46 protein-coding genes and 4 pseudogenes (2 of these 50 cut by a window edge) are annotated in these 57,671 nt (G+C 41.1%); 9 read left to right on the top strand and 41 right to left on the bottom strand.

All coding sequences use genetic code 11. From position 1 onward, the window contains the following. From J663_RS16290 to abaR, 6 genes are all read right to left on the bottom strand, one after another. Positions 1-1,287, bottom strand: the start of a protein-coding gene (locus J663_RS16290; RefSeq protein ID WP_033850992.1) for an outer membrane lipoprotein-sorting protein. It extends 2,460 nt beyond the left edge of the window; only the first 1,287 of its 3,747 coding nucleotides appear in the window; its start codon is at positions 1,285-1,287; its stop codon lies off the left edge, out of view. A 24-nt stretch (positions 1,288-1,311) separates the two neighbouring features. Then, positions 1,312-5,271, bottom strand: a complete 3,960-nt coding sequence (locus tag J663_RS16285; RefSeq protein WP_033850991.1) for a non-ribosomal peptide synthetase — start codon at positions 5,269-5,271, stop codon at positions 1,312-1,314. Beyond that, the gene (locus J663_RS16280) at positions 5,268-5,528 is read right to left on the bottom strand and encodes an acyl carrier protein (protein WP_002118032.1); all 261 of its coding nucleotides are present in this window, start codon (positions 5,526-5,528) and stop codon (positions 5,268-5,270) included. Before J663_RS16280 ends, J663_RS16285 begins: the two co-directional genes overlap by 4 nt. Further along, the gene (locus J663_RS16275; RefSeq protein WP_081404795.1) at positions 5,525-7,300 is read right to left on the bottom strand and encodes an acyl-CoA dehydrogenase; all 1,776 of its coding nucleotides are present in this window, start codon (positions 7,298-7,300) and stop codon (positions 5,525-5,527) included. Before J663_RS16275 ends, J663_RS16280 begins: the two co-directional genes overlap by 4 nt. Positions 7,301-7,350: 50 nt before the next feature. Further along, positions 7,351-9,240, bottom strand: a complete 1,890-nt coding sequence (locus J663_RS16270; protein WP_033850979.1) for a fatty acyl-AMP ligase — start codon at positions 9,238-9,240, stop codon at positions 7,351-7,353. A gap of 700 nt (positions 9,241-9,940) precedes the next feature. Continuing rightward, positions 9,941-10,657, bottom strand: a complete 717-nt coding sequence (gene abaR, locus J663_RS16265; protein ID WP_002118060.1) for a LuxR family transcriptional regulator AbaR — start codon at positions 10,655-10,657, stop codon at positions 9,941-9,943. A gap of 784 nt (positions 10,658-11,441) precedes the next feature. Here abaR and J663_RS16260 point away from each other — a divergent pair. Then, positions 11,442-11,858, top strand: a complete 417-nt coding sequence (locus J663_RS16260; RefSeq protein ID WP_050598831.1) for a DUF4902 domain-containing protein — start codon at positions 11,442-11,444, stop codon at positions 11,856-11,858. Between the two features lie 63 nt (positions 11,859-11,921). Beyond that, complete coding sequence (gene abaI, locus J663_RS16255; protein WP_080759772.1) at positions 11,922-12,488, top strand: acyl-homoserine-lactone synthase AbaI; 567 nt, start codon at positions 11,922-11,924, stop codon at positions 12,486-12,488. 89 nt (positions 12,489-12,577) lie between these two features. Here abaI and J663_RS16250 read toward each other — a convergent pair whose 3' ends face one another. The 7 genes from J663_RS16250 to J663_RS16220 all read right to left on the bottom strand — a co-directional run bounded on the left by J663_RS16250 (position 12,578) and on the right by J663_RS16220 (position 21,169). Beyond that, complete coding sequence (locus J663_RS16250) at positions 12,578-13,930, bottom strand: MFS transporter (RefSeq protein ID WP_032005649.1); 1,353 nt, start codon at positions 13,928-13,930, stop codon at positions 12,578-12,580. Between the two features lie 120 nt (positions 13,931-14,050). Next, positions 14,051-15,076: an enoyl-CoA hydratase/isomerase family protein gene (locus J663_RS16245; protein WP_033850974.1), complete on the bottom strand. Its 1,026-nt coding sequence runs from the start codon at positions 15,074-15,076 to the stop codon at positions 14,051-14,053. Positions 15,077-15,088: 12 nt separating this feature from the next. Further along, positions 15,089-15,862, bottom strand: coding sequence for an enoyl-CoA hydratase (locus J663_RS16240; protein WP_005804782.1), 774 nt, complete (start codon positions 15,860-15,862; stop codon positions 15,089-15,091). A gap of 21 nt (positions 15,863-15,883) precedes the next feature. Then, the gene (locus tag J663_RS16235; RefSeq protein WP_005804783.1) at positions 15,884-17,011 is read right to left on the bottom strand and encodes an acyl-CoA dehydrogenase family protein; all 1,128 of its coding nucleotides are present in this window, start codon (positions 17,009-17,011) and stop codon (positions 15,884-15,886) included. An 11-nt stretch (positions 17,012-17,022) separates the two neighbouring features. Further along, positions 17,023-18,672, bottom strand: coding sequence for an AMP-binding protein (locus tag J663_RS16230; RefSeq protein WP_033850970.1), 1,650 nt, complete (start codon positions 18,670-18,672; stop codon positions 17,023-17,025). Between the two features lie 77 nt (positions 18,673-18,749). Beyond that, positions 18,750-19,640 carry a 3-hydroxyisobutyrate dehydrogenase gene (gene mmsB, locus J663_RS16225; RefSeq protein WP_033850966.1) on the bottom strand — a complete coding sequence of 297 codons (891 nt, stop codon included), beginning with the start codon at positions 19,638-19,640 and terminating at the stop codon, positions 18,750-18,752. 11 nt (positions 19,641-19,651) lie between these two features. Then, positions 19,652-21,169, bottom strand: coding sequence for a CoA-acylating methylmalonate-semialdehyde dehydrogenase (locus tag J663_RS16220; protein WP_033850960.1), 1,518 nt, complete (start codon positions 21,167-21,169; stop codon positions 19,652-19,654). A gap of 166 nt (positions 21,170-21,335) precedes the next feature. On the opposite strand from J663_RS16220, the gene J663_RS16215 reads away from it, so the two are divergent. Continuing rightward, positions 21,336-22,217 (top strand): LysR family transcriptional regulator, encoded by an 882-nt coding sequence (locus tag J663_RS16215; RefSeq protein ID WP_032063988.1) that lies wholly within the window; start codon positions 21,336-21,338, stop codon positions 22,215-22,217. A 57-nt stretch (positions 22,218-22,274) separates the two neighbouring features. Here J663_RS16215 and J663_RS16210 read toward each other — a convergent pair whose 3' ends face one another. The 5 genes from J663_RS16210 to J663_RS16190 all read right to left on the bottom strand — a co-directional run bounded on the left by J663_RS16210 (position 22,275) and on the right by J663_RS16190 (position 28,439). After that, entirely contained in the window at positions 22,275-23,708 is a 1,434-nt protein-coding gene (locus tag J663_RS16210; RefSeq protein WP_033850958.1) for an amino acid permease, read from the bottom strand. A gap of 370 nt (positions 23,709-24,078) precedes the next feature. Next, entirely contained in the window at positions 24,079-25,518 is a 1,440-nt protein-coding gene (locus J663_RS16205) for an amino acid permease (protein WP_033850957.1), read from the bottom strand. A gap of 161 nt (positions 25,519-25,679) precedes the next feature. Next, on the bottom strand, positions 25,680-26,039 hold the full coding sequence (locus J663_RS16200) for a RidA family protein (RefSeq protein WP_033850956.1): 360 nt from the start codon (positions 26,037-26,039) through the stop codon (positions 25,680-25,682). A gap of 10 nt (positions 26,040-26,049) precedes the next feature. Then, complete coding sequence (alr, locus tag J663_RS16195) at positions 26,050-27,153, bottom strand: alanine racemase (RefSeq protein ID WP_033850955.1); 1,104 nt, start codon at positions 27,151-27,153, stop codon at positions 26,050-26,052. A gap of 20 nt (positions 27,154-27,173) precedes the next feature. Next, a complete protein-coding gene (locus tag J663_RS16190) occupies positions 27,174-28,439 on the bottom strand; it encodes a D-amino acid dehydrogenase (protein WP_002118025.1) in 1,266 nt (421 codons plus the stop codon). A gap of 136 nt (positions 28,440-28,575) precedes the next feature. Here J663_RS16190 and J663_RS16185 point away from each other — a divergent pair, with 136 nt between their 5' ends. Then, a complete protein-coding gene (locus J663_RS16185) occupies positions 28,576-29,043 on the top strand; it encodes an Lrp/AsnC ligand binding domain-containing protein (protein ID WP_005804788.1) in 468 nt (155 codons plus the stop codon). 41 nt (positions 29,044-29,084) lie between these two features. Here the strand turns inward: J663_RS16185 and J663_RS16180 are convergent, their stop codons facing one another. Beyond that, a complete protein-coding gene (locus J663_RS16180) occupies positions 29,085-30,230 on the bottom strand; it encodes a DUF1624 domain-containing protein (protein WP_033850944.1) in 1,146 nt (381 codons plus the stop codon). A gap of 75 nt (positions 30,231-30,305) precedes the next feature. Between J663_RS16180 and J663_RS16175 the strand changes: the two genes are divergently transcribed. After that, positions 30,306-32,396: a TonB-dependent receptor gene (locus J663_RS16175; protein WP_033850942.1), complete on the top strand. Its 2,091-nt coding sequence runs from the start codon at positions 30,306-30,308 to the stop codon at positions 32,394-32,396. A gap of 44 nt (positions 32,397-32,440) precedes the next feature. Here J663_RS16175 and J663_RS16170 read toward each other — a convergent pair whose 3' ends face one another. The 7 genes from J663_RS16170 to J663_RS16140 all read right to left on the bottom strand — a co-directional run bounded on the left by J663_RS16170 (position 32,441) and on the right by J663_RS16140 (position 37,884). Beyond that, entirely contained in the window at positions 32,441-32,818 is a 378-nt protein-coding gene (locus tag J663_RS16170; RefSeq protein WP_017387409.1) for a nuclear transport factor 2 family protein, read from the bottom strand. 28 nt (positions 32,819-32,846) lie between these two features. Next, on the bottom strand, positions 32,847-33,224 hold the full coding sequence (locus J663_RS16165; protein ID WP_005079563.1) for a ribonuclease E inhibitor RraB: 378 nt from the start codon (positions 33,222-33,224) through the stop codon (positions 32,847-32,849). A gap of 128 nt (positions 33,225-33,352) precedes the next feature. Continuing rightward, complete coding sequence (locus J663_RS16160) at positions 33,353-34,018, bottom strand: RluA family pseudouridine synthase (RefSeq protein WP_033850941.1); 666 nt, start codon at positions 34,016-34,018, stop codon at positions 33,353-33,355. 111 nt (positions 34,019-34,129) lie between these two features. Then, positions 34,130-34,831: a DUF1003 domain-containing protein gene (locus J663_RS16155; RefSeq protein ID WP_033850940.1), complete on the bottom strand. Its 702-nt coding sequence runs from the start codon at positions 34,829-34,831 to the stop codon at positions 34,130-34,132. Between the two features lie 80 nt (positions 34,832-34,911). After that, positions 34,912-35,415, bottom strand: coding sequence for a DUF2867 domain-containing protein (locus tag J663_RS16150; RefSeq protein WP_033850938.1), 504 nt, complete (start codon positions 35,413-35,415; stop codon positions 34,912-34,914). A 487-nt stretch (positions 35,416-35,902) separates the two neighbouring features. Beyond that, positions 35,903-37,102: an MFS transporter gene (locus tag J663_RS16145; RefSeq protein ID WP_033850937.1), complete on the bottom strand. Its 1,200-nt coding sequence runs from the start codon at positions 37,100-37,102 to the stop codon at positions 35,903-35,905. A gap of 197 nt (positions 37,103-37,299) precedes the next feature. Beyond that, positions 37,300-37,884: a TetR/AcrR family transcriptional regulator gene (locus J663_RS16140; protein ID WP_033850936.1), complete on the bottom strand. Its 585-nt coding sequence runs from the start codon at positions 37,882-37,884 to the stop codon at positions 37,300-37,302. 249 nt (positions 37,885-38,133) lie between these two features. On the opposite strand from J663_RS16140, the gene J663_RS16135 reads away from it, so the two are divergent. Further along, a complete protein-coding gene (locus J663_RS16135) occupies positions 38,134-38,835 on the top strand; it encodes an SDR family NAD(P)-dependent oxidoreductase (RefSeq protein ID WP_033850933.1) in 702 nt (233 codons plus the stop codon). A gap of 98 nt (positions 38,836-38,933) precedes the next feature. Here J663_RS16135 and J663_RS16130 read toward each other — a convergent pair. Further along, positions 38,934-40,164, bottom strand: a pseudogene (locus J663_RS16130) (beta-ketoacyl synthase N-terminal-like domain-containing protein). Positions 40,165-40,899: 735 nt separating this feature from the next. Between J663_RS16130 and J663_RS19730 the strand changes: the two are divergent. Further along, positions 40,900-40,992, top strand: a pseudogene (locus J663_RS19730) (hypothetical protein); the annotation flags it as partial. 104 nt (positions 40,993-41,096) lie between these two features. On the opposite strand, the gene J663_RS16125 reads toward J663_RS19730, so the two are convergent. The 10 genes and pseudogenes from J663_RS16125 to J663_RS16085 all read right to left on the bottom strand — a co-directional run bounded on the left by J663_RS16125 (position 41,097) and on the right by J663_RS16085 (position 51,541). After that, positions 41,097-41,516 (bottom strand): NUDIX hydrolase, encoded by a 420-nt coding sequence (locus J663_RS16125; RefSeq protein WP_032037129.1) that lies wholly within the window; start codon positions 41,514-41,516, stop codon positions 41,097-41,099. Between the two features lie 332 nt (positions 41,517-41,848). Beyond that, positions 41,849-42,350, bottom strand: a pseudogene (locus J663_RS16120) (NUDIX hydrolase). Positions 42,351-42,615: 265 nt separating this feature from the next. Beyond that, the gene (locus J663_RS16115) at positions 42,616-43,191 is read right to left on the bottom strand and encodes a DUF4126 domain-containing protein (RefSeq protein ID WP_033850929.1); all 576 of its coding nucleotides are present in this window, start codon (positions 43,189-43,191) and stop codon (positions 42,616-42,618) included. Between the two features lie 122 nt (positions 43,192-43,313). After that, positions 43,314-43,448: a zinc ribbon-containing protein gene (locus tag J663_RS19495; RefSeq protein WP_001983336.1), complete on the bottom strand. Its 135-nt coding sequence runs from the start codon at positions 43,446-43,448 to the stop codon at positions 43,314-43,316. Positions 43,449-43,796: 348 nt separating this feature from the next. Next, positions 43,797-44,738 (bottom strand): hypothetical protein, encoded by a 942-nt coding sequence (locus tag J663_RS16110; RefSeq protein WP_033850928.1) that lies wholly within the window; start codon positions 44,736-44,738, stop codon positions 43,797-43,799. 336 nt (positions 44,739-45,074) lie between these two features. Then, positions 45,075-45,794: a hypothetical protein gene (locus tag J663_RS16105; RefSeq protein WP_033850926.1), complete on the bottom strand. Its 720-nt coding sequence runs from the start codon at positions 45,792-45,794 to the stop codon at positions 45,075-45,077. 126 nt (positions 45,795-45,920) lie between these two features. Beyond that, positions 45,921-48,527, bottom strand: coding sequence for a Fe/S-dependent 2-methylisocitrate dehydratase AcnD (gene acnD, locus J663_RS16100; RefSeq protein WP_033850925.1), 2,607 nt, complete (start codon positions 48,525-48,527; stop codon positions 45,921-45,923). Then, positions 48,527-49,684, bottom strand: a complete 1,158-nt coding sequence (gene prpC, locus J663_RS16095; RefSeq protein ID WP_033850923.1) for a 2-methylcitrate synthase — start codon at positions 49,682-49,684, stop codon at positions 48,527-48,529. Before prpC ends, acnD begins: the two co-directional genes overlap by 1 nt. Before the next feature lie 269 nt (positions 49,685-49,953). Next, complete coding sequence (gene prpB / locus J663_RS16090) at positions 49,954-50,838, bottom strand: methylisocitrate lyase (RefSeq protein WP_005071840.1); 885 nt, start codon at positions 50,836-50,838, stop codon at positions 49,954-49,956. Then, positions 50,831-51,541, bottom strand: coding sequence for a GntR family transcriptional regulator (locus tag J663_RS16085; RefSeq protein WP_001153627.1), 711 nt, complete (start codon positions 51,539-51,541; stop codon positions 50,831-50,833). Before J663_RS16085 ends, prpB begins: the two co-directional genes overlap by 8 nt. Before the next feature lie 45 nt (positions 51,542-51,586). On the opposite strand from J663_RS16085, the pseudogene J663_RS19195 reads away from it, so the two are divergent. Together J663_RS19195 and J663_RS16080 are read left to right on the top strand one after the other, a co-directional pair. Next, a pseudogene (locus J663_RS19195) lies at positions 51,587-51,721 on the top strand (hypothetical protein). A gap of 335 nt (positions 51,722-52,056) precedes the next feature. Further along, positions 52,057-53,271: an aromatic amino acid transaminase gene (locus J663_RS16080; RefSeq protein WP_013199242.1), complete on the top strand. Its 1,215-nt coding sequence runs from the start codon at positions 52,057-52,059 to the stop codon at positions 53,269-53,271. A gap of 47 nt (positions 53,272-53,318) precedes the next feature. On the opposite strand, the gene dld is transcribed toward J663_RS16080, so the two are convergent. From dld to lldP, 4 genes are all read right to left on the bottom strand, one after another. Beyond that, on the bottom strand, positions 53,319-55,025 hold the full coding sequence (gene dld, locus J663_RS16075; RefSeq protein ID WP_033850921.1) for a D-lactate dehydrogenase: 1,707 nt from the start codon (positions 55,023-55,025) through the stop codon (positions 53,319-53,321). Positions 55,026-55,318: 293 nt separating this feature from the next. Further along, positions 55,319-56,464, bottom strand: a complete 1,146-nt coding sequence (gene lldD / locus J663_RS16070) for an FMN-dependent L-lactate dehydrogenase LldD (RefSeq protein ID WP_002050500.1) — start codon at positions 56,462-56,464, stop codon at positions 55,319-55,321. Next, positions 56,461-57,213 carry a transcriptional regulator LldR gene (lldR, locus tag J663_RS16065; RefSeq protein ID WP_004711163.1) on the bottom strand — a complete coding sequence of 251 codons (753 nt, stop codon included), beginning with the start codon at positions 57,211-57,213 and terminating at the stop codon, positions 56,461-56,463. Before lldR ends, lldD begins: the two co-directional genes overlap by 4 nt. A gap of 19 nt (positions 57,214-57,232) precedes the next feature. Then, positions 57,233-57,671: the 3' end of an L-lactate permease gene (gene lldP / locus J663_RS16060; protein ID WP_171073670.1), read on the bottom strand. Its footprint extends 1,229 nt past the window's final position; only the last 439 of its 1,668 coding nucleotides appear in the window; the start codon falls outside the window, past its right edge — the gene reads right to left on this strand; the stop codon is at positions 57,233-57,235.

Below are 57,671 nucleotides of genomic sequence, written 5' to 3'. Positions count from 1 at the left end.
AATCACCAGTACGGCAATCGGGAACAAGATATTGATACGCTTAGAGTAATCTTCAGCTTTATCTAGATAGACAGGATTACCGCCGACACTGAGCGTCATATCTTTAGATTGTTCGCTTTCTACAATTTTGTTGATCGGAGCCATCATCTTCTGGAAGCCCTCTGGACTTTCCTCAAGCTCAAGCAAAATCGCAGCAGTTCTTTGATCTTTAGACACCACTGAATTCATATAAGTTGGATTCATTGCCAACACTTTTTTCAGTTGATCGATATCATCCTGAGTGACTGAACTGGTCGGCAATAATTTCTTGGCATCAAACCCTTCCGAATTAGCCATGATCCCTTTCGCTTGACGTGCAGCCAAACTCATCATAGTTGATCGAACAACGCCGGGGGCGTTGTCCACTTCTTCGGTAATACGTTTGACTTTTTCCAACACTTGCGGCTGATAAATATCACCTTGCTTCGGTGTAATACCGATCACGACCATATACTTGGAGCCGAATTTTTTTTCGATCAGCTTGGTCGAGGTGATATAAGGATGCCCATTCGGTGCAAGTGCACCTGGATCAATAATAATTTTTACGCCAGATGCAAGATATGCCAAAGCAATCGTCAAGAGCATGACCACTGTCAGTACAATACGGCGATGTCTGAGAATCCATCGCGCATATTGCTCCATCACTAGATGAGTCTTTTGAAGTGGTTTTTCGATCTCTTGCGATGATTCTTTGATCTCCTGCAATGGTTTTTTGATCTCTGGCGATGGTTCTTCAATCTTCTCCGATGTTTTTTCGACCTTTACCGATGGCTCTTCAATCTCTTGCGTTTGCGTACTCACTGCCTCATAGGTTCCGCCCTTCTGAGCCAGCGCCTGAAGATTAGCAAGATCTTTCTTGAACTGGGCAAGAACCATTTTTTTTAGCAGTGCATTAGGAAATACACCAAAAAAGCTGCCCGGCTCTGCCTCAAACAACCACTCAATCCATGTACCTTCTGGATGCGGTTTGAAGCGATAAGTACCTTTGTAATAAAATGGTCCTTCTAACACTTGGAAGGCGTACAATTCGTTCGGTACCAGATGTGTAATTTCACCTTTAAAGGCCAACTCACGACTAGCAAAGCTCAAATTAAGTTCATACTTGCTGCCCACACGCGGAGTAGTGTCTAGTAGCTCTGAATGCTTACATGACAATTGCCAGCTTGCATCATTGCCCGGGTTTGCAAGATATTTAAAAACCTTATCAATCTCGGCCGGTATAAGGAAAGCATGTTCTATGGTCACCATAGTGGTTCTACCTTCTTGTATTTCTTATGCAGGAATTGGATACATCTGATCAATTGTCTTGGCCACAGCCGCAACGTTCTCAGCGAACATAATCGATGAATGGTCACCAGGTAGATCCACTTGTGTAAGTGTATCTTTGATCAAATGATCCCAGCCGAGACTCTCCCCAAAATCTTCTGACTCATCTTTGGCTTTAACCAAGAGGATCGGAAAATCTTCAGGCTCTGGGAAATAGGTTTGAAGTGCGACGCCATTAGCCAAATAGGTATCAAAGTAAAGTCGGAAATCTGATGGGTTAGCATCCAGAGGTATGACATTGATGGCCTTAGCTTCTCTAAGCACATGATCAAACATGTGATCTGGACTCAATTCACGCAAGTATTGCGCTGATATCGTCAGCTTTTTGCCATAAGGCACAGCCAAATCACGAGCAAACCAAGACAAAAGCATGGCATCATCAGCATCTTCAGGCACATTCTCTGGAATTGGAGCACGTGTATCGATCATGACAATTCCTGTGACCTGCTGCCCCATTTGACGCAACTGACGACTGATCTCGTATGCAATCGCACCACCGAAACACCAGCCACCGAGGAAATAAGGTCCTTGAGGCTGCATTTTTTGCATTTCAGCAATATAGAGTGTCGCCATTTCTTCAATCGCTACTTCAGCAGCGTCTGCTTCAATCAGACCCGGAGACTGAATAGCACGTAAAGTACGATTCGGGTTGAGATGACGCGAAAGTTCCATATAACAGAAGGTACTGCCACCAATCGGATGGAAGAGCCATAGCGGCTGTTCATAAGTTCCGCGGCGCAGTTCGATTACGATTGAAGGTTTGATTTCTTTATTTTCACGGATGATCTCCCCCAAACTCTCAACAGTTGAGTACTGTGCAAGTAAAGCAACTGATAATTCGGTACCAAATACCTTCTTGAGATGATTGACAAGTTTCACAGCCAGTAATGAATGCCCACCTAATTCAAAGAAATCATCATGTATACCAACTCGCTTGACTGACAAAATCTGTTCAAAGGTAGTACATAACTCGATTTCGATCGAATCGCGTGGAGCAACATAATCGTTGCTCTGCTCAAACACTGGCTCAGGGAATGCCTTACGATCTAACTTATTGTTAGCCGTCATTGGAAACTCATCCAATCGGATAAACGTACTTGGCACCATATAAGCCGGAAGATGGATTTGCAGAGTCTTTTTTAAACCAGCCATTTCAATATCATGTCCAGTCACATAAGCCACCAGTTTCTGATCATTGTCGGCTGTGGTCTTAACCAAGACTACTGCATCTGTAATACCATCGATCTGTTTGAGGACATTCTCGATTTCGCCTAGCTCAATACGGAATCCACGGATTTTGACCTGAAAATCCAGACGTCCATGATGAGTCAAACGCCCATCCATTCGCAGACAGACTTTATCTCCGGTGCGATAGAGTCGACCAGCATTTGGTAGGGATGGTAAAGTTCTAAATTGTGCATCTGTCAACTCAGGTCGATGCCAGTAATCGACTGCAAGACCATCGCCTCCAATCCAGAGCTCTCCCATAACGCCTCGTGGAACCAATCGCTGCTGTTCGTCAAGAACATAAAGCTGGGTGTTCGCCATTGGTTCGCCTAAATCAATATATTTGGCATCGGTGATGTGGGCTGCACTGGACCACACAGTTGTCTCGGTCGGACCATAGACATTCCAAAGACAGCTGACTTTACCCAGTAGTTTTTCTGCGAGTACAGGATCTAGCGCTTCGCCTCCGCTAAGTGCAGTTAGATGTGGGATACCTTTCCACTCACTGTCCAATAGCATTTTCCAAGAGGACGGCGTTGCCTGCATAACATTGATTGACTTCGCCTGCATATACTCAACCAGCAGGTTCCCATCTAGAGATATCTCACGTGGGCACACATGCACCACACCGCCGTACATCAGTGGAATCAATAGTTCAACAACAGAAATATCAAACGCATAAGTAGTGATTGCTAATAACTGCATATCAGCAGTTGCTTGCAGCCTATCATTCACAGACAGTAAGAAATTAGCTATTGAAGGATGCCCAATACGCACGCCTTTAGGTTTACCTGTCGAGCCGGAGGTGTACATCACATAAGCGGTATCACCAAAGGCAAGCGTCTCACGTACTTGCTCAAGGGGAACAACACCAGCTTGATTGATATCTAGACGTGGTACAGAGACTGTAAGAGCATCCATCAAGTCAGTTTGGGTCAAGATGACTTTAGGTTCAGCATCTTCTACGATGTTATGCAAACGTTCTCTTGGGAAACTAGGATCCAACGGTACATATGCTGCTCCTGCCGCCCAGATTCCGAGGACTGCCGCGGGCAATAGCACAGTGCGGTCTACCATTAGACCTACGCGATCCCCATTGGTAATGCCATGTGCACGTAAATATTCAGCAATCCCAGCAATATGCTGACCTAACTTATGATAGCTGACAGCATGATCTCTAGAGGTCATAGCATGATTGTCACCACGCTCATCGATCTGCTTCAGAATCATTCCCAGTAGATCATGTCGAGGATAATCAGTCACCTGACCACGTAGGTAGCCTAGCTGAATGCCATTCGCATAATCAGGTGCGATATCTAACTCAACAATCTTACGTTCAGGATGAGCCACCATTTCCGATAGTACAACTTGCAGTAGTTGCACTATATTCTCGGCAGACTCCGCAGAAAATATTTCAGAGTTGTATTTCAGTACACCAACCAGTTCACCCTGATATTCACCGCCCATTTCTAGCATAATATCTAGTTGGCCTTCTTGTTGGCGAACTGGAAAGCTTCCTAGCGTAAGGTCTTGACCGGCTAAAGTAGCTGGATTCTGGATTGGCAAGAGTAGTTCTTTAAACTCATCCAAACCACCTAGACGTTCCCAGAACATTCCAACTTGAGCCAATGGATTGATACTGCCATCACGCTTTGGTGAAACAGCTTCAACCACTCTGGAAAAAGCAACTTTTTGATGTTTAAGACTCTGTTTTAATTGTTCCTGCACCTGCTGTGTAAATTGACGTAAAGTCTGATCAGCATCGATGTCTATGTTAAGAGCAATTGTATTAACAAACTGTCCTAGTGCATTGCGCAAAGAACGTTCAAGTCGGCCTGCTACTGCTGTGGCAACGACTAGATTATTTTCATTCGATAGTTTGTTCAGCAGGATATAGAAGCCCGATAATACAAGACCGAATAAGGTAATTTCATAATCTTTCGCCAAGTTTACAAGACCAGACGATACTGACTCAGGTACACGGAAAATTACCGAGCTACCTTTATGTTGTTGCACAGCTGGACGTGGATAATCAAGTGGAATGCTATGCACATGTGGAGCATGCTTTAACGCATTTTTCCAAAACAGTAAGCTTTCATCAGCATCACCGATCACGTTGCTCTTCTGCTTATCTGCATATTGAGCGAACTCGATTCCGTTCACTACATTTGACTCTGTTACCAGTCCAAAACGCTTGCAGACATCTCGCAGCAATAGACCAATCGACCAGAAATCCATTAAGGCATGATGAATCACAACTGCAATCACATAGTGATTCTGACCACGCTCATAACAATGGATACGCCACAACGGTGGCTGAGTTAGGTCAAATGGTTGCTTGGTATCCTGTTCGACTAATTTCGTCAAATCAGAAGCTTCAACATGACGAGCATCAGAGAGAATGATATTAGGATATACACGATCCCAGATGATTTGCTCGATACCCTGATCATTGGCAGGCATGCTTACACGTAGTAACGGATAATCATGTAACACTGCTTCCAAAATCTCCATCGGCTTGCTGCCTAATGGCTGGTTGACCTTCACATCAAAAGCCACCACCATATTGTAGGCACTGCAAGTTGGCTCAAGACGCTGGATATACCAAATACCAAGCTGTTCTGCAGAAATCGCATGACGCGACAGAATTTTTGGTTCTAGGCTCGCAATGTTATTCATGAAGCAACTCCCTGTTGCAACTCAGAAACCAGATATTCAGCCAATGCATTGATTGTTGGGTAATCCCATAGCAGTGTCGGCTCAAGTTCCAGTTTTGTCAGATCTTCCAAGTCCCCAGACACAGACAAAGCAACGATCGAATCAAGACCATAACTGGTAAATTTTTGCTCTGGATCAATCGTCTCAGGCTCTACACGCATCTCTTTAGCTACTAGCGTACGAATGATCGCGCTCCAGTAAACTTTATCCTTATTCATGGGGTAATCTCCTCTTTAACTGGTTTGGCATCACGCGGTGCCAATGCGAAATCGATAACAGATAACATGTGGTTGGTTGAAATTCGGTCTAGCAAATCTGCTAATGTGCTTTCACGTAATGACGTAATAGGAGGAGATGTCTGCCCTTCAGCAGCATTTAGGAAAATGATCAACCATGCTCCATCCTTTAAAGCAGTCCTTAAGCCATGACGGTTGAAGACCCAGAAACCCAGCACAGCAATGCGGGCAAACAGTTCTGCGTAGCCTCGAGCGAGACTAAAACGCAAAGTTTCAAACTCTTTGCTTTCCTCAGAGTTTGAAAAGTAATTCTGAATTTTTTGATCCAATGAATGCTGTTCAACCAGAAGCCGGTCTGCATGCTCACGTAACGTAGATAGCATTTCAGTAGACAACCCTACTGTGGCTTCGGCATCGTTGAGCATTTCAATGATTGTCCCCAGCGACTCCATCACCAAATCGCCATCTCGGTTGAAAATCTCAAGCCCACGGAAATCAATAGCGTCTGTCTCCACTTGTAAGTCATACAACTGGCGATAACGTGCTTTGGCTTCGGCTTGGTTGAGATGGTCGGCTTTTTTGCTACGACCTTTATTGGCTGATTTGAGCTGAAAACTCAGACTGTCTAGACAAACGGTGCTACTTCCGTCAAACACACTAACAATCAGATGGTCTCTGAATGCTTTCTGGTACATTCCATCTGCATATGCATTTCTTAAGAAGAAACGTGACCCAAGCACTGAAGAAGTGATCTTGGCAAGTGACTCTACATACTCAGGCACCAGTACCTTGACGATTGGCGACCATGTACTGAACTGATTAATACAAACGTGTAATCCGCGCGCGCCAACGAGTGATAATACCTCCGCTGCTAATAGATAGGCATAGGCTGTAGCGAGCTGCTCACGTACCAACGGAATGCTTATTACTTTTTTGTTATATAACTCACGTTCAATGGCAAACTCAGTCGCGATTCGTAGCATCGTATCGCCAGCCCCCAGCGAGAAACTACTGCAATATGCACGCGTTACCTGTAGGGTTTTGAGTCCAAGTTCCAACCCTTGGCCCTCTTCACCGATCAAAGCATCTTTGTGAATTTCAGCGTTGTTAAAGCCAATACCACTAATATCTAAACCACGCATGCCCACTGTTGGTAGGCGGTTCAGACTATAGGTTCCTTTAGAAGCCATATGACGCTTATCAAGCCAGAATGCACTCAAACTACGTGGTCCACGATCATTCGATGTTTTAGCGATCAGGCTTAAAGAGTCTCCTAAAGTGGCGCGGTTGATTGACCATTTTTCGCCATTTAAGATGTATTTACTCTCGGCAGGCTGTGCTGTCACTTCACTAGATAGTAGGTCAGCACCATGCGCTTTCTCGCTATAAGCCAATGCTGGAGCAGCACCACTCAAAATTCGGCTAGCAATACTTTGGCATTGATTCACATTACCGCCGATCCACACAATCACAGACCAAGCATTCGTGCTATAAGTCGAATTGATGGTTAGATCACGTCGTGCCAACACACGATGCAGATATAGCAACTCTTCACCAATTTCCATACGACCTCCGAGCTCTGAAGGTACATAGAAACGGTTCATACCCACCGCATTCAGAAAATCAACAGCACGCTGAGGATATTGCTCCTTCTCATCACGCTCGATGGCAGCGGACCAAGAAAAATCGTTGTTGTTATCATGTACGGAGCCTAAAATTTGCTCCAGACGAGCAGCAGACTGAAACTGCCGCAAATTGGATGTAAGTGACATGGATTTTCACTCAAATGATTAAAGGGTAAGGGTTAAAACAAAGCACTTTTCAGACGATTAAAAATCAGCGTGCGTACTTCACGTTCCTTGATCATTGAGTTGAGAAGATTGGAGCTATAACGAATCAGCTGCCCCCGCTGCTCACGATCACGGATGACTTCTAAGCCGTTTTTGACATAGTTTCGAGCAATCACCGTTCTACGGTTTGGATGGGTTAAACAGACCAGTTGACCGCGTTCGATCTGTTCTTTAATTTTTCTTCTTCTAATTTTGCCGCTAGTAGTTTTGTTAATTCGGCCTTGATGCAGTAAATAGACACCTTCTACAGGTAAGCCAATATCAGCTGTCACTTGTTCCTTGACCTGAGTTCTAATGGCTTCAAAATTGAGAGTCTTGTCTAGTGACTTCTTCTTGATCTCAAGTACAACAGTAACACCCTCAGAATCAGCAACATTCACTGCTGCAACACAGCCTTTACGAACAGCAGGATGTGCCATTTCAACAGAGCACTCGATATCTTGCGGGTAATAGTTCTTGCCACGGATGATAATCACATCCTTAAGGCGGCCAGTTACATATAGGTCTCCGTCTTTGACAAAGCCCATATCACCCGTTCTCAAGTAGTGCACTTGACTCGGTTGACCCGCGTCATCAATGATAGTCGCCGCAAAAGTTTCCTGATTGACCTCTGGCTTCTGCCAGTAACCTGCTGTAACGCTCTCACCTGCCAGCCAGATTTCACCAACTTCATGAGCTGCTACTTCTTGACAGGTATGCGGATTGACAATACGGCAATCAATATGTGCCGAGATCTTGCCACAGCTCACCACTTGCACGGCGGTCGGATCTTGACTGGCTTGTATTAGATTGGCATTTAACTTGTCACGATCGATTGAAATCGCATTGAGAGGACCAGTCACACCACTAACTAAAAGCGTAACCTCTGCCAATCCATAACATGGCAAGAAAGTATCTAGTCTCAGTTTCGACTGGGTATTAAACTTTTCCATGAAGCTTTGCATGACGTGAGCCTTGATCGGCTCAGCACCATTAAACAGCACACGCAAACGACTCAGATCAAGCGATGCGGCCTGCTCATCAGAGATGCGATGGAGACATAATTCATAGGCAAAGTTTGGTCCACCAGTAATCGTGACACCTTTTTCACTGATAAATTGCAACCATTTTAGAGGCTTACGAATGAAGTCCAGCGGTGACATGACATAGCAAGTCAGGCCCACATACACAGTTTGCAAAACTGAACCAATCAAGCCCATATCGTGGTAAACAGGCAGCCACGTCAGGCCAACATCTTCTGGTTGTGTACCAAAAGCTTCGGCAATCATGACTTCATTGGCCATAATATTCTTATGGGTAACAATTACCCCTTTAGGCCAACCTGTTGATCCCGAAGTGTATTGCAGAAAGCAGATATCTTCCTCAGTAATGAGCGGGAAAGCTTTTTGTACCAAATCACGCTGTAGCTCAGCATCAACGGCATGTAATATTAAGCTTTCATTTTGAGCTTTTAGTGTGATCAGACCTGATAGCTCAAGAATCTTTTTGGTGGTGAGTACTATTTTTGGCTCGCAGTCATTCATAATATTCAAAATATTAGAAAAACCATTACGATTAAAAGGTAGGCTGACGGGTACCGCGATAATTTTAGCTTTTAGACAGGCAAAGAACGATACGATAAAGTCCAACCCAGGCTCAAACAGCAATACAGCGCGATCACCACTGTCTACAAGATTCATTAATACCTGAGCTTGATGTTGAACCCGAGCGTTCAAATCTTTATACGTAAGAGACTGAATACCACCCGATTGACGCCCTAAATACTCGAAAGCAACCTTACTTCCATTTAAATTTGCGTGGGATTCCAATGTTGCAATGATATTATCCGTATCCATTACAGCCATAACTTACTCCGATTAATTATAATGCACCCTTAAAATTCGCTAATTTAGAAATTACATTTCTCGTCGGGGCTTTTAATAAAAATGAATATACTTTTTGTTTAAAATATAAATTCACATTATATTTTATGGTTGGGCATCATTTATTACACCTGTAAGTGCTTACAGGTTGGCCTATATTTATAAAAATCGAGAAGCTAGACACCTTTTATAAATCGTTTTACTCAATTTCTATTTTTTATTTTTTGCAATTAGATTAAATATTAAACTTATTTTCATCTTTACTTTTTTAGTAGTTGAAAAAGTGTCTAAAAGCTTTCAATACATCAGCGAATTCTTAGCTCATATAATTATTTTATTGATATTTTATTTTTTGATTTTTGAGATTTAATTTTTTATAGCAATAAGCTATTTAAGTATAGATTAACAATCCACCTATATTATTCATTTAAAAACAAATCATATTTCAACATTATAATTTCTCATAACCAATATATACTTTTATAAATAAATACAATTAATTTTGACTTTCACATAAAATCATGAATACTAAAATAATATGAAATTAAATTTTTCCAATTGGTTTAATTTAAAATAAAACCCAGATAAATAGCTTTTATAATAAGCTATAGTAATGATTGATTTTAAAATATAAATATTACAAGCATTTACTTTATTCAGATGTATTATTTATACGTATACTTTATAAAAGTCCTAACATCACAGCTCGGATAGCTGCTGAAATTTTATTATTCACATTTAACTTCTGCATTGAATTTCCGAGGTGAAAATTTACTGTTCTTTCAGTTACCCCTAGAATCTGGGCAATTTCTGCAGACGTTTTACCCTCAGCAGTCCAACGCAGTGCCTCTTTTTCTCGGTTCGTTAAATAAAGATTAAACTGAGCGAATTCCACCTCATTTACAACTTTAGCAATGCTAGAATGCACTGTTTGAGACAACCAATACATATTTGTATATTGTGCCTTTTGCTCTTTTTCCGACAATTGGTCATTGGATCTTGCGAGTGTTAGCATCCCTCTGGTTCCAATAAAGTCGCGGCTTGACTGAGCCCAACCGACATTAAGGCCATAAGAGCGCGCCTCCTCCCAGAAATCTTTTTCTTCTTGTGTCTTTGCAAATTGGCTCGACCAGACAAGAGGTTGAAGTGATACCATACAATGCTGCACAGTTGGATCTATCTTCACATATTGCTGTTCCACATAACGCTTTTGCCATGCTTCTGGATAATTATTCAACATAATTGTTTTTGGTTCAGCAATAGATAATGGCGACTGCATACCATAAGCACAATAATCAAATCCAAGCTTTGAAGCTGTAGATTTAACGATCTCAAACAGCTGGTATTCATTTTTTACGATCAGAAATTCTGATAATAAATCCTCTTGCCAATTTTCCATTTACTCTCATTAGACTCCATTCACAAATCATTTTTTGTTCAGTTGAATATTGTGAATTCAAACAATCCAATTGAAGCGTAGGTCTCTTCGTTTACCTTTATTTCAACAAAGCTTTTAGATACCTAATTTTATTTATCTGATTTCTCAATTTCAGATTTTGAATTCATCATCTAATTAACAACTCTTTTAAGCCAGATATGGTCGTAAATTATTCAGCCAAACTAAATTTATGAGAGCCTCTAAGGTTGTTATATTCCATGTGCGGATTATGCTTGAAAAATTAAATTTTACAGGATGCATTTTATTCCAAAAAATAAGTATTTTAAAAAAGATCAAGGAGACCTATTAATTATTATTGATATTCATTTTTCATTAATTTAATTAAACAATATTTTCTATCAACTATCTAGCCGGTATAATTTTACTAATTATTATGTAAAGAAACTAAATACACCTTTAATAATTTAATAAATCAAGCAATTACATTACAACTCACCTTGCTTAGGATTATTATTTTTAACAATCAGAATTGATGCATACTAAAAGATCTACAACAACTCCAATCTATCTAGCATTTTTTAAAAGGCAGTTTGCATATTAAAACTACAAAATTCTCGTTTTTTCATAAGTAAGCCTTAAAGGCTGAATAACTCTCTAGTAAGAACAGCTTAACGGTGTATGCCATACAATTACATTTAACCTGTTAAACATAACAGTATTTTATTGGCAATAATTTATGTTATTTATCCATTGAACCCCAATTCAAGTCACTTGAACAGGTAGCATGGTCACCATCCCTCCTCATTTCTCAATATCAGCAGATGGTTTTATTCGACTGAATGAAAATCAGCTTATGAACTATCCACTCCAACATCTCATATCTATTGTTGAATCAACACAAATTGAAGATTCTCAAATTCTCTATTATGGTTTTACTGAATGGGCAACATCACTGACCCCAGCTTTAAGTACGGGATGGGATTGGGAATTTATTGAGTACAATGGCATCACAAGTATAAAAAGAATTGGACTGCCTCGAAGCAATATTATGCTTGTTGATGTATCTGGTACAGATATTGGATTTGAAGTTACTGAAACACTAATTGAAAAGAAAATCGATACTTTGTTCTGGGAACAGTTCATTTATGCCCACATCAATACAACTCAGACAATGGCTAAATTAACTCCATATTTCTCTTAGAAACCTGTAAATTCTTACAGTTACCGCTTCCCCACCTGTTAAGTAAAGTCACTTGAAAAATAAGTGGAAGCACTTGTAATGAATGTTATTGCTGGATTTCAAAATAATTTTTCAGAAGGCCTATATACTAAATTTAAAAATTACCGCTATAGGGTATTTGTTGAATATTTAGGTTGGGAGTTGAACTGTCCTAATAATGAAGAACTAGATCAGTTTGACAAAATCGATACCGCCTATGTCGTCGCTCAAGATAGAGAATCTAATATTATTGGTTGTGCCAGATTACTACCGACTACTCAACCTTATTTACTTGGTGAGATATTTCCTCAATTACTTAATGGAATGCCTATTCCTTGCTCACCAGAAATTTGGGAGTTATCAAGATTCTCAGCCGTAGATTTCTCGAATCCGCCATCTTCAGCTAGTCAAGCTGTGTCATCGCCCGTCTCTATTGCAATTCTGCAAGAATCTATCAACTTTGCAAGAGAACAAGGTGCAAAACAACTCATTACCACCTCTCCTCTGGGGGTAGAACGGTTATTACGTGCTGCGGGTTTTCGTGCTCATCGTGCAGGCCCACCCATGGTTATTGATGGATATGCGATGTTTGCATGCTTGATTGATGTTTAATTTCTTATTTGGGACTCATACTATTTTTGGCATGAGTCCCAATTTTTATATAGTCAGGTAGCAATACGACTAAGAAACATTAATACCTATTAATCAATTTTGGTTTTTAAATTTAAATTCGACTTTTTATAATAAGTTTCATCCGTTTTAGCACTCCAATCGCGCGGCATAAATGACGTCGATATAATTGCGACTACAGCCATACTTCCAATATAAAGCATAATTAGATATGGATTACCCTGCCCGACACTCAACAATTTAGTAGCAATCATCGGTGCCAAACCACCACCTAATACGCCAGCCAACTGTACCGAAATCGAGATTCCGCTATAACGAATTTCCGCTGGAAATTGACGCGCAAAAAGCTGAGCTTGTGGTGCATACATAATCGGGAAGACCACGCCAATCGCTAAAACAATTGCTGTCCAAACTAATACCGGATCTTTTGTGTTGAGCATGGTAAAAAATGGATAGCAGTAAAGCGCCAATATGCATAGACCAAACATAAACATATTGCGTTGGCCGACTTTATCCGACAAATGTCCACATAACGGTGTCATAAATAAAATGACGGCTGCGCCGCAAATGGTGGCAAATAAAATATCTTGGCGTGGGATTCCAAGTTGTGCAGTGGTATAAGCCAATGTAAATGTTGAGGCAATATAAAACCATGCATTCTCAGCTGCGCGAGCCAAAATAATGGTGATGAGTTGCTTTGGATGGTTTTTAAAAACCTGTAAAGCAGGAACTTTGACTTCTTCAGACTGTTGTTTTACTTTTTCGAAATCTGGTGACTCTGGCACTTTTACTCGAATATACCAACCTACTGCCAGTAAAATAATACTGGCAAGAAATGGTAAACGCCAACCCCAGCTAAACAGTGCTTCTTCAGGTAATAACGACACCAGACCCAACGCGATTGAGGCTAGCATTAAGCCACCACCTGTACTGGCTTGAGGCAAGCTTCCCCAGAACCCTTTACCGCCTTCGGGAGCATGTTCAACGGCCATCAGTACAGCACCGCCCCATTCACCGCCCATTGCCATACCTTGAATGAATCGCAAGACAACCAAACCAATCGCGGCCCAATATCCAATTGATTCATAAGTCGGTAATAAGCCAATCAGTACGGTTGGGATCCCCATGAGCATCAAGGTCAGTAGCAACATCGATTTACGGCCAATCTTGTCACCAAAATGACCAAAGACTAAGCCGCCTAATGGTCTTCCAATAAATCCAACGGCATAGGTTGCGAATGCGGCAAGCACGCCGGTAAGTGCGTCTAGATTTGGGAAAAATAGCTTATTAAAAATGAGCGCTGCTGCCGCACCGTAAATAAAAAAGTCATACCACTCAATGGTGGTGCCGACCATGCTAGAGATACCTGCTAATCGATGTGACGACTTTTTAGTATTTGAACCGTTTCCATGTATTGATTGCATCGTAATATCCTTTTTAGATTTTCTTGTTTTATCTTTTTTATGCTTATGACCAGCCCTGACCATAAGCATTTTCAGGTCTCGCTTTATCTCCTTAAGCTTTTTATGTTTTTATAATTCGGTTTAGCTCAATTTTTCTAAAATTGGTTCAAATTTCGAATTACGTTCTTGCCACTGTGGTTGTTTGTCTTTATCGACAATGAGAGCGCGGACACCTTCAATAAAGTCACCATGCTCAAACCAAATATCCTGTAAATCACGTTCAAGCTGCATACACTGTGGTAAAGAAAGCCCACGGCCTAAATGTTGCAGTTTCAAACTGGTTTGTTTGGCAATAAATGAGCGCTGTTGCAAAATACTAAGCATCTTACTTGCCCAAGTCTTTAAGCTTTCATCTTGTTCATTTTCAAGACTTTGCTCGATTTCATCTAAATGCTGATATCCGAAGTGTTTACGGATACCTTCCGCCAATTGTTTGAGTTCACTTTCGGCAGGGCGAGTAATAAATCGGGTAATGATGCGTTCAATTCCCTCTTTGCTTAAACTTGGCGCTTCAACGAGAGCATCTTGCAACGCTTGTAACTGCTCGCTTGGTACATGGTAGTCAATTAAATCGAGGTAAAGCGCATCGCTACTGCTAATCTGCTCACCCGTAATTGCCATATAAACGCCAATATCATCAAGGCGAGACAGGAAATGAGTTGCACCAACGTCTGGGAAAAAACCAATCGCTGTTTCAGGCATGGCAAATCTAGATTTTTCACTGCTCACCACAATGTGACAAGCCTGAGCCAAGCCAAAACCGCCACCTAATACATAGCCATCAAGCACAACAATAATTGGCTTCTCATATTCACGCAGTATATTTAGCATTTTATATTCGGCACTAAAGTAGCCTTTGTAATCGGCTGTACCATTTTTATAACTGTTGTAGAGATAGCGGATATCTCCACCTGCACAGAAGGCTTTTGGACTATTTGACTTAATTAACACTGCCTGAACAGCAGCATCATTTCGCCACAGTTCCAATTGGGCACCAATACTTTTAATCATGTCTAAAGACAATGCGTTGAGGTGAGTCACACGGTCTAAGGTAATCATGCCCAACTTAGCTTGTTGCTCAATCATTAAGTGATTTTCTGTATTCATTTTATTGATCTCTTATTGATTTTTAAAATTTGCCTTTCGTTTTTCAACAAAAGCCTGCATTCCTTCTTTTTGGTCAGATGTTGCAAATATTGAATGGAACATGCGTCTTTCAAAACGTAAGCCTTCAGTGAGGTTCACCTCAAAAGCTCGGTTGATAGTTTCTTTAAGCATCATATTTGCGGTTAAAGATCGCGCCGCAATTTTTTCAGCTGCTTGCAAGGTTTGTTCAAGTAATTCTTCTTTAGTAAACACACGTGCAACTAAACCACTTTGTTCTGCTTCTACAGCGCCCATTTGACGGGCGGTAAGGCACATTTCCATTGCTTTGGCTTTACCAATCGCATGGGTTAAACGTTGTGTGCCACCAATACCCGGAATCACACCTAAAGTGACTTCGGGTAAACCAAACTTGGCGTTATCAGCACAATAAATAAAGTCACACATCAGCGCCAACTCACAGCCACCACCCAATGCATAGCCACTCACCGCTGCAATTAGAGGTTTACGGCGCTGTGCAATACGGTCTGCAAGATGAAAAAAGTCATCTAAATAAATATCAGGAAATGCTAAATCAGCCATTTCTTTAATGTCTGCACCTGCGGCAAAAGCTTTTTCAGACCCTGCCAATACGATGCAGCCAATTTCACGATCTTTTTCGAGCTGATCTAATGCCTGATTAATTTCACTAATTAATTCGCTGTTTAAAGCATTGAGCGCTTGAGGGCGATTTAATGTAATCAGTCCAACCCCATTACGCTTTTCTAATAAAATACTTTGCCACTGCATTATTTATTCCTTGTTCTGATTTTATAGACTACGTGCAATCACTAAACGTTGGATATCACTTGTGCCTTCGTAAATTTGACAGATACGGGCATCACGATAGATGCGCTCAATTGGGAAGTCTCTGAGATAGCCATAGCCACCAAATACTTGTAGTGCGCTCGAACATACGCGCTCAGTCATTTCTGAAGCAAATAACTTGGCCATTGAAGCTTCATTGAGACACGGTTGACCTGCTTCTTTTAAACGCGCAGCGTAGTGAACCAGTTGTCTCGCTGCTTCAATTTCAGTTGCCATACTGGCAAGGCGAAAAGCGATAGTTTGATGCTCAAAAATTGGTTTTCCAAAAGTAATACGCTCTTTGGCATAGCGAGTTGCTTCTTCGAGCGCCGCACGTGCTAGACCGACTGCTTGTGCAGCAATACCAATACGTCCACCTTCTAAATTGGCGAGAGCAATTTTCAGACCTTCACCTTCTTTACCCAGCATGAGACTTTTATGGATGCGTACATCCGTCAGCGCAATTTGGCAGGTATCTGAAGCATGCAGACCGAGTTTTTCTTCAACACGAATCACTTCATAGCCCGGTGTTTCGCGTGGGACTAAAAAGGCACTAATGCCCTTTTTACCTGCGCTCGGGTCGGTCACGGCAAACACAATAATGACGCCGGCATTATTACCCGAGGTAATAAACTGCTTTGCACCATTTAAAATGTAATCGTCACCATCTTTCACTGCTCGGGTTTTAATGGCTCCCGCATCTGAGCCAGTATGCGGTTCGGTTAAAGCAAAAGCGCCAATCATTTCACCTTGCGCTAAAGGTTTTAAAAAGCGCTCTTTTTGCTCGTCAGTACCAAATTTTAAAATAGGCACACAACCAACCGAGTTATGTACACTCATGATGGTTGAGGTTGCCCCATCTGCTGCCGCAACTTCTTCAAGAGCTAGTACATAGGCTAAGTTACCCGTGTCTGAACCACCCCATTGCTCTGAAACAAGCATCCCCATAAAACCGAGTTGCCCCATTTGAGTCAGAGTTTCTTTTGGGAATGTCCCGTCTCGATCCCAATCGCTGGCATTAGGCTTGATTTGTTCTTGGGCGAAACTTTTCGCCATATCACGAATGAGTAATTGTTCTTCGGTAAATTGCATTATTATTTCCTTTACCCTGCTTTAGCTTGTTGTTTAGCAATTTCTTGATTACGCAATAAAAAGCGCTGAATTTTGCCACTTGGAGTTTTAGGTAATTCACTCACAAATTCAACTAATCGTGGGTAAGCATGAGCAGAAAGTCGTCTTTTAACAAACTGGCTGAGTTCTTCAGCAAGCGCATCTGAAGGTTGTATGCCCGCAGCTAAAATTACAAAAGCCTTAACCACTTCGGTACGGTCCGGATCAGGCACACCAATCACTGCTGCTTCAATTACAGCGTCGTGTTCAAGCAAAGCACTTTCTACATCGAAAGGCCCAATACGATAGCCCGATGTAGTGATTACATCATCACTACGACCAACAAAGCTCATGCTGCCATCGGCATGAAGCTCAGCAGTGTCGCCAGTTAAATAGTAGTGACCAATGAAGGGCGATTTGCGACTTTCTTTATAGCCGCCGAACCACATCATTGGAGACTGGCTAATGTCGACTGCTAAAATTCCCGGTGTATCTGGCGGAAGTTCTTCACCTTGTTCATTGACAATAGCAACGCGATAGCCCGGACTTGGGAAACCTGCTGAACCAGCATGAATTTCATGTTTTAAACCATGATGATTACACACCACCATGCCCACTTCAGTTTGTCCGTAATGGTCATAAATCGGAGCATCAAGCACTTGTTTAAACCAACGTATTACTTCTGGATTCAGTGGTTCGCCTGCACTGCTCACTACACGGAACTGCCCTTTTAACGGCGCCATTTGTGCTGGATCAGCTGCCATCATCATGCGGTAAGCCGTTGGTGCACCTGCCAAGTTGTTAATTTTATAATCTTTCACAATTTGGCATAGGCTATCTGTGCTAAAACCACCTTCATAGAACAAAGTAGCGTGACCCAAGAATAACGGCCCAGTAATCGCATAGTACAGACCATACGCCCAACCCGGATCGGCAATATTCCAGAATGAATCTTCTTCGGTTAAACCAATGGCATCTTGCATATATCGACCAAAGGCAATTAGTGCTTTTAATGGCACTTCCAATGGTTTAGCTGGCCCTGTAGTGCCTGAAGTAAACATCAATAAGAAAGGATCTTGGATGCTACGCATAACCAAATCACATTGATCAGACTGCTGTTTTACTTCATTCCAAAAGTTAAAATCGCCTGCTTTAAGGGGAGTACCTTGTGCGTCGGCGACAGTCACAATTGCAGGGCAATTTTCAATTTCATCAAGCTTGCTACGGTTGCCCATATCGGTCACCACCAGCTTACTTTGTGCAAGCTGAATACGGTGCTCAATCGCTTTTGGACCAAACGCAGTAAATAGTGGTTGATAGACTGCACCAATCCGCCAAGCTGCAAAAATAGTCACGATCAATTCAGGTGTTCTTGGTAATAGCCCTGAAATACGGTCGCCTGCTTTTACACCTTGTGATTTTAGAAAGTTGGCAAACTGACTTGACCACTCTTTTAATTCACGGAAGGTATATTGCTCTTTTCGTCCATCTTTTCCTTGCCAATACAGCGCAATTTTGTCGCCATCTGCGTGTCGATCACAGCATTCATAACAAGCATTTAAGGCATCAAGTGAACCTGATAACATCAGTTTTGCAGTGCTTTCCAAATCGAAAGTCTGTGCAGCATTTTGATAATCCATCATATCTTTTCCCTCAGTCCGGATTTGTTGTTATTCACGACAGGGTTTAATGTGTTTAAAGCCATCCTTTGGCTTTACCGTTATGCCTCTTGTGGCAGGGATTGCTGAATAATGCTCGAAAAGTCGAGATTGGCATTACCACGCATGCACATTTGCTGATAGAGCTGCTGCACCATACCACCTAATACAACTGGCTGTTTGACTTGGCCTGCCGCTTCTACTGCAAGACCCAAATCTTTTAGCATCAGCTGAGTTGCAAAGCCGTCTTGGTAACCTCGAGATGCTGGCGCATTTTCATTAATATGTGGCCATGGGTTACACACATCCGAGCTCCAGCAACGACCGCTTGAGGTGTTAATGACGCCTGCCAATGCTTGTGGGTCGATGCCCAGCTTTACACCGAGTGCCATACCTTCGGCAACAGCAGCCATTGAAATACCTAAAATCAGGTTATTGCAGATTTTAGCAATTTGACCTGCGCCGACATCACCACAATGAACTATATTTTTACCCATGTGGCTAAGTACAGGTTTTACTTCATTAAAGGTTTGATCATCGGCACCCACCATAAAGGTTAAGGTTCCTGCTTGAGCACCAATGGTTCCACCAGAGACGGGTGCATCACAGATTTTAATATTTTTGCTATGTGCAACAGTGGCAATGTCTTTAATAGTTTGCGGGTCAATGGTGCTACTATCAATGCATAAGCTACCTGCTTTTAGCACTTCCAAGACACCATTTTCACCCAAGTAAACTTCCTTAACATGCTTTGCCGCAGGCAACATGGTAATGACCACATCTGCTTGTTTTGCTGCTGCCTGCGGGCTGTCGCAGACCACACCACCTGCCTCGGCAAAGTGCTGAATCGCAACTTCACTGAGGTCATATCCATAAACATTGAGTCCGGCTTTAAGTAGGTTATGGGCCATTTTGCCGCCCATATTGCCTAGACCGATAAAGGCGATATTCATCCGTGATCCCCTTAACGTAAACTAATAGTTGTATTTACACCGCCAACTTCATGGCTATCTTCAAACCAGCGACTGGTAATGGTTTTAGTTTGAGTGTAGAACTGCACAGCTTGTTTGCCGTATGGCCCCAAATCACCCAGTTTTGAACCTCTTGAACCCGTAAAACTAAAGAAAGGCACTGGCACAGGAATTGGAATATTGATACCAACTTGACCAATATCAATTAAGTTTTGGAAAGTACGTGCAATCGCACCGCTTTGTGTAAATAGACCTACCCCGTTACCAAATGGGTTGGCGTTGATAAGCGCAATGGCTTCATCAAGTGTGTCTACACAAATAATTGAAAGAACTGGACCAAAGATTTCTTCTTTATAAATACGCATGTCGGTATTTACGCCACTAAAAATCGTCGCGCCGACAAAGTTACCCGATTCATAGCCTTGTACTTGAACATCGCGACCATCGAGTAGCAACTCTGCCCCTTGCTCAACACCGCTATTAATTAAATCAAGCACACGCGCTTTAGCACGTTTTGAAATGACTGGGCCAATGTCAGTATTTGGCTCATGGCCTGCATTTACTTTTAAGGTTTTCGCTTTTTCGACTAGCTCTTGAATCCACTGTTTGCTGTCACCGACCATGACTGCAACAGACAATGCCATACAACGTTGCCCTGCTGCACCAAATGCTGCACCCACCAAAGCATTTAAAGTTTGCTCTTTATTGGCATCTGGCATCACAACCACATGGTTTTTTGCACCCATCATCGACTGCACGCGTTTACCATGTTGCCCTGCAAGGTTATAAACATGAGTGCCAACCGCAGTTGAGCCTACAAATGAAATCGCTTTAATATCTTTATGCGTACACAAACGGTCAACCACTTCTTTACCGCCATGCACAACGTTAAGCACACCCGCTGGAATACCTGCTTGAATCGCAAGCTCGACCAGCATCATGGTTGATAAAGGATCTTGTTCTGATGGTTTTAAAACGAAAGTATTGCCACACACGATTGCCATTGGGAACATCCAAAGTGGAATCATGGCAGGGAAGTTAAACGGCGTAATGCCCGCACAGACACCCAAAGGTTGCTGCAACGTATAGGTGTCTACACCACGCGCTACACCTTCAACATATTCACCCATTTGCAAAGTGCCGATCGAACAAGCATGTTCAACCACTTCTAAACCACGTTGAATATCGCCTTCAGCATCGGCCAAGGTTTTGCCTTGTTCCGCCGTTAGTACTTGCGCAATTTCTTTCATGTTGGCACGAATCAAGTCTTGTAGCTTGAGCATGATGCGCATGCGTGCCTGAATTGGGGTCTGACGCCAAGAAGCAAAAGCATCTTGTGCAGCTTGAATAGCAGCGTCAACTTCTTTAACCGTTGCAAATGGTACACGACCAATCACTTCCTGAGTCGCAGGGTTAATAATGTCTTGCCATTCCTGTGTTTCAGATTCGATAAAATTTCCGTTAATGAGTAATTTAGCGGTTTCCAATTCGATTTTTTGGATTGTGTTCATAACCTCTCCGTAGGCCATATTTTTATTGTGTTCAATTATTAGAAAATACTTTTTGATCGTATTTTCTTTATTTCAGTTTCAATTGAGACTAACAAAGAAAACTTTGACCACCAACGGAAATTCATGCACGATTGTTGTGCAAATATGCACAAGGATGACAACAAAAATGAAAGTGGATTGGGATCATCTACATTTTTTCCTGGTTTTAGCTCGGACTAAAACCTTGACCAATGCTGCGCGGATTATTGGTGTCGAGCACAGTACGGTGGCTAGACGGATTCAGGCCCTAGAACTTGCTTTGGGTACAACGCTGTTTAAGCGTGAAGCGACGGGTTATGAGCTGACACTCGAAGGGATGGCACTGGTTCCTCGAGTTGAGCAAATGGAACAAGCTTTCTTACAAATTGAAAAACCACATCAACCTTTGCAAGGTCGTGTGCGAATTGGCACACCTGAAGGTTTTGGTACTGCGTTTTTAGCTCGGTTATTGGCTGAGTTCTCTATCCAATATCCACTGCTCACCATCGATCTAATTCCAGTGCCGAAAATGATTAAGCTTTCTCACCGTGAGGCAGATATTGTGGTATCAATTGATCGTCCTACGTCTGGCCCTTACATCATTACGCGATTATCAGATTATTGTTTAAAAATTTATGGTAGCAAAAACTATCTGGCCCAAAACCCGCCTATCCGAGCCTTAGAAGATTTAACCCAACATCGCTTTGTGAACTATATTGATGATCTGGTGTATAGCCCTGAGTTGTATTGTCTAGAACGTTTACCTTTAAAGCTGAATGCTAACTTCCGTAGCAGCAGTATTTTGGCTCAACAAATTGCGGTGAGTGCTGGCGCAGGACTTGCGATTTTGCCCAAGTTTTTGGCAGATGATAAACCGGAACTTGAAGAGGTGTTAGAGCAACAAGTTCGCTTTACCCACACGTTTTGGATGCTGACCTTTGTTGACTTACAACATGAACCACGCATTAAGTTAGTTTGGGACTATTTGCGAAAAAAAGCCGATAAATATCAGCATTTGTTGGTTGATTAAAGAACCTAAATAAAAAAGCCAATCATGATCGATTGGCTTTTTTGAAATTATGAATAATTAATCAAAAGTTTCTTGACCTAGTTTTTTCATGCGTGGTTTATAAAACACATGATAGCTAACGCCTAAAACAACTAGCCACAATGGACTCACGTATACCGCTTTTAATGTATCTGGCTCTAGTGCCAAAATCACTAAAGTGAACAAGAAGAATGCAATGACAACATACGCCATCAACATCCCGCCCGGCATTTTAAAGGTCGATTTAGCATGTAACTCTGGACTCAACTTACGATAACGTAAATAGCATGCCATGATCAGAAGCCATACACTAATAAAGAGAATCACACAGAGTGAACTTGCCAAAGTAAATGCTTCCATGGTGTTTGGAACAAAGTACTGAAGCACTGCCCCACCCATAATGAAAATACATGAGAAGATTAAACCGTTTGATGGCACTGCACGTTTTGATAAACGCCCCAATGCACTTGGCGCCTGACCATCTTTCGATAAACCGAACAGCATACGGCTCGTTGAAAACACACCGCTGTTCATTGAAGACATCACTGAAGACAGTACGACCAAGTTCATGATAATTGCAGAAATAGGAATACCTGCATTTAAGAACAACTCAACAAATGGACTTTTATCTGCACGAATGTGATCCCAAGGTGTTACTGACATCACCACAAAGAGTGCCAACACATAGAATAGAATAATACGTACAGGAATCGCGTTAATTGCCTTCGGTAAATTCTTCTCTGGATCTTTCGTTTCAGCGGCTGTTGTACCAATCAGTTCAACGCCAATGAAGGCAAACACAGCAATCTGGAAACCTGCCAAAAATCCGCTTACACCTTTTGGAAATATGCCGCCATGCGACCACACATTACTTACACTCACAACCTCACCATGCGGAGCTTGAAAATGAGTGAGGAGCATGTAACCACCGACTCCAATCAGGCCAATAATGGCCAAAATCTTAATGAGTGCGAACCAGAATTCAACTTCACCAAATAGCTTAACGGTAAGAAGGTTAAGCCCTAAAATGAATAGTACACAGCCTGAACTAATCATGGCTTGTTGCATGGGTGAGAAACTGGCGCCTTCGGGCAGCCAGAAACTTAAATAGTTAATGACCGCAGATAAATCAGCAATACCGACCAGTACCCAGCCTAACCAATAAGTCCAGCCTATATAATAGCCAGCCCATGGTCCGATCAAATCATAAGCCATATCGACAAATGATTTGTAATGTAAGTTGGCAAGCAGTAGTTCACCTAATGCACGCATCAGAAAAAAGAACATGCCACCAATTATCATATAGATAACGAGGATTGAAGGACCTGCGAGGGAGATGGTTTTGCCCGAGCCCATAAATAAGCCGGTTCCAATTGCACCGCCAATTGCAATCATTTGTAGATGGCGATTATTTAATTTCCGTTGTAAATGATCAGGGGAGCTTGCCTCATCAGAATGATGAACCATTGTCATATTAGAAGTCCTTTTTATATTTTGCTTAACTTAAATCAGCAACCTATAGGGAGAAAAACGAACCGTATATCGTGGGTTGCTGAGTCTATACCTCAGGACAAGATGTTCAAGTATATTTTTTCCTTAATTGATAAATCGTTTGTCCTGATTTTTTTAAGTCACATTATTTATGTACTGCCTTCACGGCAATTTTAATTAATCAATCTGGGTTTCCAGATTAGCCGAAGTGTAGCATGTGATCCTGCTATATGTACTTTTCCAATACCCTCCAAACTGCTCTATTGATCCAAAAATAAACAATATTATTCCGATAAAAAATCTAATAAAAATAAAAAAAGCCAATCATGATTGATTGGCTTTTTAATAAAACTTAATGATCGTTGACGAGTTCACGTCCTAGTTTTTTCATACGTGGTTTATACAACACATGATAGGTAACACCTAAAATGACCAGCCATACTGGACTGACGTATAAAGCTTTCAATGTATCTGGCTCTAATGCCAAAATAACTAAAGTGAAAAGCATGAATGCCAAAACAACATAACTCATCCAAACGCCACCTGGCATTTTGAATGTTGATTTTTCATGTAATTCAGGACGTAATTTACGGTAGCGTAAATAGCACACCATGATGAGACTCCAGACACTAATGAATAGAATCACACAGAGTGAACTTGCCAAAGTAAATGCTTCCATCGTGTTTGGAACAAAGTACTGAAGCACCGCTCCGCCCATGATAAAGGTACAAGAGAAAATCAAACCATTTGAAGGAACTGCGCGTTTTGATAAACGACCAAATGCACCAGGTGCCTGACCGTCTTTTGATAAACCAAACAACATACGGCTAGTTGAAAACACGCCGCTGTTCATTGAAGACATCACCGAAGAAAGTACAACTAAGTTCATGATGATGGCTGAAACCGGAATACCCGCATTTAAGAACAACTCAACAAACGGACTTTTGTCTGCACGAATGTGATCCCACGGTGTTACCGACATCACAATAAACAGTGCCAATACATAGAACAAAATAATACGTACCGGAATCGCATTAATCGCTTTCGGTAAGTTCTTCTGCGGGTCTTTGGTTTCAGCAGCTGTTGTACCTACGAGTTCCACCCCGACAAAAGCAAATACAGCAATCTGGAATCCTGCCAAGAAGCCTTCTGTACCTTTCGGGAATAAACCGCCATGCGACCAAACATTACTAATGCTTGCAACAGCGCCTTGTGGAGCTTGGAAATGGCTGAAAATCATATAGCCACCCACTCCGATCAGGCCAATAATCGCCAGAATCTTAATAAGGGCAAACCAGAATTCGATTTCACCAAATAGGCGTACTGTCAGTAGGTTAAGGCCCATCACAAACAACACACAACCTGCACTAATCATGGCTTGCTGTATTGGTGAGAAGCTTGCACCATCGGGTAGCCAGAAACCTAAATAGTTAATGACCGCTGAAAGGTCCGCAATACCCACCAGCACCCAACCTAACCAATAAGTCCAGCCCAAATAATAACCAGCCCAAGGACCAATCAGATCATGAGCCATATCAACAAAAGATTTGTAATGCAGATTTGCAAGGAGCAACTCGCCCATTGCACGCATTAAGAAAAAGAACATTCCTCCAATAATCATATAGATCAAAAGGATTGAAGGACCTGCGAGGGAGATAGTTTTGCCCGAACCCATAAATAGGCCGGTTCCAATTGCACCGCCAATAGCAATCAGTTGTAAATGACGGTTAGACAGTTTTCGTTGCAGATGATCAGGAGAATTTTCCGTATCTGAATGACGAGCCATTGTCATATTAAAATTCCTTTTTGAATTCCTTTGTTAAGATCAGCAACCTATGGCGAAAATCGAACCGTATGCCATAGGCCGCTGAATCTGTTCACCAAAAATGACTGGATAAACCGTATCTATCTTCCTTCTGTTAGATACATCATCATTTTTGGAGTAAAAACGAATTACTTTTGTGCTGCCATCACGGCAATTTCAATTAACCAATCCGGATTGACCAAATCGGCCTGAATTGTGGCACGCGATGGAGCAACACACCCTTTTAACCAGTCAACCCAAATTGCATTTACGGTTGAAAAGTCAGAAAGATTTTTCAAATAGAGCTGTGCAGAGAGCAAGCGAGATTTGTCGGTATTGGCTAATGCCAAAAGTTCATCAATCGTTGCAAGAATTTCACGAGTTTGGCCTACCACGTCTTGCTCGGTATTTTTAGGTACCTGACCTGACAGATAAACTACTTTGTTAAAAACAGTCACGGCGCTCATGACTTCGTTAGTGTTAATCTTTTGTATATCTGAATTAGACATTCGGATTTCCTTATACCTGATTAATAAATTGAACACGGGCGGTGACAGCACACATCAGTTCATAGCCCACCGTACCGGATGAAACTGCGACATCATCAATAGGTAAAACGACGCCTGTACTTGATTGGCCCCAAAGCACGACTTCACTGCCGACTTTGGCACTTTCAATACCTGTTAAATCGACTGCCAACATATCCATGCTGACACGACCAATTGTGCGAGTGCGGACTGAGTCCACTAAAACAGGCGTACCTGTTGGTGAAATACGTTGATAACCATCAGCATAGCCACAAGCGACAATTCCAATCGTCATAGGCTGCTCTGCGACAAAGTTTGAGCCATAACCTACGCTTTCATTCGGCTCTAAATACTGAACGGAAATAATTTCACTGCGTAAGCTCATGGTTGGTTGCAAGCCCCAATCAGCAATACTATGCGTCGGGTAGTCTGGCGAGCTGCCATAGAGCATAATGCCGCTACGGGCATAATCTGATTTGAGCTGGTCTTGATAACGTAGAATTGCCGCACTATTACTTACCGATCTTTCACCCGGTAAATCTTTAATAATTTCTTCAAATGCAGTGATTTGATAATCAATGCCTTGCTGGCCAAAACGCTCGCCATCTGCATCAGAAAAATGCATCATGTGCGTAATCTTGGACACATTTGCCAAGTTATTTAACCGTTCCCAAGCCTGCACATAATGCTGTGGTTTAAAACCAAGACGGTTCATTCCACTATTCATTTTCAAGAAAACATCAAATTGAGCTGGATAAGGATGCTTTTCTACCCACTCAATTTGCGCTTCACTATGAATGGTGAAACTGAGTTGATATTGCACACAATCAAATAAATCTTGAGGAGAGAAAATTCCTTCGAGCAATAAAATTGGACCTGTCCAACCTAAAGCACGAATGCGTTTTGCTTCATCAAGATCAAGTAAGGCAAAGCCATCTGCTGCTTTAAACGCTTCATAAACACGTTCAATTCCGTGTCCATAAGCATTGGCTTTTACAACGGCAAAGACCTTACTGTTTGGCATAGCCTTGCGTACCACCGCCAAGTTGTTTTGTAAGGCTTGACGGTGGATGACTGCGGTAATAGGACGAGGCATGATTACTTTCCTAACGTCCGTTATGCAGCATGCGCGTGTGAATAACGCTGAATTGAAAGGCCATCGGTACTGATATCAGTCTTGTGATTCAATACGATGTCACTGATTAATTTTCCTGAACCACACGCCATCGTCCAGCCTAGAGTACCGTGACCTGTATTCAAGAACAGATTTTTAAAGCGAGTTGCGCCAATAATCGGTGTACTGTCTGGTGTCATTGGACGTAAACCAGTCCAAAAAGACGCCTGTGCCATATCGCCGCCCGGGAACAAGTCCTGAGTCACCATTTGCAATGTTGCACGGCGGTCTTCATTCAGGCCTAAGTTAAAGCCACTTAACTCAGCCATACCACCTACGCGAATACGTTGGTCAAAACGAGTAATCGCAATTTTGTAGGTTTCATCAAGCACTGTAGATTGTGGAGCAAAAGCAGGGTCAACAATTGGAATTGTCAACGAATAACCTTTCACAGGATATACAGGTAACTGTAGATCAAGTGGTTTCAAGAAATCACGTGAATAGCTACCAAATGCTAAGACATAACGATCTGCAGTTAAAACTTTACCATTGACCTGAACGCCCTTAATTTCATCGCCTTCAACAATCAATTTTTCTACATTCTGGTTGAACTGGAAGTTAACACCCAACTCCTTAGCAATTTGAGCTAAAGCATTGGTAAATAAATAACAGTCACCTGTTTCATCATTTGGTAAATGTAAACCACCAACCAGTTTATCTTGTGCATTTGCCAGCGCTGGTTCTACACGACCAAGTTCATTGCCATTTAATAATTCGTAGCTTACGCCGCATTCTTGTAGCACGCTAATGTCACGTTGAACCGCTTCCATTTGTGCTTCTTTACGGAATAACTGCAACGTGCCTTTTGCACGGTTTTCGTAATTAATGCCTGTATCTTTTCTAAGTTCACGTAAGCAGTCACGGCTATATTCAGCCACGCGCATCATACGTTCTTTGTTCACAGCATAACTTTGCGGATTACAGTTTTTTAGCATTTGAGCCATCCACTGTAATTGCCACATGCTGCCATCTAAATTAATCGCAAGCGGTGCATGGTGTTGGAACATCCATTTCACAGCTTTAAAAGGGATTCCTGGTGCTGCCCAAGGAGTAGAATACCCAGGCGAAATTTGACCTGCATTACCAAAGCTTGTTTCTTCAGCAGGACCTGACTGGCGATCGAGAACAGTAACCTCAGCTCCTTGTTGAGCTAGATAATAGGCACTTGCCACTCCAATAACGCCGCTACCTAAAACAATTACGCGCATTTCCATTCCCTCACGCACACCAGTTTATTTAACTAGTATATTTCTGCTTCAATAGTTTATTTCACTGTTTTTCAGGCTATAATCTAGGTAAATTTATGTTTTTCTCGCGAGAATTTAAAAAAAAGAGGAAATATCTATGCGCCCCTTAGATCGTATAGATCGCATGATTCTGGACATTTTGCAGCGTGAAGGACGAATTGCGATTAGTGAATTGGCATCGAGAGTTAACCTGTCGACCACCCCTTGTTCAGAGCGTGTAAAACGCCTAGAACGCGATGGCATTATCATGGGTTATTACGCTCGGCTAAACCCAGCCTTTGTGGACCGTAACCTGCTTGTCTTTTTAGAAATTAAGTTATCTGCCAAATCTGGCGATGTGTTTGATCAGGTGGCTAGAGATTTAGTCGAAATTCCTGAAGTGCTCGAATGTCACCTTATTTCTGGCGAATTTGACTACCTTGTAAAAGCGCGTTTAAAAGAAATGAGTGCATACCGCCGCTTATTAGGAGATCTGCTAAAGAAACTCCCTGCTTCGGCATCGTCACACAGTTATGTGGTTATGGAAGAAGTCAAAGAAACTCTATATCTCGATGTAAGCAAGTAAAGCGAAGCTTCATTGAATTCGCTTTACTCACGTTTTGAAAATTAGAAATATTTTAAAATCGAAATATGTTTGTTTTGATGTTTGAACTTCGAGAACCATTTAACCGCTGGGTAGAGTGCAAAAGACAACACAATCGTGATTAACCATAGCATCCACACATGATTGACCGACAAATAGTTTCCGTAGTTAGCTCCCCACACACTGAGTGCAAACACATACATGAGTTTCAACACATATAAATGCAGTAAGTAAAAGAACATAGGCACCGAGCCAAACACCACCAAGGGTTTTAGGAATGAATATTGCTGCATACGCTCAAAAGCCACCAGCACAATCAAGCCAATTCCAACATTCAGCAAAATAAATAATAAAGACGGTGGATACTTAGTGAGGTTAAAAAAGCTCATAAGGCTAAGTTGTAATGACTCAAAATGTTGCCACGGCTGGTCGCCATAGACATTGATAAAACGCAGTAAAACAAACAATCCAATACTTACTAAACCAAGGCTAAGTAAAGTGCGGCTTCTTTGCTTTGCTGAATATTTTGAACTAAAGAACTGACCTAGCGCATAGCCCAATAAAATCACGCCAATCCAAGGTAAAACAGGATAGCTTGTGCGAAGCTTGATGCCTGCAAACTCAAGCCAACCACGGTCATGTAAAACAAACCATATATTTTGTAAGATGCCTTGAGAGAAATGTACTGAATCTAATAAATTGTGCCCAAAAACAATAACCAAACCTGCACCCGCAAGAACAGGCAAAGGCAAACTTACACAGCAAGCCAAAACCACCATGCTAATGCCGATTGCCCAAATTACCTGTAAATAAATGACTTCGGGTGGAAAAGTCGCTGTCCATGCAAAATTCACAAGGGTAAGCTCTAACACAATTAAAAATAAGCCGCGTTTTAATAGGAAGGCACGTGTTTGCTGTAAATCTTGTTTTTTTGATTGAAATAAAAATGCAGAAATACCGGTTAAAAGTACAAAAACTGGAGCGCAAATATGGGCCAATAATCGACTGCCAAATAAAGCCGGTTCTGTTACTGTTACGTCCATTGGATCGGTAACCTGTTTATGTAAATAGAAAGTTTCTCTTACATGGTCGAGCAACATAATAATGATGACCAGACCGCGTAAAGCATCAATCGACTGTAAACGTTCAATATTTTTTTCTATAGACATAGCGGTAATCAATAAAATAATGTAACGTTATACTATTACATTTAATTCCTTTTGTCTTTTTATGGCTGATTATTTATGCGACACAAATTAGGATTGTTGTCTTCGTTAGGTCTATCATTTATATCGACCCTCACTTGGGGAGAGGAAACATCAACGGTACTTGAGACCATACGCATTCAGGCCGAAAGCACCCGAGAAGATGTGAGCCAAAATAGCTCGGCAACTAAATTTACTCACGATGTTTTAGATGTCCCTTTTAACCGTGCTTATCTTTCTAAACAAATGATGGAACAACAAGACGTTCAACGAATTGATGACGCATTAAGCTTGGTGAGTGGGGTTTTTCATCAAAACAATTATGGGGGCGGCTTTTGGGATAACTACTCTTTCCGAGGTTTTAGTGGCGACCCAAATTTAGGTGCCTCTATGATTCGAAACGGTCTGAGTGTCAACCGAGGAATTAGTGCTCCAAAAGATGTAGTGAATATTGAATCTTTAGAGTTTTTAAAAGGGCCAATGGCGGCTTTATATGGTCGCGGCGAAACAGGTGGCTTGCTTAACCTCAACAGTAAAAAACCACAGTGGGAAAGCGAAAGTGAACTTAACTTACGTGCCAATACCCAAGAACAATACCGAATTAGTCTGGAACATACCGCGCCTATAAATGATGAACTGGCCTATCGTGTAGCAGTATCTCATGAAGATAATCAAAGCTTCCGTGATCATGTCAGCAGTGAACGCTGGTTCTTTTCACCACAGCTCACATGGAAAATTTCAGACCAAACGCAACTCGACTTTGACAGTGAATTTACTGAGCACAAAGGAACCTTTGACCGTGGGGTCAGCACAGTCAATCATGAGTTTGTGATGGACCCGAAAACATTTACAGGTGAACCTGACGATGGCGATTTGAAAATAAAAGATTACTTTTACCAATTACGTCTTAGTCACGAGTTTAACCCTGACTGGAAACTAAACAGTGCAGTCAGCTATAAAGACGCCAGAATGGTCGGCTTTGCAACTGAACCACGACGTATGCAAGCCGATAGTCGTACTTTAGAGCGTCAACGTCGCTATCGTGACTATACAAGTGAAGATGTGCTGGCTCAGACAGAGTTACTTGGCAAGGTTAATACGTCTTGGGGACGTCATGAAATTTTACTTTCAACCGAGCTTGGTCAACTCGACTATAAGCAAAACCAGCTTCGTCGCAATCACAGCACAAGCTCAACAAACACAATTGATATCTACCAACCTGAATACGGCAAATATTTACCTAGCTTAGATCCATTTACCAACACCAAAGAGCGCCAACGCTATTTTGCGCTTAATGTACAAGATCAGATCTTTTTCAATGACCAATGGAGTGTACTATTTGGCAACCGTTTTGATCAGGTCGAACAAGACTTTAAAAACCATATAAAACAAACCGAAAATAATCAGACGCTTCACCAAAATAGTCCGCGTTTTGGAGTAAATTTTAAAGCCTCTGACCAATGGGCGTTTTATACCAATTATGGCCGCTCATTTGCCATGAATAGTGGTATGAACCGAAATAGTCAGACTTTTGCTCCGGAAAAAGGTGAAAGCTATGAAGTCGGTACCAAATATAAAATGAATGACCAAAGTGTGCTGAGTCTCGCTTTGTTTAAAATGAAAAAGCAGAATGTACTGACGACAGATCCTATCAACAAAGACTTCCAAACCGCAGCAGGCGAAGTAAGTAGTAAAGGGATTGAGTTTGACTTAAATAGTCAGATCACTGACCGCTGGTTCATCAATGCCAACTATAGTTATACCGATGCTCAAATTGAAAAAGACCAAGACTTGGCAAAAGGTGCACGTCTGAGCAATGTTCCAAAACACCAAGGTGCTGTAAGTACTAATTATGAGTTTCTACAAGACGGTCCGAGAAAAGCAGGTGTAGGAGCTAACCTCACCTATGTCGGTGAACGCAGCGGGCATAACCTAGACAATGGCTTTAATTTACCAAGTTATACGCTGGTCAATTTAAATGGTTACTATGCTCCATCAGACCGCTTACGTTATCAGCTGAATGTGAACAACCTGTTTGACAAAACTTACTATGTGTCAAGCTATAGCGATTTATGGGTTCAACCAGGTGAACCACTAAATGCTTCAATCTCAGCACAATGGAAGTTTTAATTGATACATAAATAAAAAAGCCCGAATTATTTCGGGCTTTTTTATTAGAACATACCATTTTCATTGACGAGCGGGTCGGGCTGTACTTGCCCAATATCCCAAAACTCAGCAATTTTGCCCTTTTCAAAACGACAAATATGAACCACAGCCAAGGTGGTTAAGCCGTTCATTTGCATTTCAAGTTTTGAATGCACAGCAACCAAATCACCTTCTTCAATGACATGTTGAACATCAAAGACTTTGTTGGGAGTTTCAATTGCACTTTCACGCATCCCTTCCTTCAAAGAAGTCGCATCACCCGCATAATAAGGGTTGTGATGCTTGAAGTTCGGCGCAGTATAATTGCTGTAAGCTTCATCAACTTCACCAGCTGCGGCAAGTTCTAAAAACCGTACTGCAATTTGTTTTTGAGATAAATTCATGATTATCTCCTACTCTTTATTTTAGACCTTACTGCAACAGGTCATCTTCTTCGTCTTCCTCAAAGACATAGGCCATACAGCCCCATCCATCATATTCGCCCTGAAATTTCTCAGCGATGCTGGCAAACCATTGTTCCAAGTCAACAATGTCTGAATACTCAGGTTCCATGTTAACGAAGATGGTAATCACCCACTCATTTGGCTCAACAGAGTCATCTTGAAAAAGTGAAACTTTTTGTTCTTGGTAAAGCAAATAGAGTGCACATTGCTCTGCATTTTTCTGATCATGAAAAGCAATAGAAAATTCAATTTCATGCAGCTCGGTTAAATCATCCCCGTCTTCAGCCATTTGCCAAAGTACATTGCCGTTATCGTCATCTGGAAATTGTTCGTAGTCACGAGTCATAAAATGATCCTTGTTGTTGTCGCAGTATTAATATTATTCGACCTCAAGAATACCCGACTTCTATTGCAGTTTGGGTATATATTCAGTTCCGAATTGCACCAAATTGAATTTTTAATTGTATATAAATTTTAAAAAGGCACTTGCGACTCAATCACCACATCCGTTCCATTTATTGGATGCTGAAAAGCCAAATATGCGGCATGTAAGGCCATGCGGTTTAAGTGAAAACGTTTAGGCTCAGGGTGATATAACTTGTCCCCCATAATCGGATGTCCTATATGCATCATGTGCACACGTAACTGATGCGAGCGTCCTGTTACGGGTTCAAGTAATACTCGACTTTGATCTGTTGTTTCATCATAAACCAACGGTTGAAACAAGGTTTTAGCATTTTTGCCTAGTTCAAAATGTACAATTTGTCTTGGGCGATTTTCCCAATCGGTAATGAGTGGAACTTCAACGCTGCCCTCTTGTGCGACTTGGCCTTGTACCAACGCAATATAATGTTTTTTGACAGTTCTGGCCTGAAACATTTTACTTACAGCAACTTCTGCATCACGATGCTTGGCAAACATAAGTAAGCCCGACGTCGCCATATCTAAACGATGCGTCACTTTAGCCAAAGGGAACTTTTCTAGCACCCGTAAATAAGCGCTGTCATGATGCTCAGGTAACCGTCCCATTACCGACAACAAACCCGCAGGTTTATCAACCACAACCAAATCATCGTCTTCAAATAAAATTGAAAGCGGATCTTGTGGCGGAGCGTAAACAAAGTTGTCGTTTAAAGGCATGGTCGTAGAAACAGCAATGGAGCATGGCGGCAAATCATAAAGAAATTTCAGACCTACCGCAAAATAATCTATAACGCTCTACTCATGTTCCACGTGAAACTCAGAAAATCTTTATCGTTTTTTATTCATTTCAGCCAAAAGATCGAGCTGAATTTCTTGAATATGCGCAAGTCTTTCCCACTGATGCGATAAAAGGTGATCCATTTTTTCATGCAAATGGCGAATCTCAAGTTCGGCTTTTAAATTAATTTGATAATCATGTTGAGAACGTAAACGGTCTTTTGCTTCTTGGCGATTTTGGCTCATCATAATAATAGGTGCTTGAATTGCAGCTAAACATGACAATACTAAATTCAGCAAAATAAAGGGATAAGGGTCGACGGGACGGACTACCATTACGACCGTGTTTAGAATAATCCAACCTGTCAAAAATAGAGCAAAGCAAATGAGAAAAGCCCAGCTACCACCAAATGTTGCGATTTTATCTGCCAGTTTTTCCCCAAACGTCCATTTTTGATCAAAGTCGGATTCGGTATTTCGGCTAATTAGCTCATGGCGTTGCATACTGCCAATCACTTCATTTTCTAAATTAGAGAGTTCACCCTTTTCGGAACGTAAAATTGATTGAACGTACTTAATTCGATAATCTGCCAGATCGGCTCCACAAAAAAAACTTGAGTAATTCCAATCTGGATAGTCTTTTAAAATTTCATCACTAATCACTTTACGAATGACTTCACCAGACACTAGATCTTTTAAAGGAAAATTTTTCCCACAAACGGCGCACTGCCGACACTGATTTTTATTCTCCATATTATTCAGCTCTTTATTATGATATTAAGATTATTATATAAACAATTTTGGCTGATCACATCGTAAATAAAAATAGTAATCTAACCTAAAATCTGTAAAGTCGCTGGTACGATTTTTCGATGGGCAGGAATTACAGGTAGCATATACAATCGCCCAAGCCAATTTTTAATATGCACTATTGTAGTTACGGTAAGCACTTGGGTATCTTCATTTTTATAAATAGATAAAGTCACATTTAAGTGCTTGTCATCGTCTCCAATCACTAATTCATTTTCGGTACGCTGCAAAAAAGTAAAAATTCCAATTCGGTCGCCTGCCACATACTCATTTTCTTTTTTATGAGTATCAATCTGCTTAAAACTTCCTAAATCTTTAAGCCCAATCTTTGAAGTAATTTTATTACGCATATTCATGCTCCACTCTATCCACTGCGGAGTGTGCTGAAATAGCTTAATAAGTTGCTGAAATACATTTAGGTCGGGCTGACCAAGCACAATACTCCACGAATCGTGGAAGTAAGCATTATTCAGTTGAGATGAGATTTGACTGTCGGTAGGTAAAGCAGAAAGATAAGGCTTATTCATAAATTACATTCTTGTAAAGTATCGTTTTTATTATAGAGAATTTTTTAGGGTGTCAAGGGAAAACATCTATGGTTTACTTCAACAATCATAACTTTGTAAGTTATAACCTTGTGCCTATAAACTTTTGATCTATAGCGTCCTAAGCCGAATCGAGACCTTTTGGGTGAGTACACACTAACGTTATACGTTTTGGTGCATGCTACTCTTTTCGATCCCTATCACACCCTTGAGATATAGTTTAGCCAGCACCCTGCGGGATTGTTTTTCTAAGAAAAGCTAATTTTTACTATTTTTGGGAATTTTTACGCCATTAGACAAATTTAAAAGAATTTATTCCCATTTAACCATAATTAGTTATATTTAAATTCCACTTTATTTGTGTTTTTCGGTTTATTTTACCAAATCATCCATTGTTTTGACCAATAGGACATCAGGCTATAAAAAGTAAATTACCCTTCATTTTTTAGTCATGAAGGGCAAAAGCCTTTTATGAAGAGATAAAACCATGTTTACGGGCTTGGTAAACGGTACATAATGCGATCAAGGCAAAAGCCAGCATAAACCATGGAAAAGAAGCTGCCCCAAAACTTTCAAGCAGTCCCCCGCCAATCATTCCACCGAATGCAATAGCAAGGTTAAATACAGTGACCAACATAGACTGTGCTACATCTGCTTCGTGTCCCGCAGTATTTGCCAGAGCTGTTTGTAATAAGGTCGGAGCTCCACCAAAAGTGACTCCCCATAACACTACACTCGTGAGCACGACAAAATTTGAAGAACTATAAACACCTAACAGCGCTGTTGCGATTGCAAAGATAAATAAGCTCAAAAGTGTTATTTTTCTTAATGAATGATCGATAAACACCCCTGTAATGAGAATGCCTACAATTGAAGAAATGCCGAATATAAACAGGATAGTCTCAACGTTGTATGTCTGCCCTGTCGAGACCAAAAATGGTGAAATATAAGTATAGAGAATGCTATGTGCCAATATCCAAAGAAAGACGACTGCTAAAATAGCTCTAATGCCCGGCATTAAAAGAACTTTTAAAATGGGTAACCTTTTTTGCGCTGACTGTCCTGCAAAATCAGGAATGCTAAAACGAATCCAGACAAATAAAATCAATGCCAATAAAGACATGATCCAAAATACGCCGCGCCATTCAAACAATGTTCCCAACCACGCACCCAAAGGAACTCCTATTGATAAAGCTATCGGTTGCCCAACCCCAGCGATTGCTAAAGCTCGTCCTTGATACGATGCAGAGACCATGCGTCTTACATAACCCGCTAAAAGCCCCCAAATAACACCCGCTGCCATCCCTGCAATAAAACGAGCACTTAAAGTCAGAGTATAGTCATTTGATAAGGCAGTAATCGCGTTAAATAAAAGTAACCCTGCAATAGCACTGAGTAATAAGGGTCTCCGATTCCAACTACGGGTAAGGCTAATCAGCGGTATTGCTGCTAAAACAGAACCTAAGGCATACACTGCTATAAGCTGTCCTGCATAAGCTTCTGAAATATGTAAGCCTTGACTGATTTGGGGCAAAAGCCCTGCTGGCATGGTTTCTGTCATAATGGTCAGAAAGCCTGCAACTGTAAAAGCCAACAGTTTCCAAATTGGTAATTGAGTAGAGAATTCATTAGTTAGCTGATGAGATGTTCCATCATTCTTTATATTCATAAAGCTTTACTCTCAAATTCTTTTACAGCGTACTTACTCTGCTCTGCATCGTTATATGCTTGTTTTATCAGATCAGGATGGGAAGACATTTGTTCTCCATGGAAACTAAAGTCATTATTTTGGAATGATCATTCCAATTTAAGTTAAATAAAAACCTTAACTATTCAGCTCAACAATAGTTAAGGTTTAAATGAGTTTTATAAAATGTTTAAAGCAACCTCGACCACATCCATTAAACATTGCTTTCTTTGTTCAAGTGGGCTGCCTTTCCCTAAAACACGTAATCCTTGAATCGTATTTACAAAAAAACTCGCTAACGCACGCGGGTTTTGAGTAGAAGCAATTTCACCAGATTGTTGAGCTTTAATTAATAAACTCTCTAAAGCATGTTGTAGTTTCTGTAGGTTGCTCACAACAAATTGAGCGACATCTTCATCATGGCCAGCCAGTTCCAAACAAGCATTTGCGACAAGACATCCTTTGTGTTCTGGATCACTTAGCTCATCTTTAACCACATTTATCAGTAATTGCCGAATAAGGGCTTTGGGCGAACCTGAACCAGATAACAGCTTCACATTATTAAGTGTAGTTAAAAGTTCATAGCGCTGTAACGCTGTTTGATAAAGACCCTGTTTGTTTTGAAAGGTACTGTAAAGACTACTTCTTGATAGTCCCGTACCGTCAACCAAATCTTGCACTGAAGTTGCAGCATAACCACGACGCCAAAAAACTTGCATTGCAGCATCAGCAATTTCATCAGTTTCAAATTCTTTTGTACGCATACATACACTTAACAGGAACGATCGTTCCAATTAATTTATGACAGGAAGATAGAGAAGTCAAACTAATAATTCTTTCAATAGCGCATGTTTAGCCGAATAACTCATGTAAAGCTGACTCCCTAATCCCCACTTTTAAGCATTTTTATTCTTTGGGCACTATTCTTAGAGATAACTTTTGCGCTTGAATACATTATAAAAACATATTATAAACTATTTCTAACCAAATGATTGGTTTTTTGGAACTTTATAATGAACAACAATATTATAATTTTTGGTTATGGAACAGGTATTTCCAAAGCCGTAGCACATAAATTTGGTAAAGAAGGCTATAAAATCGGTTTAGTGGCACGTAATGCTGAAAAACTCGAAAAAGCCATTTTAGAACTTAAAACACAAGGTATTGAAGCTTACGCTTTTGCATGTGATTTAGCGGTTCTTGAAGATATACCAAATCTTATTAATCGTATTAAAGACCGATTAGGAGAGATTAAAAATATTCATTGGAATGCTTTCCATGATATTGAAGGTAATATCCTAAAAACCCCTCCACTAGAGCTCACCAAAAGCTTTCATATTCGTGTTTCGAGCTATATTGCGACGGTACAAGCTTGCTTAGGCGATTTAGAGAAGAACCACGGTAGCATTTTATCGACAAACGGAATTTTTGCTTTCGATGCAGTGGGTATCGACTTGGTTGCTAAAGAGTACTCATCCTTAGCAACCACCGCTGCCGCTCAATACAAAACCACCAATTTACTTGCTCATAGTCTTGCTGACTCAAATGTTTACGTGAGCCAAGTGATTGTGAATGGTTTCGTTGATGGGACATCTGGAGCACAAGATAAGACCTACACGGTACATCCAGAAACTATTGCAGAGCAGTTCTGGTACTTACACCAGCATAAACAAGAAACTGTCTCCTTTTGTGGTGAAGCTATTCAAGCTGCTTAAACTATGTTTTATGAGAGAAAAAGCGTAATCAATTACGCTTTTCTTAACTTTCTAAATTTATTCTTTTTCTCAAGCCCATATATATTCTGAGTTTTAAATTACCCTTCCCACTTTCTAAAAATGAGACAAGTATTTACGCCACCAAAACCAAAGCTATTACTCATGACTGTTTTTAGTTCGGTTTCTCTGCATTTTTGAACAATATCAAAACTTTTAGCTTCTTCTCGTAGCTCGGTAATATTAATACTTGGCGCGATAAAGTTATTTTGCAGCATTAAAATAGAATAAATAGCTTCGTGTACGCCTGCTGCCCCCAAACTATGTCCAGTCATCGACTTGGTCGAACTGAGTGGTGGTACTTTTTCGCTACCAAAAGCTCTTTCTATAGCCAATAGCTCTGGAATGTCTCCGGCTGGCGTTGAAGTGCCATGCGTATTGATATAGTCAATCGTTTCAGAGCCATTTTGCTTGGCTTCTGCGAGTGCCAATTTAATGCAACGGGTCGCGCCTTCGCCACTTGGGGCTACCATATCGACACCGTCACTATTGGCAGCGTACCCAACCACTTCTGCCAAAATTTTTGCTCCGCGCTTTTGGGCATGGCTTAAAGACTCCAAAACCACCATGCCACCGCCGCCAGCGATCACAAAGCCATCGTTATCTTTTGAATATGGGCGTGAAGCTGTTTCTGGTGCATCGTTATATTTAGAGCATAATGCGCCCATCGCATCGAATATTGCTGTTTGGGACCAATGGTCTTCTTCACCGCCACCTGCCAGCATTAAGTCTTGTTTTCCCAGAAGCGATTAGGTGAAATGCATAGCCAATTGCATCGGCTGAAGTGGCACAGGCACTCGCGATTGATTGAGAGATACCTTTTAGGTTGAAAGCATTTGCTAAGTTAGAACTAACCGTATTTGTAAGATAGCGTGGTGCTAAATCAGACGATACTTCGCTTGCACCTTTTTCTTTTAAGCTATGCAGCATGTCGATAATGGACGCTGTCGAGCTGCCACCTGTTCCTCCAATCACGCCATATTTTGAGTTATTAGCAATGTCAGTTGCATCAAGCTCAGCGTGTTGTAGCGCATCGACTGCCGAGTTATAGGCATACATGGCACAAACGCCCATGTGTTTTTTTAATTCTGGATCAATATTTTCAAAATCCATTTCGGCAGTGGCACTCACATGACTTCGAAAGTTTAATTTTGCATAGACATCGTTATAGCGAATGCCTGAGCGACCTGCTTTTAAGGAGTCGGTTACTTTCTCTAATGTATTTCCAATACAGGAATTAATTCCCATACCTGTTATTACGACACGTTCCATTCTTATCTCTATAAAAACAACAAAAATAGATCTTAACAATCAAGTTCTTTTTTGGAACTGGCAAAATATTTCTATATTTATTATTTTTTCTCATCAAATATAAATAAAAAGTTAATAATAATATTTTATTTTAAAAATAAATTTAGTTTTATTATTAAATCAAAAATATTTTAAATATTAAATTGACGTAATTAAAATCACCAATTATTATCTCGTTGCTGGCCACATTGCCAGTCGGTTTTGACAGACCGTTGATCCACGGCGGGTTATAGTACAATCTATAAGTCGTTAGACCCTTGCGTCCCCTTTTCTTTGCGGTAGGACGGATGGGGGACGCCCCGTGCGTGCTGGTTCCATGGATCCCAGTCTGTCAACCCCCTTTCGTTCTACCACCATAAATTAATTCGCGGTAATCTGGTGGTAGGACTCCATAATTTTAAAGAGTTGACCATGACATTTTTCAAACTTATTCCCTCTCCTGCTTAATCATTTTATTTATTTAAAATTTAGGTTTTCTATTGCCTAGTTTTTTAAATTTATAAATTAATTTTATTTTAAAAATTTAATTATTATATTTTCCTACACGCATGGAAGGATTAATTATTACCTAAAAATTATTTTAAACCTTAAAACCAATTATATTTTCATTCTACTCATAGATATAAATCATTATGAGAATAATATGACAATTTATAAACCTATTTTGGCTTTAAGTTTCATTCTAAGCAGCTACAGTTTTTCAGTTTGCAAAGTCCTGTTCTCCCACAGGACTTTGCCCCTACTTTCTTTAATGTCATGCAGCGGTGTGACAAAAATGAAATGGGTTAAGCGTTTGGCTTAGCCCCTTTATCTCTGTGCTGCAATGGTTTATTACTTTAAATCAACGCAAAAGATTAAAGCCTGTTGTGGCACAGAGGCCTAAAGTTGTTTGGTCAGTTGAGCTGATATTTAGATTTAATGAATTCAAATAATTCTTTAAAAAGAGGATGCCAGTCTTCTGTTGGAGGACTCAAAAAAGAGTGCCAGAAAAAATCGAAAGTTAATCCATTATCATCTTCACAAAAATGTGACCATTTATCTTTTAAAGCCTCGTGTGTACTACACACAAAAACATGCCAATCAGGCCCTTCCTCTGAAGGAATATGTTTACCTAGGTATGAATGAATTTGAGCACTCTTTATTCCAGATTCTTCATAAAGCTCGCGCAAAGCTGCTTGTTCCAATTGTTCTTGATGCTCCACAGTGCCTTTAACGATTTGAATTCCTGCTAACGGATGTCTAAATACTAAAATCTCCAAGTTATTATTAATTTCCCTAAATACCACAGGAACCACTTTTTCTATTAAAGTCATGATCATTTTCTTCTTTAAATTTAATTACATATTATAGAGCTTAGTTAGAGTTCTAATACGTTCTTGACGATGTAGATCCTAAGTTTACATAAAGCAATTAACTTCTTTGTACGTTTTAACCTACAAACTTTTAGGGATTTTGCGGATTGGCGACACCCTGCTTTTTTCCTAAGATGAGTTCATACAGGAACAGGATGTTCCGGAACACAAAACAACAATAATAGGTTCATGCACCAGGAGCGTGAGATACGACAGGAGTCATATCTAGCAACCAAATACGAAAAAGCTCGACAGGATGTCGGGCTTTTTTTATATCTGCATATTAAGAAATTTTAGGGTTTAAAAATCTCTGGCAGACTCTCTGCAAGAATATGAGGAATATTGTTTGGATAAACAATCTCATTGGTTTGGCTTAGCTCTTCAAACGTCCACCAACGACTTTTACTAATTACAAGCTTTTCTTGTTCAGCCCAGTTTGCTGTATTCACTTCTTCATTTCTAATAAAAACAATAAAAAGCCTTTCATCAGAAATCACAACTTCCGCACTCGGTAACATCATTTCAAAATTGCGTGTTGCAACATGATCACCTACGTTTTGCCTGACTACACCTAACTCTTCATAAAGCTCTCGGCAAGCTGCTTGCTCGAAGGTTTCCCCTTCTTCAAGCCCACCACCTACGGTTGCCCAATATGATTGTCCAGCCAAAGCATCATTTGTATGAGTAAACTGAAATAACAAAATTTGATGATTTTCATTAAGAACTAATAGTCTTGAAGATTTTCTAATACGCATTTGATTTTTTTCTTAAAGTAACAAGGTGGCTATTATTCATATTCACTTTGAAAAGTTAAACTATTTCTGAATGTACGTTTTAACCTACAAACTTTTAAGGGTTTTGCGGATTGGCGACACCCCTCTTTTTTCCTAATATGAACTCATACAGGAACAGGATGTTCCAGAACATAAAACAACAATAATAGGTTCAAGCACCAGGAGCGTGAGATACGACAGGAGTCATATCTAGTACCCAAATACGAAAAAGCCCAACAGGATGTTGGGCTTTTTTATGGTCATTTAAAAATGATATTGAAACTAACCTATAGCGGACTATGTGCCTGTTCTTGCTTTTTATGACGTATCCAACGTATTGCCCAAATAACAGCAATAACCACCACAATCGCAACCAGCGCAGGAACTAACAAAGCTGAAACCGAAAGTAAAATTGCTCCAATCCACTCTCCTGTCGCGACTACAAAATTCCCTAAGCCGCCTGTGGTTGCAGTTGAAACACCACGTGCAGCGACCGTACTCATTTGCCCCCCCCCTGCCGTACCACCGCCCACAATAATCGCTGCCGCCCAACCTGCGAACTGGGACATTTCACCACTACTCACAGCCATGGTTGTTAATGTACCCGCAATCATGGCCGCAGGAGTCGCGACCGTGTCTAAAGCATTATCGACCCACGGAATATAGTAAGCCGCAACTTCACAGACGGTTGCCACAGCTAAAGCCAAGCAAACCGATGGCATGGCCAACCACTCAAAACCTTTTGATGGCTCAAACCATCCCATCATTGTTGCAATGCTCATGACCAGTAGCGGTACAAACACGCGAAAACCGCAGGCAGCGCTCAGGCCCACTCCAATACATAAACCTAATATTGTTTCCATAACGGTTTCCTTTTCATGCCCATCACGGGTCTTGTTATGTAAGTCTTATTTTTAAATTAACAAAAAGCCCCATCGGGTGACAGGGCTTTTTGTTAAATGCAAACGCAAATATTATTTCATTCTTAACGTTTAAATTGCGTGCAGTAGCATTTTGTGCAAGGTGGTAAAGGGTCGGTATTAATTTCTAAAAACACTCTATGTCCGCACTGAGCACAGAAGTAGAAGCCTGTTCCGGGTTTTTCGCCAGCTGTTACCATGATTACATTCCTATAATCGTATATATATTAAACAGGAATATAACCCACTTAAAGTGAATGTCAATTGTCCATTTCGCCCGATGATGATGGCATAAATGCAAAAAATGTTATTTGTACGATTTATCTTACACAGATTTAGGGATTTAGCGGATTGGCTGCCTCCTGTTTTTTTTCTAATATGAACTCATACAGGAACAGGATGTTCCGGAACATAAAACAACAATAATAGGTTCATACATCAGGACGTGAGATACGACAGGAGTCATATCTAGCAACCAAATACGAAAAAGCCCGACAGGATGTCGGGCTTTTTTATATTCTTAATTTTGTTTTTAAATATTTTTTTATTTAATCATCTAGAACTATTATTTGATGTATAGTTTTAATCCATAATGATATATTAAAAAATTTATATTTTTTATTTTCTTTAGATACCCAAGGCTCACTACTTGGCTTGAAACTTGACAAACCATATACTAATAATGAACTACCGTTTGAGATATTAATTTTATCATAATCTTCAGGTTTCAAAATTATTTCCACCACCGGTATTTCAGTAATATTTTCTTCTAAACTTTCAATATGAGGACTATAAAATTTAATTGAATAATTTTTAAAATTATCAGTTGGCTCTTTTATACTTTTCACAACGCCTTCAAAACAGATAGGATAAGATATTTTTTTTAAATATCCTAGAGTAAATGCATCTATATAGTTTTTTTCACTAAAATAAAAATTATTCCATTTAATTTTCTCACCTCTATAATTAAGCATAAGAAATTCTGAAATATTATTGTCTTCTTCTAGCTTATTCCTTAATACAAGTATTTGCTTCAATGTGTTTATATAATTCGACAAACTTCCACTTGAACTATATTTTTTCCCTAATTTTTTTTCATCACCACCATGGTTTCCAGCCTCATCAATCGTATTACTTTCTCCATTTTCATTTTTAGGATTATGTAAAATTTGCAAACTAAATTCGAACTTTTTATTATTCAGAGAATTTAAAACATTACTATCCGAATTTCTACAGATAATTTCAATCGCTCCTTGAGTATCATAAGGGCAAAATTCACTATGTTTATTTCTATTTTTTAATTTAAAAAATGATGGAACTTTTATTACCTTATCAAACAATCTTTTCTCATGACTTTTTATAAAACTCATATTAGCATTACAATTTTCTGTTCTGCAGATATAATCACTATTATATCCTTGATCACAATCATTAACTGTAACTTCATATAAGTTTTTTTTATCTCTGACTTTATTTACTTTTATGCCCATAGCCTTAATATTCCTAATCAGAAATTATTATAAATATACCGCAACACAAAATATCACAACAAATTATATTTATAAATATATTAACCACTCAATATTCTAAAAATACTTCCACAATTTCATTTTGTACGTTTCAACCTACAAACTTTTAGGGATTTAGCGGATTGGCTATCCCCTGCTTTTTTCCTAATATGAACTCATACAGGAACAGGATGTTCCGGAACACAAAACAACAATAATAGGTTCATGCACTAGGAGCGTGAGATACGACAGGAGTCATATCTAGCAACCAAATACGAAAAAGCTCGACAGGATGTCGGGTTTTTTTTATGCAATAACTTATGTACTCGCTGAATCTATAAGACCAATTCTTTTTAGCATTAACTTTCCAAGGGGAGTAATAAATCTATGAGAAATCTGCGGCATCCCCTGTTGATCAAATTGAGGCAATCCTGTTTTTCTATCAATTCGATATTTCGATTTAATCAATCCTAGCCTTTCTAAATGCGATTTATAGCTTTCCTGAATATCTCTCTTCTCTAAAATATTATCATCGACACCAATATATGTTCTAACTGGCTCAATAACGTTTTGATGCTTTTGTCGAAATTCTTCATCGCCATTAATTGTTGGCTCTAAAAAGAAACGCAGCCAAATCACTTCTTGATCATTAAGCTCGCCTAATAATCTTAAAACATACTTACTATCTGCATAATTTTTTTCTTCATCTGATATACCATTTGCTACTACGTTTGCAATATATTCCCTTCTTTCGTTAGAGAGTGATCTGGATGCCTGAACAAATCCCTCTTCAATTAGATCCACGATTAATTCATTTTGTTTAGCATTTTCTAATAAATTACTATCAATTTTTTGAACTTTTTCATCCAATAATTTTATATATTGTACTAATCTATCCATTCGCTGGTCAGGAATAATAGCTCCTACAACTTCTGAAAGGATAGAACCAAACCCAGGCACTAAACCTACGATAGCCTTATAAGTTGCAACCCTATGGTCTAAAAAATTGGCATCTAAGTTATTATCTTTTTCTATCATGTTATCACCTGAATATATCTATTTCTAATTACTTATAAATTTCAAGGCTTATTAATTCCCATAAAAAAACCCCATCATCAAGATAGGGCTTTTTTTGAACAATATCAATAATGTTTAACTAAAGTATCAAGCCACTTGGCCTTCTAAAAAGTCTTGCGCAAAACGCTGTAATACACCGCCCGCTTCATATACAGAAACTTCTTCTTCTGTATCTAAACGGCAAGTCACAGGCACTTCAAGAATCTCTTCTTTACCATCCGCTGTGGCACGTTCAATTACTAAAGTTAAAGTCGAACGCGGCGAAATATTACCAATTACGCTATAAAGCTCTGTACCATCTAGTTTTAACGTCTTGCGGTTTACACCCGGTTTAAACTCAAGTGGTAACACGCCCATACCCACCAAGTTGGTACGGTGAATACGCTCAAAACCTTCTGCCACAATCGCTTCAACACCAGCAAGGCGGACACCTTTCGCAGCCCAGTCACGGCTTGAACCCTGACCATAGTCAGCACCCGCGATAATAATTAACGGCTGCTTACGGTTCATGTAGGTTTCAATCGCTTCCCACATACGCATGACTTCGCCTTCTGGCTCTACGCGGGCTTTTGAACCTTGCTTAATGGTACCGTCTGAACGAACCACCATTTCGTTATAGAGTTTCGGGTTAGCAAATGTTGCACGTTGTGCAGTTAAGTGGTCACCACGGTGCGTTGCGTATGAGTTGAAGTCTTCTTCTGGTACGCCCATTTTATGAAGGTATTCACCCGCAGCCGAGTCCATCAAAATCGCGTTTGAAGGCGACAAGTGGTCAGTGGTGATGTTGTCACCCAAAATCGCAAGCGGACGCATGTTCGCCAAAGTACGTGGTGCAGCCAACGCCCCTTCCCAATATGGTGGACGGCGAATGTAAGTACTTTGTGGACGCCAGTCGTAAAGTGGGCTTTTCGCTTGCTCAACTTCACCCAAGTCAAACATTGGAATGTAGACTTTACGGAACTGTTCAGGCTTCACGGCTTCTTTAACTAAGGCATCAATTTCAGCATCAGATGGCCAAATGTCTTTGAGGTAAATCGGGTTACCTTCTTTGTCATGACCTAACGCATCTTTTTCGATGTCAAAACGAATCGTGCCCGCAATTGCATATGCCACAACAAGTGGTGGAGATGCCAAGAATGCTTGTTTTGCATAAGGATGGATACGGCCATCGAAGTTACGGTTACCAGAGAGTACTGCGGTTGCGTACAAGTCACGGTCAATAATTTCTTGTTGAATGACTGGATCTAACGCGCCCGACATACCGTTACACGTCGTACAAGCATAAGCCACAATACCAAAACCAAGTTGCTCTAAGTCTTTTAGAACACCCGCTTCTTCAAGGTAAAGTGCAGCTGCTTTTGAACCCGGTGCAAATGATGATTTCACCCAAGGTTTACGCACCAAACCAAGTTCATTCGCTTTACGTGCCAACAGACCTGCCGCCACCGTGTTACGTGGGTTAGAAGTATTGGTACATGAAGTAATTGCAGCAATAATGATTGCGCCATCTGGCATTAAGCCATCAGAACGGTTTTCAACAACGCCCGCAATGCCTTTTTCTTTTAGGTCGGCAGTTGAAACACGTGCATGTGGATTTGATGGACCAGCAATGTTACGTGTGACTGTCGATAGATCAAAACGTAGTACGCGTGGGTACTCTGCTTTGGTCATATCCGATGCCCAAAGACCGATTTCTTTTGCGTACTGTTCAACCAATGCCACTTGAGCATCTTCACGGCCTGTTAGGCGTAAGTAGTCGATTGTGTTTTGGTCGATGTAGAACATCGCAGCTGTAGCGCCATATTCTGGTGTCATGTTCGAAATGGTTGCACGGTCGCCCACAGACATGCTGTCAGCACCTTCACCAAAGAACTCAAGGTAAGCACCAACCACACGCTCTTTACGTAAGAACTCAGTTAGAGCCAACACGATATCTGTTGCAGTAATGCCTGCTTGGCGCTGACCTACAAACTCAACACCAATGATGTCTGGCAAACGCATCCAAGATGCACGGCCCAACATCACGTTTTCAGCTTCTAAACCACCCACACCCACAGAAATTACGCCCAAAGCGTCTGTATGTGGTGTGTGTGAGTCTGTACCGACACATGTGTCTGGGAATGCCACGCCATCACGCGCCTGAATCACCGGAGACATTTTCTCTAGGTTAATCTGGTGCATAATGCCGTTCCCCGCAGGGATCACATCGACATTTTTAAATGCTGTTTTAGTCCACTCAATAAAGTGGAAACGGTCTTCGTTACGACGGTCTTCAACAGCACGGTTTTTTGCAAAAGCGTCTGGGTCAGCACCACCGTATTCCACTGCTAATGAGTGGTCAACAATAAGCTGAGTCGGCACAACAGGGTTGACTTTAGATGGGTCACCACCTTTGTCAGCAATCGCATCACGCAAGCCTGCAAGGTCAACCAATGCAGTTTGACCTAGGATGTCATGACACACAACGCGTGCAGGGTACCAAGGAAAGTCCAAATCCTGACGGCGTTCAATTAACTGCGTTAAATAAGCAGTTAAGTTCTCGGCATCGGCACGGCGTACCAATTGCTCTGCGAGTACTTTAGAGGTGTAAGGCAGTTTTTCGTATGCGCCTGGCTGAATATCTTCAACGGCTTGACGCACGTCGTAATATTCAAGCTGGGTACCTGCCAGCGGTTTACGGTATTTTGTGTTCATTAACCACGCTCCGCCAATGGTTTGAATTTGAGGTTTTCAGGACCTGTGTAGTTCGCGCTTGGACGAATGATTTTGCCGTCTTGGCGTTGTTCAATCACGTGCGCTGACCAACCTGCTGTACGTGCAATCACGAATAATGGTGTGAACATTGCAGTTGGAACACCCATTAAGTGATAGCTTACTGCACTGAACCAGTCGAGGTTCGGGAACATGTTTTTCACTTCTTTCATCACTGCTTCTAAACGCTCAGCAATGAGGTACATTTTGGTGTTCTCTTGTGCTTGCGCTAAGTCATGCGCCACTTTCTTGATCACTTCGTTACGTGGATCAGAAACTGTATATACAGGGTGACCAAATCCGATCACGACTTCTTTATTTTCAACACGTTTACGGATATCAGCTTCTGCTTCATCTGGATTGTCATAACGTTGTTGAATCACGAATGCAACTTCGTTTGCACCACCGTGCTTAGGTCCGCGAAGTGCACCAATACCGCCTGTAATTGCCGAGTACATGTCAGAACCTGTACCTGCAACCACACGTGATGTAAATGTTGATGCGTTGAATTCGTGCTCAGCATACAAAATAAGAGATGTATGCATTGCTTGAATCCATTCTTCAGATGGTTTTTCGCCATGAAGTAAATGTAAGAAATGCGCTGCAATTGAGTCGTCATCTGTTTCAACTTCAATACGACGACCGTTATTGCTGAAGTGATACCAATAAAGCAGCATTGAGCCTAGGCTTGCCATTAATTTATCAGCAATGTCTTTTGCGCCCGCTTCGTTGTGGTCTTCGTGTTCTGGCGTTAAACAACCTAAAACTGACACACCTGTACGCATCACATCCATTGGGTGTGCAGACGGAGGAAGTTGTTCAAGTGCAGTTTTAAGTGCTGCTGGTAAGCCACGAAGTGCTTTTAATTTTGCTTTATACGCTTTGAGTTCAGCTTTGTTTGGTAATTTGCCATGTACGAGCAAGTGAGCAACTTCTTCAAACTGGCTACCTGCTGCAAGGTCAAGAATGTCATAGCCACGATAGTGTAAGTCGTTACCGCTACGTCCTACGGTACAAAGTGCTGTGTTGCCTGCAACTTGTCCGCTAAGTGCAACTGATTTTTTTGGTTTGAAGCCTGTTGTTGTTTCATTTGAGCTCATAAGATTGTCCTTTCCTATCTATCTGAATTTATTTATTAAGCACGACGGAGTCGTACCATTTTCACTTCTTATTTCAGGATTAACCTTCAGTTTGACCTACTTTTCTTTCGGGAAAAGTAGGCAAAACCATTGTCATCTGCAAAACTCGTCCACAACCATCGAATATCCTATCTATCGCAGAACCATTTTTAAAAAATGTAGTCCTGTCTCAAACAGTTGCAGATGATGCCTCCGAGTATCAGATTCCAATTAATCAACTTTTTAATTTATTACTTCTTTTTAGCAAATGCGTTGTCTAAGTAGTCTTCAAACGCATAGTAGTTAATGCGTTCATATAACTCTTTACGCGTTTGCATAATATCAATCACGTTCTTTTGCGTGCCTTCTTTACGCAAGGTTTCATACACAGTTTCGGCTGCTTTGTTCATGGCACGGAAAGCAGAAAGCGGATAAAGCGCAAGGCTTACATCGGCAGATGCTAACTCTTCAGTAGTAAACAGTGGTGTAGAACCGAACTCTGTGATGTTTGCTAAAATCGGTGCGCCTGTCTTCTGAGCAAATTGCTTGTACATATCAAGCTCGGTAATTGCTTCAGGGAACAACATGTCTGCACCCGCTTCAATGTAGGCACCTGCACGGTCAATGGCAGCTTGTAAGCCATCTACTGCCAATGCATCGGTACGTGCCATAATCACGAAGCTGTCATCGCCACGCGCATCAACCGCAGCCTTAATACGGTCAACCATTTCTTCTTGAGTCACAATGGCTTTGTTCGGACGGTGTCCACAACGTTTTGCGCCCACTTGGTCTTCAATGTGCATTGCCGCAGCACCAAACTTGATAAGTGCTTTTGTAGTACGAGCAATGTTAAATGCAGAAGCACCAAAACCTGTGTCCGCATCGACCAATAATGGAAGATCACATACATCGGTAATACGGCGTACGTCTGTCAACACATCATCAAGGTTACTGATTCCCAAATCAGGTAAGCCTAAAGAACCAGCTGCTACACCGCCACCTGATAAATAAATCGCTTTATAACCTGCACGTTTTGCCAAAAGTGCATGATTGGCATTGATGGTTCCAACCACTTGTAATGGCTTTTCTTGGGCTACTGCATCGCGAAATAGCTGACCTGCGGATTGTTTAGCCATTGTTATGTTCTCCTTGTGCTTGTAGCAGTGTTTGCTCAATAATTTTGTAAGAAGCATTGATATGTCGATGCATGAGCAGCTCGGCAAGTTCACCATCGCCTTCTGCAATTGCATCTAAAATACGGATATGTTCGTCCCAAGCTTTGCTCGGTCGATCGGGTGTGTTTGAAAACTGAATTCGGTACATACGGATGAGATGATAAAGCTCATCGCACAGCATTTTTTCTAAGGTTTTATTGCCACTACTTTTGATAATGCAGTAGTGAAAATCGTCCTGCCCTTCTTGCAAGTAATATCCTTTACCTGCTTTAAAGTTTTCATCTTCAGCGTGCATACGCAATACATCACGTAATGCCAAGATTTGCTTTTTATCAATATGCTGTGCAGCAAGTTTGCAAGCTAAACCTTCTAATGATGCACGAATCTGGTAAAGCTCTTTAAACTGTTGCAGTGAAAGCGAAACCACGCGTGCACCCACATGTGCAGTACGCTCAACCAAACGTTGCCCTTCAAGGCGATGAATCGCTTCACGCAAAGGCCCACGACTAATGCCATAGGTGCGCGCCAGTTCAGGCTCAGAAATTTTGCTACCTGCCGGAATTTGACCCAAAACAATCGCCGTCTGTATTTGTTTAAATACATTCTCGGTCAGTGTTCTTCCCTGACTTTGTAGTGGCTCTGGTGCGAAGGTCAAATCTTGCATATTGTCGACAATTTTTAATCAATTATGAGTTTTATAGCGGTATGAATGAAAAAAATCAAGGTGATTGTTGACACTTTACAGAACGCATCAGGTCAATTTTTATAGCCTCACCGCTTATATCACCTTATATTTAAAGCATTAAACCACTTGCCAATTAGTATTTATAAAACAGTTATTTAATATTATTTTACCTATAGATTTATGGCACTTTTTTAGCTACTTTTCGACCTCTAATCTTTTGTTTCAAACTTTAGTCTACAACCAATGTATTACAGCAAGATTGTAGACAATCTGCTTGAATGAAAGCATGAGTTAGAAATTAGTTTCTATTTACCGTAATTTCTTTTAAATCTTTTTATCATTTTCATCCAGAAAATATCGATATTAGTGAAATTATCAGGTGCTTCACGGTAGCTTTATTGATACATTATTGAGCATCGACATAGTTGTGGCGTATTTTTCGAGACAGAAAAAACCCAATACTATGCATATTGTTGAATGAAAGGACTTTTTTGATGTTTCAACATATCCCCCCATACGCAGGCGATCCAATTCTCTCTTTAATGGAACAGTTCAATGCTGATACTCGTTCTGGAAAAGTGAACTTGAGTATTGGTCTTTATTATAACGAAGACAGCATTGTTCCTCAGTTAGAGACCATTATCGAGGCGCAAAAGCGTATTGAGCCTAAGAACGGTAAAACCAAACTTTATTTGCCAATGGAAGGCTTCAAACCTTACCGTGAAGCAATTCAAGCACTTTTATTTGGTGCAAACAGCCCAGCAGTTAAAGCTGGCCGTGCTGTAACCATCCAAACACTTGGTGGTTCAGGTGCATTGAAAGTTGGTGCGGACTTTTTAAAAACTTATTTCCCAAATTCAGACGTTTGGGTAAGCCAACCAACTTGGGATAACCACGTTGCGATTTTCAATGGCGCTGGCATCAAAACTCATTTCTACCCATATTTCGACAACGAAACACGTGGTGTAGATTTTGACGGTATGCTTTCTACACTTAAAACTTTGCCTGAGCAAAGCATTGTGTTATTGCACCCATGCTGCCACAACCCAACTGGTGCTGACTTAAACCCAGCGCAATGGGACCAAGTAATTGCAGTATTAAAAGACCGTAACCTTATTCCATTCCTAGACATCGCTTACCAAGGTTTTGGCGATGGTATGGAAGAAGATGCGTATGCAATCCGTGCTTTAGACCAAGCGGGTCTAAACTTCATTGTGAGCAACTCGTTCTCTAAAATCTTCTCTTTATATGGCGAGCGCGTTGGCGGCTTAACTTTCGTATGTGACGATGCAGAAGCTGCTCAGTGCACATTTGGTCAGTTAAAAGCGACTGTACGTCGTATTTACTCTAGCCCTCCTACAACAGGCGCTTGGTTAGTTGATGAAGTGTTAAATGACGCTGAACTTAACCAACAATGGCAAGGTGAAGTGAAAGAGATGCGTGAGCGTATTATTAAAATGCGTAGCATCTTGAAAGATGAACTTACTAAAGCATTACCAGACCGTGACTTTAGCTACCTTGTAAACCAAAAAGGTATGTTCAGCTACACAGGTTTAACTGCTGAGCAAGTTGATATCTTGCGTGAAGAATATGCAATCTACTTAGTACGTAGTGGTCGTATTTGTGTAGCAGGTTTAAACATGAACAATGTTTACACTGTTGCTAAAGCAGTTGCAGAAGTACTTGCTAAATCAACAGAAGCGGCATAATACATCTATAAAAAAAGGCGCTTCGGCGCCTTTTTTATTTCTCGATATTAAGATTTGGTTTTGCCCCAATATTTCAGTTTTGAGGTATGACCAATACCTACGTTAAAGCTGTTGGTTGGGTCGAGTTTTTGATAGAAATTGGCTAATGCAGGTTTGGCAATGTAAAGGTGCCCAACATTATGCTCTGCTGGATATTCAGCACGACGCGCATCCAACAACTTCCACATTTGATGTTCCATTTCTAACGGGTCATTGCCCTTTTTAAGAATATAGTCCTGATGGAACACATGACAAAAGAAATGCCCATAATAGAGTTTATGGATAATTTTCTTTTCCATCTCGGCTGGTAGTTGCTCTACCCATTCGCGGTCATTACGACGTAACGCAATATCAAGCGCTACAATATCTTCAACTTCACTACGGTGCGTATCACGATAACGAATTGCCGCCCCCGCAATCGCAAAGCGGTGCAAGAAGGCCTTTCGTCCTTCCTCTTCACTACATACGAAATAGCTACCTGACTGATGCACTGGAAAATATTCTTTTAAAAACTGCTCGGTTTGTGCTTTTGAATTATTTTCGACACGCAGCACTAAATGGTGCTCATAACGATCTCGATATTCGGTCATACGCTTAGGCAAATGACTCGGTAAAAAGAAGGTAATAGCCTGTAAAATATGATCCGTTAAGCCTTTAATTTTAAATCTTTCTAAAAAGCCATCGACTTTATCTTTCATCGCAAAAGCTTTTGGAACATTGGCTGTGCCAAATTTCTCAATAAATAAGAACGTGTCTTTTCCGTACTTTTCACCAATCAAGTAAGCATCTCGATGAATATATTCGCCCGCTATCGGTAAGCTTGGTAGTGAGGTCAGTAAGTAACGACGAATCGCTGTTAAGTCATCGGCATCATTAGTACCAATATAAAAGACATTACTTTCTACTTTTTCATAAGTATCAAGGCGTACGGCAAACACACAGACTTTCCCTGCCGAACCCGAAGCCTCAAACAAACGTGACGGGTCTGCATTAAAACGTGCAGGTGTATCTTCATCAACTTGGGTTACATCGTGTGCATAGCGATGGTCCGATGCCTGCTTTTCGCTGTCATCTAAAATATCTACGGCTTGGTATTGTTTCTTCTCTAAACGCGTCAAAATTTCTTCAGGAGTCGAGCCTAAATTCACCCCTAAATGATTCACCAGTTCCAATTGACCAGTAGCGTTCACCTGAGCATATAACGCCAGTTCAGTATACGCAGGTCCACGGCGTACCAATGCACCGCCCGAGTTATTACAAACACCGCCTAGTACTGATGCCCCAATACAAGATGAACCAATCACTGAATGCGGTTCACGATTATAGCCTTTTAAAATTTGCTCTAAATTATCTAAGGTCGCACCTGGTAAACAAATCACTTGCTTACCATCATGAATAACTTGTATGCCCTTTAATCGGCGCGTACTCATGACCAACACAGGACGATCATAATCATCGCCATATGGCGTTGAACCACCAGTGAGTCCTGTATTTGCTGCCTGCATAATCACAATACAGTCTGCCTCAATTGCAGCTTGGAGCACCTGCCATTGCTCTAGCAAGGTACCCGGCACCACCACAGCAAGTACTTTCCCCTCACCAAAACGACGACCTTGGCGGTACTGACGCGTGCTTTGGTCATCGGTCAAAACATAAGAACGCCCCACAATATTTTGTAAGCGTTCGATCACTGCTTGAGGAGAAAATGTTTGCATGATGGTTTCCTTTTGGTCATCCATTTATAAAATTAGACCAACACGACGGGATCTTACCGTTTGTAATTTATAATTTAATTAGCTCATTCTCTAATGGGAATCAGCCCTATATTTACTATCGTGGTTGGCGGCAGGGATGCCGCCTGTTGAGCAACTGTACAAGGAAGTACGGTTTGCTCAACAAAAGGTTTTTGGTTACTTTTTTAAAAAAGTAACGTCAATTAGCTACTTACATTAAAATTTTCCCGATAAGGCTCCGTCGTGCCAATATCATCAAAGTTAATACGGAAACGTTAGAGCTTCATCGCCTGTACTAAACAATCCGCATTAATATCCGAAATCGACTTAGCACCCGTGAGCGTCATCGCAACACGCATTTCCTTATCGATCAAATCAAGCAAGTTCGACACCCCTTGCCCACCTGCTGCTGCCAAGGCATACACAAACGCACGGCCAAGTAAAACCGTATCAGCCCCAAGTGCCAACATACGCACCACATCTAAACCATTACGAATGCCTGAGTCAGCCAAAATCGCCAAATCACCTTTAACTGCGTCGGCAATTGCAGGTAATGCACGAGCAGATGACATCACGCCATCTAACTGACGACCACCGTGATTCGATACCACAATCCCATCTGCACCAAAACGCACAGCATCTTTGGCATCTTCAGGGTCTAAAATACCTTTAATCACCATTGGGCCATCCCAAAATTCACGAATCCACTCAAGGTCTTTCCATGAAATAGATGGGTCAAAGTTTGAGCCTAACCAACCAATATAGTCTTCAAGCCCAGTCGGTTTACCTAAATATTTAGAGATATTTCCGAGGTCATGCGGACGCCCCATTAAGCCGACATTCCACGACCAATGTGGATGGAACATAGACTGCATATAACGGCGCATCGCAGCATTTGGTCCACTCATACCCGAATGAGCATCACGGTAGCGCGCACCCGGCACAGGCATATCTACGGTAAATACCAGTGTTGAACAGCCTGCTGCTTTTGCACGTTCCAAAGCATTACGCATAAAACCACGATCACGTAATACATATAATTGGAACCACATAGGGCGATTAATTGCAGGTGCAACTTCTTCAATCGGACATACCGAAACCGTTGAAAGTGTAAATGGTATGCCCTTTTTATCGGCTGCCATCGCGGCCTGAACTTCACCACGGCGCGCATACATACCTGTTAAACCTACAGGCGCCAAAGCAACTGGCATCGATAAGGTTTCGTTAAATAGTTTTGTCTCTAAACTTAACGCTGACATGTCATTCAGCACACGTTGACGCAATGCAATTTCTGACAAATCTTGTACGTTACGCTTTAAGGTATATTCTGAATACGCCCCACCATCAATGTAATGAAATAAAAATGGTGGTAAGCGACGTTGTGCCGCAGCACGATAATCATTGCCAGAAGAAATAATCATTTTGAATCAACTCTATTTAAACGATTTGCACGTTTCTGGCGAGCTTCATCTTCATCCAGAGAACGCACATGATTAATCACAAATTCAATATGACCGCAGACAGCTTGGCGTGCGGCCTCGGGATCTTTACGATCAATAGCATCCATTACCTGAAAATGCTGCTCGCTCAGCAAGTCACCATTTACGGGGTCGTTATAAACTTTTTTACGTCCTAACAAGACGTTGTATTGCAGCAAATCGAACAGACTACGCATCATTTGGATCAGCACCACATTGTGAGATGCTTCAGCAATCGCTAAATGGAATTCAGCATCGGCCACCGCAGCCTGTGCTGAGTCACCTGCATTTTGATGGCGACTAATTTCATTAAAATAATGATGGATTTTGGCGCGATCTTCAGGCGTTGAGCGTAATGCGGCATACCAAGCAGTGCCACCCTCAAGCAACAACCGCGCCTCTTGCACATCAAAACGGTAGAGTGGATCTTCTTCAATCAGGTTGCTAATCGGGTTCACAATCAGTTGCTGTGGCCACTGTTCAGGTAACTGCTGAATATAAGTTCCATCGCCACGGCGGCTAATCAGCACACCTTGACTATTGAGCTGTTGAATTGCTTCACGCAAAGACGGACGAGAAACTCCCAAGCTAGTTGCAAGCTGGCGCTCGGCAGGCAAACGATCACCTTTTTTCATGTGACGCTCTTCAATTAATGCCTGCAATTTCATGACCACTTGATCGGAGATTCTCATCGCGTTTCCTTCACTGGAGTTATGGAATCATCCACGGCACCAGATAAGCCTGAACCGTAATAATGATGCCAACAAAGACAGTGAATATGATGCTATGTTTTACAGTGAAACGGAACAAGTCAGACTCTTTTCCAACTAAGCCTACTGCGGCACAAGCAATCGCAATCGACTGCGGAGAAATCATTTTACCTGTCACACCACCGCTGGTATTGGCAGCCACAAGCAATACTTCTGGAATACCAATTTGCTGAGCTGTGGTTGCCTGTAGTGCCGAGAACAAAGCATTTGAAGAGGTATCTGAACCCGTAAGGAATACACCAAGCCAACCCAAAAATGGTGAGAAGAAAGTAAACGCATGACCCGTATGCGATAGAGCCAAAGCCAAAGTTGCAGATAAACCTGAATAGTTCGCAATAAAAGCAAAAGCCAACACCATACCAATTGAATAAATCGGTGTT

This window comes from Acinetobacter sp. 826659, assembly GCF_000588515.1.
GTDB classification, from domain to species: domain Bacteria; phylum Pseudomonadota; class Gammaproteobacteria; order Pseudomonadales; family Moraxellaceae; genus Acinetobacter; species Acinetobacter pittii.
Note: the sequence above shows the minus strand (reverse complement) of the source record. Positions and strands in the feature narration are given on the sequence as shown.

What these genes read in the sequence shown, in the direction of transcription:
- J663_RS16160 (WP_033850941.1), bottom strand. Translation starts at nt 34,018, where the DNA reads ATGCCTTTAAACGACAACTTTGTTTACGCTCCGCCACAAGATCCGCTT.
- J663_RS16115 (WP_033850929.1), bottom strand. Translation starts at nt 43,191, where the DNA reads ATGGAAACAATATTAGGTTTATGTATTGGAGTGGGCCTGAGCGCTGCC.
- J663_RS16280 (WP_002118032.1), bottom strand. Translation starts at nt 5,528, where the DNA reads ATGAATAAGGATAAAGTTTACTGGAGCGCGATCATTCGTACGCTAGTA.
- J663_RS16245 (WP_033850974.1), bottom strand. Translation starts at nt 15,076, where the DNA reads ATGAATACAGAAAATCACTTAATGATTGAGCAACAAGCTAAGTTGGGC.
- J663_RS16230 (WP_033850970.1), bottom strand. Translation starts at nt 18,672, where the DNA reads ATGATGGATTATCAAAATGCTGCACAGACTTTCGATTTGGAAAGCACT.
- J663_RS16155 (WP_033850940.1), bottom strand. Translation starts at nt 34,831, where the DNA reads ATGGAGAATAAAAATCAGTGTCGGCAGTGCGCCGTTTGTGGGAAAAAT.
- J663_RS16220 (WP_033850960.1), bottom strand. Translation starts at nt 21,169, where the DNA reads ATGAACACAATCCAAAAAATCGAATTGGAAACCGCTAAATTACTCATT.
- J663_RS16215 (WP_032063988.1), top strand. Translation starts at nt 21,336, where the DNA reads ATGAAAGTGGATTGGGATCATCTACATTTTTTCCTGGTTTTAGCTCGG.
- J663_RS16105 (WP_033850926.1), bottom strand. Translation starts at nt 45,794, where the DNA reads ATGATAGAAAAAGATAATAACTTAGATGCCAATTTTTTAGACCATAGG.
- J663_RS16145 (WP_033850937.1), bottom strand. Translation starts at nt 37,102, where the DNA reads ATGAATATAAAGAATGATGGAACATCTCATCAGCTAACTAATGAATTC.
- J663_RS16240 (WP_005804782.1), bottom strand. Translation starts at nt 15,862, where the DNA reads ATGCAGTGGCAAAGTATTTTATTAGAAAAGCGTAATGGGGTTGGACTG.
- J663_RS19495 (WP_001983336.1), bottom strand. Translation starts at nt 43,448, where the DNA reads ATGGTAACAGCTGGCGAAAAACCCGGAACAGGCTTCTACTTCTGTGCT.
- prpB (WP_005071840.1), bottom strand. Translation starts at nt 50,838, where the DNA reads ATGGCTAAACAATCCGCAGGTCAGCTATTTCGCGATGCAGTAGCCCAA.
- J663_RS16180 (WP_033850944.1), bottom strand. Translation starts at nt 30,230, where the DNA reads ATGTCTATAGAAAAAAATATTGAACGTTTACAGTCGATTGATGCTTTA.
- prpC (WP_033850923.1), bottom strand. Translation starts at nt 49,684, where the DNA reads ATGAGCTCAAATGAAACAACAACAGGCTTCAAACCAAAAAAATCAGTT.
- J663_RS16080 (WP_013199242.1), top strand. Translation starts at nt 52,057, where the DNA reads ATGTTTCAACATATCCCCCCATACGCAGGCGATCCAATTCTCTCTTTA.
- J663_RS16085 (WP_001153627.1), bottom strand. Translation starts at nt 51,541, where the DNA reads ATGCAAGATTTGACCTTCGCACCAGAGCCACTACAAAGTCAGGGAAGA.
- lldR (WP_004711163.1), bottom strand. Translation starts at nt 57,213, where the DNA reads ATGAGAATCTCCGATCAAGTGGTCATGAAATTGCAGGCATTAATTGAA.
- mmsB (WP_033850966.1), bottom strand. Translation starts at nt 19,640, where the DNA reads ATGAATATCGCCTTTATCGGTCTAGGCAATATGGGCGGCAAAATGGCC.
- J663_RS16205 (WP_033850957.1), bottom strand. Translation starts at nt 25,518, where the DNA reads ATGACAATGGCTCGTCATTCAGATACGGAAAATTCTCCTGATCATCTG.
- J663_RS16140 (WP_033850936.1), bottom strand. Translation starts at nt 37,884, where the DNA reads ATGCGTACAAAAGAATTTGAAACTGATGAAATTGCTGATGCTGCAATG.
- alr (WP_033850955.1), bottom strand. Translation starts at nt 27,153, where the DNA reads ATGCCTCGTCCTATTACCGCAGTCATCCACCGTCAAGCCTTACAAAAC.
- J663_RS16110 (WP_033850928.1), bottom strand. Translation starts at nt 44,738, where the DNA reads ATGGGCATAAAAGTAAATAAAGTCAGAGATAAAAAAAACTTATATGAA.
- lldD (WP_002050500.1), bottom strand. Translation starts at nt 56,464, where the DNA reads ATGATTATTTCTTCTGGCAATGATTATCGTGCTGCGGCACAACGTCGC.
- abaR (WP_002118060.1), bottom strand. Translation starts at nt 10,657, where the DNA reads ATGGAAAATTGGCAAGAGGATTTATTATCAGAATTTCTGATCGTAAAA.
- J663_RS16175 (WP_033850942.1), top strand. Translation starts at nt 30,306, where the DNA reads ATGCGACACAAATTAGGATTGTTGTCTTCGTTAGGTCTATCATTTATA.
- J663_RS16260 (WP_050598831.1), top strand. Translation starts at nt 11,442, where the DNA reads ATGGTCACCATCCCTCCTCATTTCTCAATATCAGCAGATGGTTTTATT.
- J663_RS16285 (WP_033850991.1), bottom strand. Translation starts at nt 5,271, where the DNA reads ATGAATAACATTGCGAGCCTAGAACCAAAAATTCTGTCGCGTCATGCG.
- J663_RS16250 (WP_032005649.1), bottom strand. Translation starts at nt 13,930, where the DNA reads ATGCAATCAATACATGGAAACGGTTCAAATACTAAAAAGTCGTCACAT.
- J663_RS16235 (WP_005804783.1), bottom strand. Translation starts at nt 17,011, where the DNA reads ATGCAATTTACCGAAGAACAATTACTCATTCGTGATATGGCGAAAAGT.
- J663_RS16150 (WP_033850938.1), bottom strand. Translation starts at nt 35,415, where the DNA reads ATGAATAAGCCTTATCTTTCTGCTTTACCTACCGACAGTCAAATCTCA.
- J663_RS16190 (WP_002118025.1), bottom strand. Translation starts at nt 28,439, where the DNA reads ATGCGCGTAATTGTTTTAGGTAGCGGCGTTATTGGAGTGGCAAGTGCC.
- J663_RS16270 (WP_033850979.1), bottom strand. Translation starts at nt 9,240, where the DNA reads ATGGCTGTAATGGATACGGATAATATCATTGCAACATTGGAATCCCAC.
- dld (WP_033850921.1), bottom strand. Translation starts at nt 55,025, where the DNA reads ATGCAAACATTTTCTCCTCAAGCAGTGATCGAACGCTTACAAAATATT.
- J663_RS16210 (WP_033850958.1), bottom strand. Translation starts at nt 23,708, where the DNA reads ATGACAATGGTTCATCATTCTGATGAGGCAAGCTCCCCTGATCATTTA.
- J663_RS16125 (WP_032037129.1), bottom strand. Translation starts at nt 41,516, where the DNA reads ATGACTTTAATAGAAAAAGTGGTTCCTGTGGTATTTAGGGAAATTAAT.
- J663_RS16200 (WP_033850956.1), bottom strand. Translation starts at nt 26,039, where the DNA reads ATGTCTAATTCAGATATACAAAAGATTAACACTAACGAAGTCATGAGC.
- J663_RS16170 (WP_017387409.1), bottom strand. Translation starts at nt 32,818, where the DNA reads ATGAATTTATCTCAAAAACAAATTGCAGTACGGTTTTTAGAACTTGCC.
- J663_RS16185 (WP_005804788.1), top strand. Translation starts at nt 28,576, where the DNA reads ATGCGCCCCTTAGATCGTATAGATCGCATGATTCTGGACATTTTGCAG.
- J663_RS16165 (WP_005079563.1), bottom strand. Translation starts at nt 33,224, where the DNA reads ATGACTCGTGACTACGAACAATTTCCAGATGACGATAACGGCAATGTA.
- acnD (WP_033850925.1), bottom strand. Translation starts at nt 48,527, where the DNA reads ATGAACACAAAATACCGTAAACCGCTGGCAGGTACCCAGCTTGAATAT.
- J663_RS16135 (WP_033850933.1), top strand. Translation starts at nt 38,134, where the DNA reads ATGAACAACAATATTATAATTTTTGGTTATGGAACAGGTATTTCCAAA.